This is a genomic window from Faecalicatena sp. (genome assembly GCF_058819085.1).
Genome location: NZ_JBZUUL010000012.1, coordinates 57672 through 115342, shown reverse-complemented (window position 1 = coordinate 115342; position 57671 = coordinate 57672). Strand labels below are relative to the sequence as shown.

At 45.5% G+C, this 57671-nt stretch carries 44 protein-coding genes and 1 tRNA gene (2 of these 45 cut by a window edge); 34 read left to right on the top strand and 11 right to left on the bottom strand.

Going from position 1 to position 57671, the window contains the following annotated elements:
* Both AC4OGX_RS06270 and AC4OGX_RS06265 read right to left on the bottom strand, forming a co-directional pair.
* Nucleotides 1-422: the start of a sensor histidine kinase gene (locus tag AC4OGX_RS06270; protein ID WP_493329162.1), read on the bottom strand. Its footprint begins 526 nt before the window's first position; only the first 422 of its 948 coding nucleotides appear in the window; the start codon lies at nt 420-422; its stop codon lies off the left edge, out of view.
* A 1-nt stretch (nt 423) separates the two neighbouring features.
* Nucleotides 424-1116 (bottom strand): response regulator transcription factor, encoded by a 693-nt coding sequence (locus AC4OGX_RS06265; RefSeq protein ID WP_493329161.1) that lies wholly within the window; start codon nt 1114-1116, stop codon nt 424-426.
* Nucleotides 1117-1564: 448 nt separating this feature from the next.
* Between AC4OGX_RS06265 and AC4OGX_RS06260 the strand changes: the two genes are divergently transcribed.
* A complete protein-coding gene (locus tag AC4OGX_RS06260) occupies nt 1565-2950 on the top strand; it encodes a TrpB-like pyridoxal phosphate-dependent enzyme (RefSeq protein WP_493329160.1) in 1386 nt (461 codons plus the stop codon).
* 140 nt (nt 2951-3090) lie between these two features.
* Here AC4OGX_RS06260 and AC4OGX_RS06255 read toward each other — a convergent pair.
* Nucleotides 3091-3175 (bottom strand) — tRNA-Leu (locus AC4OGX_RS06255).
* A 239-nt stretch (nt 3176-3414) separates the two neighbouring features.
* Here AC4OGX_RS06255 and AC4OGX_RS06250 point away from each other — a divergent pair.
* The 4 genes from AC4OGX_RS06250 to AC4OGX_RS06235 all read left to right on the top strand — a co-directional run bounded on the left by AC4OGX_RS06250 (nt 3415) and on the right by AC4OGX_RS06235 (nt 9835).
* Complete coding sequence (locus tag AC4OGX_RS06250) at nt 3415-5214, top strand: Hsp70 family protein (protein WP_493329159.1); 1800 nt, start codon at nt 3415-3417, stop codon at nt 5212-5214.
* Nucleotide 5215: 1 nt separating this feature from the next.
* Nucleotides 5216-6502, top strand: a complete 1287-nt coding sequence (locus AC4OGX_RS06245) for a J domain-containing protein (protein ID WP_493329158.1) — start codon at nt 5216-5218, stop codon at nt 6500-6502.
* Nucleotides 6503-6532: 30 nt separating this feature from the next.
* Entirely contained in the window at nt 6533-6829 is a 297-nt protein-coding gene (locus AC4OGX_RS06240) for a hypothetical protein (protein ID WP_493329157.1), read from the top strand.
* Nucleotides 6830-7123: 294 nt separating this feature from the next.
* Nucleotides 7124-9835, top strand: a complete 2712-nt coding sequence (locus AC4OGX_RS06235) for an ATP-binding protein (protein ID WP_493329155.1) — start codon at nt 7124-7126, stop codon at nt 9833-9835.
* A gap of 39 nt (nt 9836-9874) precedes the next feature.
* Here the strand turns inward: AC4OGX_RS06235 and AC4OGX_RS06230 are convergent, their stop codons facing one another.
* Entirely contained in the window at nt 9875-10903 is a 1029-nt protein-coding gene (locus tag AC4OGX_RS06230) for a helix-turn-helix domain-containing protein (RefSeq protein ID WP_493329153.1), read from the bottom strand.
* A 149-nt stretch (nt 10904-11052) separates the two neighbouring features.
* On the opposite strand from AC4OGX_RS06230, the gene AC4OGX_RS06225 reads away from it, so the two are divergent.
* On the top strand, nt 11053-13779 hold the full coding sequence (locus AC4OGX_RS06225; RefSeq protein ID WP_493329151.1) for a glycosyl hydrolase family 2 protein: 2727 nt from the start codon (nt 11053-11055) through the stop codon (nt 13777-13779).
* Between the two features lie 67 nt (nt 13780-13846).
* Here AC4OGX_RS06225 and AC4OGX_RS06220 read toward each other — a convergent pair whose 3' ends face one another.
* Complete coding sequence (locus AC4OGX_RS06220) at nt 13847-14680, bottom strand: helix-turn-helix transcriptional regulator (protein WP_493329150.1); 834 nt, start codon at nt 14678-14680, stop codon at nt 13847-13849.
* A gap of 243 nt (nt 14681-14923) precedes the next feature.
* Here AC4OGX_RS06220 and gnpA point away from each other — a divergent pair, with 243 nt between their 5' ends.
* The 6 genes from gnpA (at nt 14924) to AC4OGX_RS06190 (ending at nt 21830) form a co-directional block, all read left to right on the top strand.
* Nucleotides 14924-17089 (top strand): 1,3-beta-galactosyl-N-acetylhexosamine phosphorylase, encoded by a 2166-nt coding sequence (gene gnpA, locus AC4OGX_RS06215; RefSeq protein WP_493329149.1) that lies wholly within the window; start codon nt 14924-14926, stop codon nt 17087-17089.
* A gap of 140 nt (nt 17090-17229) precedes the next feature.
* Nucleotides 17230-18579 carry a carbohydrate ABC transporter substrate-binding protein gene (locus AC4OGX_RS06210; protein WP_493329148.1) on the top strand — a complete coding sequence of 450 codons (1350 nt, stop codon included), beginning with the start codon at nt 17230-17232 and terminating at the stop codon, nt 18577-18579.
* Nucleotides 18580-18735: 156 nt separating this feature from the next.
* Nucleotides 18736-19629, top strand: a complete 894-nt coding sequence (locus AC4OGX_RS06205; protein ID WP_493329147.1) for a carbohydrate ABC transporter permease — start codon at nt 18736-18738, stop codon at nt 19627-19629.
* A gap of 12 nt (nt 19630-19641) precedes the next feature.
* Nucleotides 19642-20514, top strand: coding sequence for a carbohydrate ABC transporter permease (locus AC4OGX_RS06200; RefSeq protein WP_493329146.1), 873 nt, complete (start codon nt 19642-19644; stop codon nt 20512-20514).
* Nucleotides 20515-20526: 12 nt separating this feature from the next.
* Nucleotides 20527-20694, top strand: a complete 168-nt coding sequence (locus AC4OGX_RS06195) for a DUF6903 family protein (RefSeq protein WP_493329145.1) — start codon at nt 20527-20529, stop codon at nt 20692-20694.
* 17 nt (nt 20695-20711) lie between these two features.
* Entirely contained in the window at nt 20712-21830 is a 1119-nt protein-coding gene (locus AC4OGX_RS06190) for a phosphotransferase enzyme family protein (protein WP_493329143.1), read from the top strand.
* Nucleotides 21831-21952: 122 nt separating this feature from the next.
* On the opposite strand, the gene AC4OGX_RS06185 is transcribed toward AC4OGX_RS06190, so the two are convergent.
* Together AC4OGX_RS06185 and AC4OGX_RS06180 are read right to left on the bottom strand one after the other, a co-directional pair.
* Nucleotides 21953-23509 carry an AraC family transcriptional regulator gene (locus AC4OGX_RS06185; protein ID WP_493329141.1) on the bottom strand — a complete coding sequence of 519 codons (1557 nt, stop codon included), beginning with the start codon at nt 23507-23509 and terminating at the stop codon, nt 21953-21955.
* The gene (locus AC4OGX_RS06180) at nt 23506-25278 is read right to left on the bottom strand and encodes a sensor histidine kinase (protein ID WP_493329139.1); all 1773 of its coding nucleotides are present in this window, start codon (nt 25276-25278) and stop codon (nt 23506-23508) included. The genes AC4OGX_RS06185 and AC4OGX_RS06180 overlap by 4 nt, the downstream gene beginning before the upstream one ends.
* A gap of 211 nt (nt 25279-25489) precedes the next feature.
* On the opposite strand from AC4OGX_RS06180, the gene AC4OGX_RS06175 reads away from it, so the two are divergent.
* The 21 genes from AC4OGX_RS06175 to AC4OGX_RS06075 all read left to right on the top strand — a co-directional run bounded on the left by AC4OGX_RS06175 (nt 25490) and on the right by AC4OGX_RS06075 (nt 50464).
* Nucleotides 25490-26812, top strand: a complete 1323-nt coding sequence (locus tag AC4OGX_RS06175) for an ABC transporter substrate-binding protein (RefSeq protein ID WP_493329138.1) — start codon at nt 25490-25492, stop codon at nt 26810-26812.
* An 89-nt stretch (nt 26813-26901) separates the two neighbouring features.
* Nucleotides 26902-27798 carry a carbohydrate ABC transporter permease gene (locus AC4OGX_RS06170; protein ID WP_493329136.1) on the top strand — a complete coding sequence of 299 codons (897 nt, stop codon included), beginning with the start codon at nt 26902-26904 and terminating at the stop codon, nt 27796-27798.
* Nucleotides 27798-28628 (top strand): carbohydrate ABC transporter permease, encoded by an 831-nt coding sequence (locus tag AC4OGX_RS06165; RefSeq protein WP_493329135.1) that lies wholly within the window; start codon nt 27798-27800, stop codon nt 28626-28628. Before AC4OGX_RS06170 ends, AC4OGX_RS06165 begins: the two co-directional genes overlap by 1 nt.
* A 27-nt stretch (nt 28629-28655) precedes the next feature.
* The gene (locus tag AC4OGX_RS06160) at nt 28656-30485 is read left to right on the top strand and encodes a DUF3863 domain-containing protein (protein ID WP_493329134.1); all 1830 of its coding nucleotides are present in this window, start codon (nt 28656-28658) and stop codon (nt 30483-30485) included.
* Nucleotides 30458-30673 carry a hypothetical protein gene (locus AC4OGX_RS06155; RefSeq protein ID WP_493329133.1) on the top strand — a complete coding sequence of 72 codons (216 nt, stop codon included), beginning with the start codon at nt 30458-30460 and terminating at the stop codon, nt 30671-30673. The genes AC4OGX_RS06160 and AC4OGX_RS06155 overlap by 28 nt, the downstream gene beginning before the upstream one ends.
* A gap of 20 nt (nt 30674-30693) precedes the next feature.
* Nucleotides 30694-32454, top strand: a complete 1761-nt coding sequence (locus tag AC4OGX_RS06150; protein WP_493329131.1) for a glycoside hydrolase family 36 protein — start codon at nt 30694-30696, stop codon at nt 32452-32454.
* A gap of 402 nt (nt 32455-32856) precedes the next feature.
* Nucleotides 32857-33609 (top strand): hypothetical protein, encoded by a 753-nt coding sequence (locus AC4OGX_RS06145; protein WP_493329130.1) that lies wholly within the window; start codon nt 32857-32859, stop codon nt 33607-33609.
* On the top strand, nt 33606-34442 hold the full coding sequence (locus AC4OGX_RS06140) for a hypothetical protein (RefSeq protein ID WP_493329129.1): 837 nt from the start codon (nt 33606-33608) through the stop codon (nt 34440-34442). Before AC4OGX_RS06145 ends, AC4OGX_RS06140 begins: the two co-directional genes overlap by 4 nt.
* Nucleotides 34443-35218: 776 nt before the next feature.
* Entirely contained in the window at nt 35219-35365 is a 147-nt protein-coding gene (locus tag AC4OGX_RS06135) for a hypothetical protein (protein WP_493329127.1), read from the top strand.
* A gap of 283 nt (nt 35366-35648) precedes the next feature.
* Nucleotides 35649-35978 (top strand): hypothetical protein, encoded by a 330-nt coding sequence (locus AC4OGX_RS06130; RefSeq protein ID WP_493329126.1) that lies wholly within the window; start codon nt 35649-35651, stop codon nt 35976-35978.
* Entirely contained in the window at nt 35979-36626 is a 648-nt protein-coding gene (locus AC4OGX_RS06125; protein WP_493329124.1) for an ABC transporter ATP-binding protein, read from the top strand. It abuts the gene before it with no gap.
* The gene (locus AC4OGX_RS06120; protein WP_493329123.1) at nt 36608-37192 is read left to right on the top strand and encodes a DUF5028 domain-containing protein; all 585 of its coding nucleotides are present in this window, start codon (nt 36608-36610) and stop codon (nt 37190-37192) included. Before AC4OGX_RS06125 ends, AC4OGX_RS06120 begins: the two co-directional genes overlap by 19 nt.
* 319 nt (nt 37193-37511) lie before the next feature.
* The gene (pap, locus tag AC4OGX_RS06115) at nt 37512-39050 is read left to right on the top strand and encodes a polyphosphate:AMP phosphotransferase (RefSeq protein WP_493329121.1); all 1539 of its coding nucleotides are present in this window, start codon (nt 37512-37514) and stop codon (nt 39048-39050) included.
* Nucleotides 39051-39206: 156 nt separating this feature from the next.
* Nucleotides 39207-40211, top strand: coding sequence for a deoxyguanosinetriphosphate triphosphohydrolase (locus AC4OGX_RS06110; protein ID WP_493329120.1), 1005 nt, complete (start codon nt 39207-39209; stop codon nt 40209-40211).
* 121 nt (nt 40212-40332) lie between these two features.
* Nucleotides 40333-42108 carry a DNA primase gene (gene dnaG / locus AC4OGX_RS06105; protein WP_493329119.1) on the top strand — a complete coding sequence of 592 codons (1776 nt, stop codon included), beginning with the start codon at nt 40333-40335 and terminating at the stop codon, nt 42106-42108.
* A gap of 61 nt (nt 42109-42169) precedes the next feature.
* A complete protein-coding gene (gene rpoD / locus AC4OGX_RS06100; protein ID WP_493329118.1) occupies nt 42170-43279 on the top strand; it encodes an RNA polymerase sigma factor RpoD in 1110 nt (369 codons plus the stop codon).
* A gap of 4 nt (nt 43280-43283) precedes the next feature.
* A complete protein-coding gene (locus AC4OGX_RS06095; protein WP_493329117.1) occupies nt 43284-44033 on the top strand; it encodes a tRNA (adenine(22)-N(1))-methyltransferase in 750 nt (249 codons plus the stop codon).
* Nucleotides 44023-44805 (top strand): Nif3-like dinuclear metal center hexameric protein, encoded by a 783-nt coding sequence (locus AC4OGX_RS06090; RefSeq protein WP_493329116.1) that lies wholly within the window; start codon nt 44023-44025, stop codon nt 44803-44805. Before AC4OGX_RS06095 ends, AC4OGX_RS06090 begins: the two co-directional genes overlap by 11 nt.
* Nucleotides 44806-44939: 134 nt before the next feature.
* Nucleotides 44940-46610 (top strand): uridine kinase family protein, encoded by a 1671-nt coding sequence (locus AC4OGX_RS06085; protein ID WP_493329176.1) that lies wholly within the window; start codon nt 44940-44942, stop codon nt 46608-46610.
* Nucleotides 46611-46894: 284 nt separating this feature from the next.
* The gene (locus AC4OGX_RS06080) at nt 46895-47803 is read left to right on the top strand and encodes a CPBP family intramembrane glutamic endopeptidase (protein WP_493329115.1); all 909 of its coding nucleotides are present in this window, start codon (nt 46895-46897) and stop codon (nt 47801-47803) included.
* Nucleotides 47804-47875: 72 nt separating this feature from the next.
* Complete coding sequence (locus AC4OGX_RS06075) at nt 47876-50464, top strand: ABC transporter permease (RefSeq protein ID WP_493329114.1); 2589 nt, start codon at nt 47876-47878, stop codon at nt 50462-50464.
* A 174-nt stretch (nt 50465-50638) separates the two neighbouring features.
* On the opposite strand, the gene AC4OGX_RS06070 is transcribed toward AC4OGX_RS06075, so the two are convergent.
* The 4 genes from AC4OGX_RS06070 to aroC are packed head-to-tail and all read right to left on the bottom strand — an operon-like array spanning nt 50639 to nt 55502.
* Nucleotides 50639-52522, bottom strand: coding sequence for an extracellular solute-binding protein (locus tag AC4OGX_RS06070; protein WP_493329113.1), 1884 nt, complete (start codon nt 52520-52522; stop codon nt 50639-50641).
* Nucleotides 52519-53334, bottom strand: coding sequence for an ABC transporter permease (locus tag AC4OGX_RS06065; RefSeq protein WP_493329111.1), 816 nt, complete (start codon nt 53332-53334; stop codon nt 52519-52521). The genes AC4OGX_RS06070 and AC4OGX_RS06065 overlap by 4 nt, the downstream gene beginning before the upstream one ends.
* Nucleotides 53324-54397 carry an ABC transporter ATP-binding protein gene (locus AC4OGX_RS06060; RefSeq protein ID WP_493329110.1) on the bottom strand — a complete coding sequence of 358 codons (1074 nt, stop codon included), beginning with the start codon at nt 54395-54397 and terminating at the stop codon, nt 53324-53326. Before AC4OGX_RS06060 ends, AC4OGX_RS06065 begins: the two co-directional genes overlap by 11 nt.
* A gap of 1 nt (nt 54398) precedes the next feature.
* Entirely contained in the window at nt 54399-55502 is a 1104-nt protein-coding gene (gene aroC / locus AC4OGX_RS06055) for a chorismate synthase (RefSeq protein WP_493329109.1), read from the bottom strand.
* A gap of 349 nt (nt 55503-55851) precedes the next feature.
* On the opposite strand from aroC, the gene AC4OGX_RS06050 reads away from it, so the two are divergent.
* Nucleotides 55852-57671, top strand: the 5' portion of a protein-coding gene (locus AC4OGX_RS06050; RefSeq protein WP_493329107.1) for a L,D-transpeptidase family protein. Its footprint extends 28 nt past the window's final position; the window shows 1820 of its 1848 coding nt (coding positions 1-1820); its start codon is at nt 55852-55854; its stop codon lies off the right edge, out of view.

Below are 57671 nucleotides of genomic sequence, written 5' to 3'. Positions count from 1 at the left end.
TAATCTTTCAGATCAAGAGCTTTTTTACGTGCTGTTTCAAAATAGGAAGCTCTTTCGTCACCCGTTACGATTCCTCTGTGTATAGCGTCCAGATAACCGATCAATGTCGTAAGAGGAGTGCGTACATCATGGGAAAGGCTTGTCATGAGCTGTCTGTTGGCTTCGTCCACCCGTTTCATCACAATGATACGGTTCTCGTAGCCGGATACGATCTTGTTGATACGGTATACCAGCGGTGCGGTCAGATCACTTTGGCGTGCGAGTAGTTTCATGTTTCCGTTTCCGTTAGAGATTTCTTCCATTGCATCCGCCATATCGGCAAGCTGCTTTTTGGTGTGGATCAGCTTCGTGATAAGCAGCAGTGAGAGCAATAAGAAAAAGAGGGCAGTTAAGGTGAGTAGGAGAAACAAGTTAGAATGCATATCACACCTCCTTATTGAAACGGTATCCCATTCCCTTGACCGTCTGGATGATCGGTAACCCGCCTGATTCCGATTCGATCTTCTTGCGGAGCTTGCTGATCATGACCATGATGTTGGCATCATCAAAGCAGTATTCTTCCTTCCAGACGGCTTCGTATATCTGCTTTTTTGTCAGGATTTTCCCCTGGTGGCGGGCGAGATATAGGAGCAGCTCAAATTCTTTATTTGGTAATTCGAAGGTCCCTTTTTCTGTTGTCACACTATGCTCATCCAAGTTGATCTTTAAGCCTTTGTAAACTAATTCTCCTGATGAATTATTTATAGAATCCAGATATCCGCAGCGCCGGATAAGTGAAATGACACGGGCGGAAAATTCATTGATATCAAAAGGCTTGGTTAGGTAATCGTCTGCACCTGCCCTCAATCCCCGGACTTTACTGTTGCTGTCGCTTTTGGCCGTAAGCATGAGTATCGGTATATTGCTTATTTGACGGATCCGGTCCAGCGTCTCAAACCCATCGATCCCAGGCATCATAACATCTAAAACGACAAGCTGGTATTCTGTCTGTGTAAGTGCGTTAAGCCCGTCTTTTCCTGAATGACAGCAGTCTGCCTTAATATTTTCTATCAAAACACTTTTCTGTAATAATGCACATAATTCTTTGTCATCATCTATAATTAAGATTTTATTCATGACTCCACTGCCTCCTTTTGCTTGTGATTATGTGCTTATTATATATAAATTGTGTTCTAATAACAACCGGGAAAAAACTCTTGACAATAGAATTTTATCGTGTTAAAGTTTCTATAAACCGATGAGGAAGAGCAAGTACTTTCTGTACTTACCGCACAGAGAGCTGCAGATGGTGGGATTGCGGCAGGAAAAGGCAGTTAGGAATGGGCTTCTGAGGGCGAGCTGAAAAGTGGAGTAGGTAAGCCGGAGAGAGTACTCCGTTAACAAATTCGGCATATGTCTGTATGCATGAGAGGATGCGTTTTTTGCCGCATCAAGCTGGGTGGCACCGCAGGAGTTATATGATTTAGAAATTATTTACTCTTGTCCCTGCAATAATTTATTGTGAGGGATAGGAGTATTTTTTTATACTTTTTTATCCCGGAAGAATTGAAAGGAGATCATGAAAATGAAAGAAAACAAAATTCCCTACAAAATTTATCTGGAAGAGAGCGAGATGCCGAAGGAATGGTACAACGTACGTGCCGATATGAAGAATAAGCCGGCACCGCTTTTGAATCCTGCAACATTAGAGCCGATGACAGCAGAAGAACTCGGCGTTGTATTCTGCGAGGAGCTGGTTAAACAGGAGCTTGACAATGATAACAGATATATTGAGATTCCTGAGAAAATCAGAGATTTTTATAAAATGTACCGTCCTGCACCGCTTGTAAGAGCTTACTGTCTGGAGGAGAAACTTAAGACGCCTGCCAAGATCTACTACAAGTTCGAAGGAAATAACACCAGTGGAAGCCACAAGCTGAATTCCGCCATTGCACAGGCCTTTTACGCAAAGGACCAAGGCTTGAAGGGTGTGACTACAGAGACAGGAGCGGGACAGTGGGGAACAGCCTTATCTATGGCTTGCTCTTATCTGGATCTGGACTGCCAGGTATATATGGTAAAATGCTCCTATGAGCAGAAGCCGTTCAGAAGAGAAGTGATGAGGACATATGGAGCAAGCGTGACACCTTCTCCGTCAGAGATGACCGAGATCGGAAGAAAGATCCTGGCAGAGCATCCGGGAACCTCAGGAAGTCTTGGATGTGCCATCTCAGAGGCGGTTGAGGTTGCAACCCATACAGAGGGTTACAGATATGTTCTGGGAAGCGTGTTAAGCCAGGTAATGCTGCATCAGTCCGTTATCGGTGTGGAGACAAAGATCGCGATGGACAAATATGGAATCAAGCCGGATATCATCATTGGATGTGCAGGCGGCGGTTCCAATTTAGGAGGCCTGATCTCCCCGTTCATGGGCGAGCAGTTAAGAGGCGAGGCAGATTACCAGTTTATCGCGGTAGAGCCTGCATCCTGCCCAAGCCTGACACGAGGCGTATTCGCTTATGATTTCTGCGATACCGGTATGGTATGCCCGCTGGCTAAGATGTACACACTGGGAAGCGGATTTATCCCGTCTGCAAACCATGCAGGAGGCTTAAGATATCACGGAATGAGCTCCATCCTGTCACAGCTGTATCATGACGGATACATGGAGGCACGTTCGGTAGAACAGACCGCAGTATTCGAGGCGGCAGAGCAGTTTGCAAGAGTGGAGGGAATCCTTCCGGCGCCGGAAAGCAGCCATGCGATCAAGGTTGCAATTGACGAGGCTATGAAGTGTAAAGAGACAGGGGAAGAGAAGACCATCCTCTTTGGACTGACAGGAACCGGATATTTTGATATGTATGCATATGAGAAGTTCCATGACGGCCTGATGACAGATTACATCCCGACAGATGAAGATCTAAAGGCCGGCTTCGATGGAATTCCAAGATTCCCGGGGAATATGGAGTAAAAAAGCGGTAAGAATATTTGAGAAAATAAATAAGGAAGTATTGCCTTTAAAAGCGATACTTCCTTTTTTAATTAGAAAATAATTATCAGCAAAAAAAAGAAAACCTTTAATAAAAGAAGGTTTCCTTACTCTTTCAATAATGCGGAAGATGGGACTTGAACCCACACGAGCGCATTGCTCACAAGATCCTTAGTCTTGCTCGTCTGCCAGTTCCGACACTTCCGCATTTCGTAACGTTATTTTGTTGTTCCCTCGTTACAAATGATATAATACTATGTTTTTCCTCAAATGTCAACAGAATTTTGTATATTTTTTATTTAATTTGAAAAATTCATTTTCTCCAACTGTTCAGGTGATATAGTCGCTGTTCATAATTACTTCCTCCGTATTTGTTTATTGCAGAAATATAAAATATATTTTACTATAGTAATTAGGATACTTTTGTCATAGAAGGGGGAAGACAAATGGCAGTAATAGGAATTGACTTGGGGACGACAAACAGTCTGGCGGCTGTGTGGAGGAATGGATTTAGTGAATTGATCCCGAATGCATTTGGTGAGATGCTGACGCCGAGTGTGGTGAGTATTGATGAGCAGGGAACACTTTATATTGGTAAGACGGCAAAAGAGCGTCTGATCTCATACCCGGAGTGTACCGTATCTGCATTCAAGCGGTTTATGGGAACAGATAAGGTTTATCAGTTGGGAGAGATGAGCTATACACCGGAAGAACTCTCAGCATTTGTATTGAAAAAGTTAAAGGAAGATGCCGAGGTTTATCTCAAGGAGAAGGTAACGGAGGCAATCGTCAGTGTACCGGCCTATTTTAATCATGCGCAGCGGGAGGCAACGAAACGTGCCGGAGAGATGGCGGGGCTGATTGTGAAGAGGATCATCAATGAACCATCGGCTGCGGCGCTGGCCTGTCAGAGTTTGTATCCGGAAGAGGAGACAACGGAGCTGGTGTTTGATTTTGGTGGAGGAACACTGGATGTGTCTGTAGTGGAATGCTTTGATAATATCATCAATGTCATTTCTGTCAGTGGGGATAACCATCTGGGAGGCTGTGATTTTGATTTGGCGATGGCTGAATACTTCTGTAAGGAGCATGGGATTGAGTATAAGAGCCTTTCAGAATCAGAACAGGCGGCAATACTAAAAAGTGCGGAGGCATGTAAGATAGCCCTGTCAGAAGCAGACAAAGCACAGATGGCGGTACATTATAACGGTGGAACACAGATGCTGATGTTTGATACGGAGAAAATGATTCAGGCATCTGCAGGAATCTTTCGGAGGATGATAGAACCATTAAAGCAGGCGGTGAATGGAGCGGAGCTTGAGTGGGCGGATATCAGCCGTATCATTCTGGTTGGCGGATCGTGTAAAATGCCGTCAGTGAGGCTGTATCTGCAGCATTTTCTAAAGAAGGAAACCGCCTTTTTAGGCTCCCCTGATACGATCGTTGCGCTGGGGGCCGGAACATATGCGGGGATTAAGGAGAGGAAAGCGGATATTAAAGATATGCTTCTCACGGATGTCTGTCCATTTACACTTGGGGTAGAGATCAAGGACGGAGTTATGTCACCGATTATTGAGCGTAACACTGCACTGCCAGTCAGTAAATCAAAACTGTATGTATCAATTGTAGATAATCAGAAATATGTAGAATTTGATATCTATCAGGGAGAATCACCTCTTGCAATAGACAATATGCTTCTGGGGGAGATTGGAATGCCGATTCCTCCTGCCCCGGCGGGAAAAGAAATGGTAGAGGTACGATTTACTTATGATATCAATGGAATATTGGAAATAGATGCAAGAGTTCTCAGTACGGATGAGATGAGGCATCTTGTAATTGTTGACAAGAAAAATAGAATGAACAATGAGCAGGTGGAAGAGATTTTAAAGGGAATGCAGAAATTAAAGCTGCACCCAAGAGAAAGAGAAGAAAATGTATACCTGATTTCAAGGTGCGAGTCATTATATACGCAGGCCGGACCGGGACTGCGTGAATTCCTTTTAAGTCAAATGCAGTATTTTCAATATCTGCTGGAAACGCAGGATGTGATGAAGATTAAAAAGGGGAGAGAACGCTTTTTGAAGGCGCTTGACGCGGCGGAAAAAAGCCTGGATGTTTTCTCTACACAGGATGAATTCCAGGCATTTTCTTCCAAATGGTATGAGGAAGCAAAGCGGGAAGAAGCAGAGGAAGACTGGGACGAGGAGCTTATGTCCTGGCTGGAGAAAGGACATTTGACAAGTTAAAATGAGTGGATTAGCAGACATTTGGTCACTGCTTGATATTGAACCGACCAGTGACATCAAAAAGATAAAAAGAGCGTATGCAAAACAAGCAGCTAAATATCATCCGGAGGAATTTCCGGAAAAGTTTCAGCAGATCCATCAGGCATATGAGACGGCATTACGGCTGGCAAAATCAGAAGGCTTAGAACCGGAAGAACCAGAAGCACTCCCGGCTATAACGAGTGAAACAAAGGATGATGCTGCCTGGCAGGAAGCTCAGAAAGTCAGTGAACTGGCAGAAAAGTATGCGAAGGAAGAAGAACGAAGAAAAGTGCATACTGCTTTGTATGATGCATTTCTTCCGGATATTGCGCTGGACAGGCTGGATGATTTCCTGAAAATGCGCGGCATACAGCCTCACAGGTCTTGGTGTGGATATATTCAGGAACCAGTTTTCCTGGAAGCGCTTCATCATCCGGACTTTTTAAAAAGGCTGACCTACAGAATCGGGACATTGACGTTTCAAAAAAGGACGAGAGAGCAGATAAAAGAGGTGCTGGAAAAGGAAATACCAGACAAACTGAAAGATTGGAAATTGCTGAATGACGTTCTGAATGGAAAGAAGCTGCTAAGTGAAAAACAGAGAAAAGAAATCCGCAATAGGAGACTTGCTCCGGTCTGGTTCGGTTTTTTAATTGTTTTTTTATGGGTTGTAAGCCTTCATAACTCCGAAGAAGAGGAAGAAATACAGAAGCTCCATGCTGTTGAAAATTTAGAAATATATATAGAAGAAAAATATCAGATTCCATGTTCGGTCATTGAAACGGATGCAACGGTGTTTGACGGATTTCATTTTGTCCCTGATGATGAGGAAGAGATAGATTATTATCATGTAGATACGATAGAGAGTAAAGGGGCGCCGGAATGTTTTCACCTGGCATGGGAGTCTGACAGTACTGATTATGATGATCTGAAAGATACCCTGGAATATGAGACGATAAGCATGTATGCCGAAGAGTATGGTCTTTTACAGAGGCAGGGAATGAGCAATACGAATGTGATCCTGATACAGGATGTTCCTTATGAAGAGTTTGAGCTTTTGTTTATCCAGTTTTTACATGCACTTAGGCAAAGCTGTTATGTACAGTCCGGGAAGACTGTAGAGATAGAAGTGCAGCCAGGTATGATGGATTATAACGGGATCAAATTTGTGGTAGAGAAGGAATACGAGATTAATGAAGATGAGGTTCGGGAAAAGTTAAAAGAATGTGTTGACCGCAGCCTTTTTTATCATCTGGAATCGGAATAGGTAACAGCACGGAGAAAGCAGAGGTGTCGTATGGAAAACATTTATATGCTGTGTGTCGATGATTCATTTTCTATTTACTCAGATGGCTGTATTATCACAGGTATCCTGAAAGGTGGAAGAATGTCTGTCGGTGATCAGGTCTGGATTATTCATGCAGATGGATCGAGGAAGCTTGTAAAAGTGAAAAAAATGGTAGTATTTGAAGATGGGGAAGTTAATAAAACGGTCAAGGCAGAACCAGATACCAGAGTCGGCTTCTGGACAAAGGAGGCTTTAGTGGAGGAGGTGCCCGTGGGAAGTGTGATCAGCAGCAGAGATGCGGTTTAGCATATCACCATACCATGGTGATTTTTATATGATGCATTTTACAAATACTGTGTGAACAGTAACTTTGCGACTTTACAAAGTAAATGATAGCAAGAAATTTCAATTTGTGCTAGAATGTGATTACGAGTGCAAATACGAAAGTTTTTCCTTTTTTATAAGTGAGAGGATGCTTTACATACTTGCAATACAACGGAAGATAATTAGGAGGGCATCATGCCGAGGTCACAAAGGAATGTATCTAGTTACATAAGATGTTTTATTTTGCCTGCCCTGTTTTTATGCCTGCTTTTTTCTATGGGGCAGAGGGCAGAGGCACAGGAAGCAGGGGAGGAACGTGTGCTGACGGTCGCCTTTCCGGATGTTCCCGGATTTACGGAGGTGGACAAGCATGGCAACAGGCATGGCCTGGTCGTAGACTATCTGAACGAGATCGCAAAGTATACCGGATGGAAGTATCAGTATATCGATGTGCCAGACGGGACGACGATGCTGAATCAATTTATGGAGGGTCAGTATGACTTGATGGGCGGAACCTATTATGTGGAGGGGGCCGAGAAGTACTATGCCTATCCGGATTATAATACAGGGCATGGCAGGTCTGTTCTGCTGGCCCGCAAGGATGATGCCAGTATCAAGAATTCTGACTGGAAGAGCATCGATGGCAAAACGATCGGTGTTTATAAAAATGCAAAAGAAAATATACGCCGTCTGAAGGTTGCATTAGAAAGCAACGGTGTAAAGTGTACGATCAAAGAGTATACGCTGGACCAGATGAAGGATCAGAATCTTCACTGTTATTTAGAAAATGGGGATGTGGATCTCCTGCTGGCAAATAGTACTGAGGATGCAGGAAATCTGCGTGTCGTAGAAGAGTTTGATTCGCAGCCACATTATATCGTGACGACGCCGGGAAATCAGGAAGTACTGGATGGTTTGAATACGGCATTGGAGAAGATCACGGAGTCAAACCCCAATTTTGCAGAAGAGCGTTATGATGCGAATTTTCGGGATGGAAGCATTGAGAGTATCTATCTGAACGAAGAGGAAGAAGACTTTATACAGGACAAGGGGACGATATCCGTAGCGGTCGTGAAGGACTGGCATCCACTGTTCTGTAAAGAATCAAAGGAACCTCATAATGGGATCATCCCGGATGTACTGGAAAAGGTCGGGGAGTTTACCGGGCTTAAATTCACATATGTCTATGCGGATGGCTACCATGAAGCATTAGAGCTCGTTCAGCAGGGAAAAGCAGACATGCTGGGGGCTTTTCTTGGAAAGGAAGAAGAAGGAAGCGAGACAGATATGGCTGTGTCCATGCCCTATGCAACTTTTAATGATATTATTGCCCGGAATAAGAAGGTCAGTTATCCGTCTGACGGACTGACAGGTGCGATCTTAGAAGGCAGGCGTATGCCGGAGAGTATAAAGGCGGCACATGTTAAATATTATAAGAATACGAATGAGGCATTAAAGGCAGTCAATCACGGGGATGTGGATTTTTTCTATGGTATTTCGTATCATATTGAGCGGGCTATACAGATGAATCATTATACGAATGTGATCCCGAATACCCTGGTGAACGACTTAAATCATATGAGCTTTGCGGTTAAAAGCCCTGTGTCGACAGAGCTGTTGACGATCGTTAATAAGTCCCTTTGCAGCATGTCGGGCGAGGAAAAAAATATGCTGACCAGCCAGAATATGATCTCATCAGGAACAGGGAGTGTTTCTATCATAGAGTTGATCTATAGCGATCCCGTGAAGTTTGTATCTATCATCGGCGGCGCGGCACTGCTTCTGGTGCTTCTTGCGGCGGCTGCGGCTGTTTCGATGATACGTGCGGCAAGGATACAGACCAGTCTGGAGAAAGCGGAGGCAGCGAACCGGGCCAAGGGCGAATTTTTATCCAGGATGAGCCATGAGATCCGGACTCCGATGAATGCGATCGTAGGACTCAGCGATCTGACGTGTATGATGGAGGGCCTTCCAGAGAAAGTCTATGAGAATCTGGCGAAGATTCGTACCTCCTGTCATTATCTGCTGAGCCTGATCAGTGATATTCTGGATATGAGCAGGATCGAGAGCGGGATGATGACGATCGCAGATGAGCCGTTTTCACTGGGCAGACTCCTGGATGAGCTGGAGAGTATGATGACAGCGGATGCCGGGCGGAGGAAACTTCACTTTTATATGGAAAAAGAGCTTGGGGCGGATGTTCTTCTGGGCGATGAGGTGCGGCTGAAACAGGTGCTCACCAACCTGATCTCCAATGCCTTTAAGTTTACACCGGCGGGCGGTACGGTCCATGTGCGTGTGTCCTCTGCGGGGGAAAAGGAGGGACGTGCCGTATATCATTTCCAGGTGATCGATAACGGTGTCGGAATTTCAAAGGAAAACCAGGCACGGATATTTGGAGCCTTTGAGCAGGTTGGACCGAATTATTCGAGGAGCCAGGGGACCGGACTGGGACTTGCGATCAGCAAGACTATCGTGCAGCTGATGGGCGGCGAACTGAGACTGAAAAGTGAACCGGGACAGGGGAGTGAGTTCTATTTCACGGCGGCCTTCCCGACCGGTGAGCTTCCTATAAAGAAGGAAGAGATAGAGGAAAACTGCCTCGCGGGGATAAAGATCCTTCTTGCGGAGGATAATGACCTGAATGCAGAGATTTCCATAGAACTGCTTAAGATGCAGGGGGCAGAGGTGTGCCGGGCTGTAGACGGAGAAGAGGCTGTTGAATTATTCAGGAGGAGCAGACCGGGCCAGTACCAGGTGATTTTGATGGATATCCAGATGCCTGTTATGGACGGATTGACGGCGTGCCGCAAGATACGTGAATTGGAACGCACAGACAGTGCGGTCATTCCGATCATTGCTATGACGGCGAATTCTTTTAAAGAGGATGAAGATGCTGCATTGGCGGCAGGAATGAATGATTTTCTGACAAAGCCAGTGGATGTGGAACAGCTTTATTATGTACTGAAAAAGGCCTCAGGCAGATAAGGAGCAAAACCGGAGAGCTGCTATAGTGCGGATAAGACACTATAGCAGCTCTCCGGTTTCTTTGAGTATGTTTTTGCGGAATTCGCCGGGGGTGGCTCCTGTCTTTTTCCTGAACAGGTTGGTAAAATTATTCAGATCGTGTATCCCTACTGTATGGGCGATTTTATTTGCAGGCATATTGGTAGATCTTAGAAGCGTCTTCGCGTGTTCGATCCTCAGCTGGATCAGATAATTAATGGGAGAGGAGCCTGTATATTTTTTGAATTCCCGTGAAAGGTGGTATTTACTGATTCCTGAGAATTCGGAAAGGTAATCCAGTGACAGATTGCCGGAAAAGTTATTTTCCATATAAGTTATAAGATATTGGATATCGTCTGGAAGAGTATGCTGTCCGGATGCATGCGTATCTGCCGGTTCGTTCAGGAGCTGTGTCAGTATATGGCTGATGCAGTCAGCCGCTGTCCAGTCCCTGTAAGGGGAGGCAGTGCTGTAAATATGAAGCAGATCTTCCAGGTGATTCTGGTAATGTCCGGTAAATGGCTGGGAAAATAGGACCGTCCCTCTTTTTAAATACTGCCGGTAAAGCAGGGGAAGGAGCGGGCCGTTTAAATGGAGGACGCCGTGTTTCCAGTTAGCCCCGTCAGTCCGGTAGAAATGGGGCTCTATGCAGTCAATAAAAAAGCCGTCCCCCGGATGCAGGTGATAAGTCTGCCCTCTGTATTCTAAAAGGCCCTGTCCTTCATAGGTATAAAGGATGAGATAGGAGCGGTAATCCCTGCGGCGGGTATAGAACTGACTGGCACAGGTGAAAATGCTGAAATTTTCCATATGGTAAAGAGTCTGGCTGACCTCATTGGGCAGGGGCGGCCTCATAAAGATATCCAGACCGCCAAAGATGCAATATGTGGCATTCTTCACATTGTCGCCCGGGGCAGCAGGGGACATCCCGCTGTTGGAATACAGGATCTCTTTCGGGATCTCATCGGCAGAATAGCGTTGTCTGTCTAAAGAGTCGGAACAAAATGGTGAAGGAATTTGATAGTGGAAGAAGGTGATATTTTCAAACATAGGGGCGTCCTTTCTGAATCTGAGTTTTAACTGCTGTGAAAAGCAATATTATATGATATATTGGCAAATTAGAATGATTACATATTTATTATACTGATTTATAATATAAAAGCAACAGCAAGATTGTATTTGTATTCAGGAGGTAACAGATGAATCAGAAGGTAGAGCGTCTGCTGAAAGACCAGGGAGGAAATTATATTTTTCCTTTTTTCTGGCAGCATGGTGAGACAGAAGAAGTGTTGAGAGAATATATGAAGGTGATCGATGAGAGCCATATCAAGGCAGTCTGCGTGGAGAGCCGTCCTCATCCTGATTTTTGCGGTGAGAAATGGTGGCAGGATATGGATGTGATATTGGATGAGGCAAAGAAGCGGGGGATGCAGGTCTGGATCCTGGATGACAGCCATTTCCCTACAGGATTTGCAAATGGGGCTATAAAAGGGCAGCCGGACGAACTGTGCAGACAGAGTCTTTGCTGCAGGATTTATGACCTGGAAGGAAAAGATGAGATCCATATCGGGCCAGAGGAAATCCTGCATCCTGATGAATTTCAGAAGTCTATGATCGAGAATTATACGATGGAGCAAAACCCACGGACATTTGACAATGACAGGCTCTTTGCACTCTATGCTGTAAATCAGGAGGGAAAAGGTACAGGATTTTGGAATCAGGAGAGGTATATCGATCTGATCCCATTTTTGAAGGAGGACACGTTAGACTGGAATATTCCGGCGGGGAAATGGAAGATTTATGCCCTCCATCTGTCTTCCAACCAGGGATATCACAGATCCTATATCAACATGATGGACAGAAAGTCCTGCAGGATACTGCTGGATGCCGTCTACGAGCCGCATTATGCCCATTATAAGGAGGAATTCGGCAAAACGATCGCCGGATTTTTCTCGGATGAACCAGAGCTTGGAAACGGTCACATGTATGATATGGAGGATGAGTTTGGAAGGCCGGGAAATGACTATCCTTGGAGCAGTGAGCTTAAGGAGAGGCTTAAGGAAAGTCTTGGAGAGGAGTACAGGCTTTCCATGATCCTGCTCTGGGAAAATGAGGCAGAGGATGAGCTAAAGGCAAAGGCCCGCTATGCTTATATGGATGCTGTCACAAGTCTGGTCAGGGAAGATTTTTCAGAGCAGGTGGGTGCATGGTGCCGGGAGAGAGGCGTGAAATACATCGGCCATTTGATCGAGGATGATAATCATCATACAAGGACAGGGTGCTCTCTGGGGCATTATTTCCGGGGACTTGCAGGGCAGGATATGTCCGGGATAGACGATATCGGAGGGCAGGTGTTTCCACAGGGAGAGGATGTCAGCTATAATCACGGAACATTCCAGCATAGAAACGGAGAATTCTATCATTATATGCTTGGAAAGCTGGGAAGCTCTGCGGCTGCGATCGAACCCCTAAAGCAGGGGAATTCGATGTGTGAGATCTTTGGAAATTATGGCTGGGCTGAGGGCGTCAGGCTGGAAAAATATCTGGCAGACCACTTCCTTGTCCGGGGGATCAATCACTATGTTCCCCATGCGTTCAGTCCAAAGGAATTTCCAGATAAGGACTGTCCGCCGCATTTTTACGCACATGGACACAATCCACAGTACCGGCATTTTGGTTATCTGATGGCGTATCTAAACAGGGTATGTGAACTCATAAGCGGCGGAAGACACGCAGCACCTGTGGCAGTATTGTACCATGCAGAGGGAGACTGGACCGGAAAACATATGACATCTGACCGGGTGGGACACATCCTTTCGGATGCACAGATTGAGTATGATTATATTCCCCAGGATGTGTTTGCAAAAACGGAAGAATACCGTACAGAGATCACAGAGGGGCTTTTGAAGGTCAATACGCAGGAGTATCAGGCCGTGCTCGTCCCGTATATGCAGTATGTGACCTCGGCATTTGCCAAGGCGGTGGTCCGGCTGGCAGAAAGAGGGATCCCGGTATACTTTATAGACGGAGCACCGGATGGGATCTGTGATGCCGGGACAGCAGACCTGGATGCTGTCAGGGCTTCAAGCCGTGTGATCTCTTTGGAGGAGGCGGCAAAAGCTGCAGAAACAGTTGGAGCTGCGGAATTTAAGATCGCACCGGCTGATAACAGAATCCGGTATAACCATTATGAGCATGAGGATGGAACAGCGGTTTACATGTTTGTAAATGAGGGTACAGATACATACCTGGGAGAGGTGAGATTTGAGGAGAAGCGGATCGAACAGCTGAATGGGAAGGTGCTCTATCAATATGATGCATGGGAGAATGTCCTGAAAGATGCTGCGATCGAGGAAGGAAGGCTGGCGCTGGAGATCGAACCGCTTAAGAGCAGGATCTTTATCTTTGATGCGGCTGCAGCAGTGGAAGAGATCGGCAGTATCCAAAAGATGAAGCTGTGGGAGTCTTTGGACGCTCAGGCAGGATGTATGGTATCAGAAACGGAATTTTTAAGGAGCTGGCGCAGAAGTATCTGTAAAAGTATCGAGTATCCAGGATTCGGGGAAGCAAAAGAAATTAGGATCCCGGACAATCTGGCAGAGGAAGAGCCGGAATTCTCTGGGTTTGTCCGCTATGAGAACAGCTTTACAGCTAAGGAAGGGGAACGGTTTTATCTGGAGATCACGGATGCACATGAAGGTGTAGAGGTTTTTGTAAATGGAGTAAGCCTTGGAATCCAGATCGTACCAGTTTTCCGGTTTGATCTGTCAGATGCTGTGAATCTCGGGGAGAACCAGATACGGATCGAAGTAGCAACGACCCTGGAAAGAGAGATGGCAAAGGTTCCGAACATACTAGGCCAGATACAGGAGGCAAAGGCGGCGTCCGGGATCACAGGAGAAGTAAAGCTTTTTAAAGTCAGATAAATAGACGCATAACAGAGAAGGGGGAGTCCTTGTTCCTGAGTTACAGGAAAAGGGCCCCCCTCTCTGTCTATAGATCCTGATGGTTCTTCCTGTAAGCGGCAGGGGTCAGGCCGGTATAGCGCTTAAAGGATTGTGAAAAATAGTTGGCAGAGGAAAAGCCTGTCGTATGCGCGATCTGTGTAATACTGAAATCTGTAGTTTTCAAGAGCTCCTTGCTGTGGAGGATGCGCCGTTCTAACAGATATGTAATGGGTGAGATGCCGAATGCTTTATTAAAAATGTGTGATAAATAGAATTTATTCAGGTGGGAAACCTCGGCCAGGATATCTAAAGTGATATTCTCCTGATAATGGGTGTCAATATAGTATTTGATCGTTTCACATTCTCCCGGGATATTCTTCGAGGAATAGGGGGTAAACTGATCACCGCTGATCCTCAGGATCTTAAGGAGCAGAATGCTTAAAAAATGCTGGCAGATCAGTTCAGAAGAAGAACGGCGTCCCCTGGCCTCATCCAGCATCATCTGCATGAGGGGAAGACAGGCATCGGAATGCTTCTGGAAATCATAAACCCGGTATGCTCCATATTCGCTTCCCTGAAACTGGAAATGGAGATTGTCGATCCCGAGCACGATATAAGTAAGCGGATGTGTTCTGGAAGACTTCTCCGTATGACGGATATTGGGATTGATCAGAATCAGGGAATCCTTTCCGATAGGGACTTCTTCTGATTCTGTGCAGAAGTACCCATGCCCGTCCTGGACATAGAAGAGCTCTGCAAAGCTGTGGGAGTGGAACATGCTGATCCAGTCATTGCCGTAGGTGGCAGAGGAAATATAAAGAAGCCGTTCCAGAGGCTGCTGGTTGTACAAGTCTGTGAGTGAGTATTGGATATGTGCCATAAGAATCTCCTTATCTATAAATGATTTTCCTTATTTTTATCATAGCATTTCCCTTTTATAAAGACAAGATATATAACTTTTAGAGCAATAAATAAGTTGATGAAGATGATATAAATCCGTATACTTGAAATAAATAATTGTGCAAAAGCTATAAAAAATGCTATAATGAAATAAATAATTTGTGTAAAGTGAAAATGTATAAAACGAGTAGGCACAGTCTCGTTATGTAAAAGGAGACAAATTATGGAAAGCAATTTATCTTTTGGTCGAGTGACGATTCCGACAGATGTGGACGTAGTACCTGAGACAAAAGAGATCTTGAAGCGCTGGGGCGCAGACGCCATACGTGATTGTGACGGGACGGATTTTCCTGAAGAATTGCGCGATGTGAATGCCAAGGTCTATTCTACATATTATACAACCCGTAAGGACAATGCATGGGCAAAGGCCAACATGGATGAAGTGCAGCAGATGTACATTATGACAGATTTCCATACAGCCTGCGAAGAGACTTTGAAGATCCACCTTATGGATCACCTCTATCCGGATATGCTGGCAGTCAATACACGTGATGATATCACGCGTTGGTGGGAAGTGATCGACCGGACCACAGGAGAGGTAGTTCCCTTTGGTGTGTGGACATATGACGAGGAATCCGGGAATGTGGTGATCCATCCGGCCGAGCTGTTCCATGACTACACAGTAAGCTTTCTTACCTATATAATGTGGGATCCGGTGCATATGTATAATGCGGTGACTAACGGATGGAAGGATGTGGAGAAGCAGATCACATTCGATGTGAGACAGCCGAAGACGAGAGCATATTCCATGCAGCGTCTCAGAAAGTATCTGGAGGATAACCCGCATGTGGATGTGATCCGTTACACTACCTTTTTCCATCAGTTTACCTTGATCTTCGACGAGCTTGCCAGAGAGAAGTACGTGGACTGGTACGGATATTCCGCATCGGTAAGTCCCTACATATTAGAACAGTTTGAACAGGAAGCCGGATATAAGTTCCGTCCGGAATTTATCATTGACCAGGGATATATGAACAATACCTACAGGATCCCTTCCAGGGAATTTCAGGATTTCCAGAAGTTCCAGAGAAGAGAGGTGGCCAAGCTTGCTAAGGAGATGGTGGATATCACCCATGAATATGGCAGGGAGGCGATGATGTTCTTAGGGGATCACTGGATCGGCATGGAGCCGTTCATGGATGAGTTTAAGACCATCGGCCTGGATGCGGTCGTAGGAAGTGTGGGGAACGGTGCGACACTCAGACTGATCAGTGATATCAAAGGCGTAGATTACACGGAGGGACGTTTCCTTCCTTACTTCTTCCCGGATGTGTTCCATGAAGGCGGAGATCCGGTGAAGGAAGCGAAGTTCAACTGGGTGACTGCAAGACGGGCGATCTTAAGAAGTCCCATCGACCGGATCGGTTACGGCGGATATTTGAAGCTTGCACTTAAGTTTCCGGAGTTCATAGATTATGTGGAGTCTGTCTGCAATGAGTTCAGAGTCCTGTATGAGAATATTAAGGGGACGACGCCTTACTGTGTGAAAAGGGTTGCCGTACTCAACTGCTGGGGCAGGATGCGCGCCTGGGGGAATCACATGGTACATCATGCGATCTACCATAAACAGAACTACTCCTATGCAGGGATCATTGAGGCACTCAGCGGGGCTCCGTTCGATGTGAAATTTATCAGTTTCGATGATATCAGGGAGAACCCGGATATTTTGAAAGAGATCGATGTGATCCTGAATATCGGAGATGCAGATACCGCATACACAGGTGGTGAGAACTGGATCGATGAGAAGGTGGTAACGGCAGTGAAGCGCTTTATATATGAAGGGGGCGGCTTCATCGGTGTGGGAGAGCCGACGGCCCATCAGTGGGAAGGCCGATTCATCCAGCTGGCCGGTGTCTTAGGCGTTGAGAAGGAGAATGGCATGACTCTGAACAAGGATAAGTATAACTGGGAAGAGCATGAGCATTTTATCACAGAGGATGTGAAAGGCGAGATTGATTTCGGCGAGGGCAAGAAGAGTATCTATGCTCTTGACGGTACCACGATCCTCTGCCAGAGAGAAAAGGAAGTACAGCTTGCGGTACATGAATTCGGCAGAGGAAGAAGCGTATATTTAAGCGGTCTTCCATACAGCTTCGAGAACAGCAGGCTGCTTTACAGGGCCGTGATCTGGTCTGCGTCAGATGAAGAGAACCTGCACAGATGGTTCAGCAGTAATTACAATGTAGAAGTACATGCCTATGTTGCCAACGGAAAATACTGCGTTGTGAATAATACCTATGAAGAGCAGGACACCGTCGTATATAAAGGGGACGGCAGCAGCTTCCCGCTCCATATGGAGGCCAACGAGATCATCTGGTACACCATTTGATTTCGGGAAGAAAGCAGTACGGCGGATTGTAAGAATATCCGTTTTGACATGAATTTAGGAACGGCTAACAGCGTTCTTAAAATATCTCTGCCGGATTGACCGGCAGAGAAACAATATTAATCAACAGGGAGGAAAATGTTATGAAAAGAAAACTGGTAAGCGTGCTGTTATGTGTGACAATGATTGGAACATTAGCAGCCGGATGCGGCAGCAAGAAAGATGACGGCGGATCAGGCGATACAGCGAAGGATTCCGGCAAAGACGGACAGGTGCTGAAAGTAGCAGCTTTTGAAGGCGGTTACGGCGCTGAGATGTGGGATGAAGTAAAGACTGCATTCGAAGAATCACATGAAGGTGTAACAGTGGAGCTGACTGTTGACAAGAAGATCGAGGATGTCATCAGCCCAAGCATGAAAGCCGGCGATTATCCTGATGTTGTTCATTGTGCAACAGGACGTGAAGCAGGTCTTACCGAGACTCTGACAAAGGAAAAAGGTCTTCTGGAACTGACGGATGTGCTGGATATGACTGTTCCGGGCGAGGATGTCAAAGTAAAAGACAAGATCCTTCCAGGATTCCTTGATACATTGGGAACCATGCCATACGGCGACGGCGTAACCTATTACGCTCCAATGTTCTACAGCCCATGCGGATTATTCTATAATGCAGGACTGTTAAAGGAAAAAGGATGGGAAGTTCCTACAACATGGGATGAGATGTGGGCATTAGGAGACAAAGCGAAAGCAGAAGGCATCTCCTTATTCACATACCCGACACCTGGATATTTTGATGCATTCACCTATGCACTTCTTGAGTCTTCAGGCGGAGCAGACTTCTATAATGAAGCGATGACATACAAAGACGGCGTTTGGGAGTCACCTGAGGCAACAGCAGTATTTGACACAGTTGGAAAGCTTGCTGAGTATACAGAGCCTACAACAGTTGCCAATGCAAACAATGATAACTTTACAAAGAACCAGCAGCTGATTCTTGACAACAAAGCAATCTTCTGTCCGAACGGAACATGGCTCCCGGGAGAGATGAAGGATGCTCCGAGAGCAGACGGATTCGAATGGGGATTCACAGCAGTTCCTGCAGTTTCAAAGGATGAGAAGCCATCTTCTTTCACATTCTTCGAGCAGATGTGGATTCCGGCAGAAGCACAGAACCAGGATCTTGCAAAAGAGTGGGTTGCATTTATGTATTCTGACAAAGCAGCTGATATCTTCGCAAAATCAGGCGCAGTTCAGCCGATCGAAGGTGTAGCAGATAAGCTTGATGCAGACAATCAGTTATACTATCACATCTATGACAACGACGCAGCAGTTGCAGTTATGGGTGGATTCGCAGCAACAGAGCCTGTAGAGGGCGTTTCTATGACAGATTCTCTGTTCAACGCAGTAAACAGTGTTATGAGCGGAGACAAGACTGTAAAAGACTGGCAGGCAGACGTAGAAGAAGCAAGCGACAAGCTCAGAGATGCGATGTAATAATCCAGGGGCAAAATGATCCCAACATCATTAAAAAGAAGTGTTACTGAAGGAATTCAGTGAGAGACTATAAAGCGGCAGGGAACAAAGGAGAAGTATTCCGGCGTGTTCCCTGCGCTTTATCATACATAGCGCACGGGGATAGGAGGTATATGTATGCGGCACAAGAAGGGCAGAAGCGGATTTATCGCAGCCTGCGTATTACCATCCGTGATTTTGTTTATCATTTTCATGCTGATACCGACCATTAATGTATTTAAGATGTCGCTTTATAAGTGGGGCGGATTTTCAAATAACAAGAAGTTTGTCGGACTCAATAACTTTAAGATTTTATTCCAGGACCAGAAATTTTTCCGTTCCTTTCAGAATTCTATCCTGCTGATCGTACTCGTTACGATCATCACATTGTTCTTTGCGCTGGTATTTGCAGCGATTTTATCACGGGAGAACTTAAAAGGACAGAACTTTTTCAGGGTCATATTTTATATCCCTAATATTTTATCGGTAGTAGTAATTTCCGCGATCTTTTCTGCAATCTATGACCCGAATAGCGGTCTTTTAAATAGTATTCTGGGGATCTTTCGGGGAAAGGATGCCTCGCCCATCCTGTGGCTGGGTGACCAGAGCATTGTCATCTACAGTCTGGTCATTGCGATGGTATGGCAGGCGATCGGTTACTATATGGTCATGTATATGGCAAGTATGACCAGTGTTCCGGAGAGCCTTTATGAATCAGCGAATCTGGAAGGTGCAGGAAAGCTGACACAGTTTTTTAGTATCACACTTCCTCTGATATGGACCAATATCCGTACAACGCTTACTTTCTTCATCATCAGTTCCATCAACTTAAGCTTCCTCTTTGTAAAAGCTCTTACAAACGGAGGGCCGGATGGTTCTACGGAAGTATTTTTAAGTTATATGTACGGTCAGGCATACACGAACTCATCTTATGGATATGGTATGGCCATCGGCGTTGTAGTATTTTTATTCTCATTCGGTCTGTCCGCAGTAGTCAATGTTGCTACCAAGCGGGAACCGCTTGAATTTTAGGAGGTGTAGATCATGAAAAACAGAAAATTCAAACCCTCCAGAATTGTAGTTTACATCTGCCTGATCCTTCTGGCTGTCAGTATTATCGTGCCGGTAGGCTGGGTATTTTTAGCATCCGTGAAGGAAAATTCAGAGTTTTACGGCAATCCATGGACACTGCCGAAGGGATTTTACTACCAGAACTTTATCGATGCATTTTCCAAGGCGAAGATGGGAGACTATTTCCTGAATTCCATCATGGTAACCGTGCTCGCACTGCTGATCCTTTTAGTAGTGGCACTGCCGTCAGCCTATGTACTTGCACGCTATAAGTTCAAAGGCAGCAAGTTCTTAAATATTATGTTCATGGGCGGACTGTTCATCAACGTGAACTACATCGTTGTTCCGATCTTCCTGATGCTGGTAGACGGAGATAAGCTGCTCAAGCAGTGGATCGGGGCGGGATTTTTCATCAACAACCGGTTCATGGTGGCGCTGATCTACGCGGCCACGGCACTGCCGTTTACGATCTATCTCCTTTCCGGATTCTTCGTATCGATCCCGAAGGACTATGAGGAAGCGGCGTTTGTGGATGGAAGCGGATATTTTCACACCATGGTAAAGATCATGATGCCGATGGCAAGGCCAAGTATCATTACGATCATTCTGTTCAACTTCCTGTCATTCTGGAATGAGTATATCATTTCTATGACACTGCTGACGGAAAAGGAGCTTAAGACACTGCCGGTAGGGCTGATGCAGCTGATGCAGGCCCAGAAGTCGGCAGCAGACTACGGACGTCTCTATGCCGGGCTGATTATCGTCATGCTGCCTACGCTGCTTCTGTATATCCTTGTGCAGAAGAAGCTGACACAGGGTATGAGCCTCGGCGGATTGAAAGGATAGGGGGATGTTGATATGAATAAATGGGTTAAGATCATACTTTATATCCTGGTATTTTGTGTCTGCCTTGCCCTTGTTATCATTGGACAGAAGACTATCGGCGTGAAGCACCTTCTGCTCCAGCTCGTAGGACTGGCAGGGATTCTGGCGATGCTGTACGGATACAATAAGAAATACCAGTAACAGGTTAAGGAGAGGTTATGACTAAGATTACAGAAACAGAACTGGAAGAGGTGCTTAAGGCCTATCAGAACATCGGGACATTAAAGTCAAAAGCGCCCTATGGAAATGGGCATATTAACAATACCTTTCTCCTGACATATGACATTCCGGGGCATGGTGAGAAGAGGGTCATCTTACAGGAGATGAACCGGGAGGTATTTCACAAGCCGAAGGAACTGATGGAGAATATCATCGGTGTCACCACTTATCTAAGAGACAAGATCGTTCAGAACGGCGGTGACCCTGAGCGGGAGACTCTCAATGTCATTCCGACAAAGGAGAAAGAGAATTATTATGTAGATTCCAGGGGAGAATATTGGAGAGCTTACATATTCATAGAAGGGGCAACCTGCTATGATCAGGCAGAGACGAAAGAAGACTTTTATCAGAGTGCACTTGCCTTTGGTTCTTTCCAGCATCTTCTTGCGGATTATCCGGCAGAGACACTGCATGAGACGATCCCGCAGTTTCATGACACCAGGAAACGTTTCAACGATTTCAAGCGTGCCGTGGAAGAAGACAAGATGGGAAGAGCGGCCCTTGTCCGGGAGGAGATTCAGTTTGTACTGGACCGGGAGGCTGACGCAGATGTCTTTGGCGATATGCTAAAGAAAAAGGAGCTGCCTCTTCGTGTCACCCATAATGATACGAAGCTGAATAATATCATGATCGATGATGTGACAAGAAAGGGAATCTGTGTCATTGACCTGGATACGGTCATGCCGGGACTGGCGATGAATGATTTCGGAGATTCCATCCGTTTCGGTGCCAACACGGCGGCGGAGGATGAGACAGATCTTTCGAAGGTCTCCTGTGATTTAGAATTGTTTGAGGCATATGTGAAGGGATTCTTAAAAGGCTGTCAGGGAAGTCTGACCGAGACGGAGATCAGGATGCTGCCTATGGGAGCAAAAGTGATGACCTATGAGTGCGGAATGCGGTTTCTTACCGATTATCTGGAAGGGGATCATTATTTCAGAATCCACAGAGAGAACCATAATCTCGACAGGGCAAGGACACAATTCAAACTGATCGAGGACATGGAAGCGAAGTGGGGCGAGATGGAAGAGATCGTGAAGAGACAGCTTCCTGCATAAAATGGGAATCTGTAAACATAAAACGGAACATGGGATCAATCAGTTAGATTAAAAGGGAGCATTGCAGAATAGATGGAGATCAATCCTATATTCTGCGATGCTCCTCTTTGCGTTTTTGGTATCTATATGCCGGATGCTCCTCCTGCCTGGGCATCAGCCTGCTTCTGGATCCGGTATTCAGAAGGGGAAAGTGAGGTGATCTGTTTAAAAACCTTACTAAAATAAAACTGATTGGCATATCCGCAGAGCTCGGCGACCTCCCGCACCGTCAGCTGAGAATGGGCGAAGTAGTCACAGGCCTGTTGGATCCGGTAATTGGTCAGATACTCGATGGGACGGATATCCGTGTATTTTTTGAACAGCCGGCTCAAATAAGTCGGGGTAATGGAAAAGTGGACGGCAATATCGTTGATATTCATTTCTCTGCCATAGTTGCTGCGGATGTATTCCTTCACGTCTTTGATCAGCTCCTCAGAGCCGCCGGTATTCCCCTGGATATTATTGCGGAACAGCTGTTCAAACAGGATCTGCAGGGAGAGCTCAAGTTCTTCATAGGTCCTGGCATTGGAGAGATATTCATCGATCTCCATCTCCTTTCCGGTAAGCTGGTTTTTGGAGGTATCCTCGTAAAAAAGATGTAAGAGATGCTTTAGGCACTCACTAAGCTGTTTCTGTGTCATATTCTGTGTACGGCAGGATTCCAGAAAGGTATGCAGATGCTTTAAGAAATCCGCTGTGTTTCTGGAATGAATAGCAAAGCGGAAATTTTCCAGCAGAGAGCCATCGAGCGTCTTCTTTGGTTTTTGAAGCTCATCTAAAAAATCCTGGCTGTGAAACACCGTGGAGCGTCCAAAGACAAGCTGGTTTTTTAACTGTGTATGCAAAAGCTGATATTCTGACCTAAGGCTGTCTAGATGGCGGAAAGGCTTGGAAACACAGATGGTGGAAGCAACCGTGAGCTGTTCCAGCCGCTTTTTAAGCTCAGGGATCATCCGGTCCAGTTTTTCCCAGGATGCCTTCTGCATCAGGAAGACAAGCAGCCGCTGGTTGTAAGTCTGGCCGCTTAGGAGGTACACAGACTCTCCCTTTTTTAAATACTTGTGTACCACCTCTCCTTTCAAAAGCTCATCCAGTTCATTTTCGTAGGGGAGCCAGTCCTGGAAGGAAAAGGTCGCACAGGAATCCAGATTCACCAGCATGAGACAGCATTCCTGGAAGGAAAGCCCGCTTAAGAGGGCAGGGGGGATCAAAGCCCCGGTATTCAAGGTGGTATACAGCGCCTGCTGCAGCTGAAAACTCTGGTCTAAGAGGATTTTCTCCTCCAGGGTATCGAGGACATATTCCAGGTCCGTGACGCTGACCGGTTTGAGCAGATATTCATCCACTCCCAGCTGGAGTGCTTCTTTGGCGTAATCAAAATCCTTATAACCGCTTAAGATCACGGTTTTGATCGGGAGCTGCTCCTCCTTGAGACGGCGGATCAGCTCCAGTCCGCTTTGTAAGGGCATACGGATATCCGTGATCAGGATGTCCGGGCTTAAGGCAATGATCTTGTCGTATGCTTCCTGTCCGTTCAGGGCGGTGCCGCAGACCGTAACGTCCTTGTGTGTTTTCTCTATCTTCCGGCAGATATCCTGCTGGATCAGTACCTGATCCTCCGCAACTAATACTTTCATCATGATTTTAATTCCCCTTTCAGTATGATCTGGCAGCCCTGTGTGAGGTTCACTACCTGGTAGGTAAAGGAATCTCCAAAGTACAGGGCCAGCCTGGAAAATGTATTGTTGAGTCCCAGCCCGTTGATCTCCAGGGCAGCGGCGTCTGATAAAGCTGTGGAAATATTCTCCAGTGCTTCCTGGCTGAATCCGCCTCCGTTATCGGTGATGCTGATCTGCCAGTGTTCCTGATCCGCCCTGCAGACGACTGAGAGATGCCACGGCGGCATGGTGGTCTTAAAGCCATGACGGAAGCTGTTTTCTGCAAAAGGCTGGATAGACAGCTTCGGGATCAGCAGGGTATGGAGTTCCGGATCCACTTCGATCTGATAATCAAAATTAGTGCCGTTTGAAATCTTCATGAACTCCAGATAATTCTTCGTATGGGTCAGCTCTTCGATCAGATGGACATCTGTTTTATTCGAGGTGACATAGCGCATCATAGAGGAAAGATCCTGACACATCTTTGTGGTGACTTCGCTGTCATACACCTCGCTGGCAGCGCTGATGCTGTTCAATGCATTATAGAGGAAGTGAGGATCTACCTGTGCCTGCAGAGCCGCCAGATTCGCCATGCTTTCCCGAAGCTGGAGCTCGTAAATCTCCTGAATCGAGGCTTTGAGGTTCGCGACCATCTGGTTCATGGAGGTATTGAGTATCTCAAATTCATTGAAAGAGCCGGCCGGGAGTTTCAGCTTCGTATCATTGTCCAGACTCAGCTCATTGACATAGGAGATCAGCCTGTTCAAGGGCCGTGTCATCTGCGTGATCAATGAAAAAATGATCAAAAGGGTCAGTGCCAGCGTCAGGATCAGAACAATAATTGTCGTGATAATATAGCTGATGATCTGCTTTCTTATGGAAGTATTGTTGGAGAGCAGGACCATGGTAAGCCCGGTGGTATCACTTTTGATCGCTTTATAGGAATAGGAATATGTATAGCCGCTGGTATTGCCGGAGGAAATCTGATTTTTGATTTTTTCCACGATCCCGGATGACAGGACCGAGATCTCACGGTTGTAAGGATAGACCATATTTCCATCGGCATCCAGGATCATGACTTCCTTCTGGGACTCGAAAGAATCCTGCGTGCAGATGTCATCCATCAGGCTTACGGGTACCTGGATCTCCACGATCGTGTCCTGGGTGGTCCTCATATCGGAAAAATTCCGAAGGACAGAAAGCACCATGCGCTCATTGGTCGTCCAGTCGCTCTGGTGAGGAGGCTTACATTCGCTGATCAGCGAAGCCGATGCGTCAGGCAGAGCAAGCCCCTTAAGCCTGTCATAGACATAATCCATATCATTATAATAGGTGCCTGAATAATAGAAGTACTTCTTCTCCTGATTAAACAGGATCACATTGGAGATGATCGGCGAGAACATCATGTTTCCAAGTGCGGTCTGGATGGTACGTTCCCGCTGTATCTGATCTACATACAGCTCTTTTGGGCCGCTGTCAGCGGTGTTGAGCCTTAAGATCACAGATTTCAGTGTCGGATTCTTTGTAATAGAAGTCGCGGCAATATTCATCTGTTCGTATAGGGCATTGATCTGTGTGGAAATCCGTTCCAGGACGATATTCATAGAAGATTTATCATTATCCATCGCATTTTGGATAGAAGTCTTGGAAAAGAGGATACAGACGATCAGTGATAATGTCAAAAGGACTGTTCCAAGGCCAAGGAACAGCTTTGTTTTGAACGGAATATTTTTCAGTTTTGTTTTTTTCATAGGTGAAAGATCTCCTGTCATTCTAAAATAGCAATGCGGCAATTCTCTTTTTGACTGTTTCCATTATAATTGATTAAAGAGAAAAGTGATATAGGAAAATAGAAAATAGGGGGCGATGTCAGAAATATGTATATGGGATGGAAAAAATTTGTATTCTTTTTGGTATTACAAACCGATATAATAAGACCATCACAAAAGGGAGGAAAAAGCTATGAAATGGAAATTGGCAGCAAAACGTATGGCTGTACTCACAGTTGCAGCTACCATGATCACCGCGGCAGCAGGCTGTGGAAACAGCGGCGGCGACAAGGAGAAAAAGGAGGGAGCTGATAAAGGCGGAGGCGTGACTATCACCGTCGGCCTGAAAGCATCTCATGTCGAGATCTCGAACATCAACACCTACAAGGACGCCTGGGAAAAGAAGACAGGCAACAAGGTAGATGTCCAGGCAATTGACGATAATCAGTTTGATTCCCTTCTGCAGACCAAGATGTCTACAAGCGGTATGTGGGATATCTTTATCGGAGATACCGGTACCCAGTCAAGCTCCTATCAGCATGAGAAGAATCTGGTAGACTTATCAGGCGAAGCATGGGTGGACAAGCTGACGGATACAGGAAAAGAGTTTGTGACAAACTCCGACGGCAAGATCTACTGTTTCCCGAACGGTGGTGTGAACTCTTTCGGAATCGTTTATAACACAGAAGTGTTTGAGAAGAACGGAATCGAGATACCAAAGACTTTTGACGAGTTTGACGCGGTATGTGAAAAACTGAAAGGCGCAGGTGTGACACCTCTGTATGTATCTATGGCAGATGCATGGACGGTAAACCAGATCATGAACGGAGAATGGCCGAATATCTTAAGCGCTAACCCGGATGCTCTGGAGAAACTGAATAAGAATGAGATCCGCTGGGATTCCCTGCCGGAATTCAATGAGATGTTTGACCGCCTGAAAGGTTATGTAGATAAAGGCTACATCAATTCTGACATGGCAACTGCAAAATATGAGATGGCACAGAAAGCAGTCGGAACCGGCGAAGCAGCCATGATGTACATGGGTGACTGGGCAGATCCTGAATATGCAAAAGTAGCTCCGGAAGCAGCCGGAAAGATCGGCATGTTCGCAGCTCCTTCCAAGGACGGCGACAGTAAACTGGCGATCGCAGGTCCTGGCGGATACTATATCTCTAACCAGTGCAAGAATGTAGATGCAGCAAAAGATTTCCTGAGCTTTATGGCAGAGGATGACAACATTAAGCTGAACATGGAGACAAGAGCATGTACATCTGTATGGAAGGATATCGAAGCTACTAATTTAAGTAAGACCCTGGAAGATACACAGGCTTACATCGATGCAGGGGAAACAGAGATCCATTACAACCAGACCTATGTGATCACACCTTCTGATGATGCAAACAGTGCGTTTTTGTCTGTACTGCTTGGACAAAAAACACCTGAAGAATGTGCAAAGATCTGGAGCGATTCTGTTATTACCGTTGGAAAACAGCTGGGATTTGACGGATTCAAATAAATCCGGCTACAGATAAGAATGGAGGAGTGCTGCAATAATCCAGAAGCGGAATGTTGCAGCATTCCTTTTTTAAGAAAAGGAGGAAGAACGTGAAACAGAAAAAAGTCAGTAAGCTGGAACGAAAATATTACCCGCTTGCCTTTGCTGTTCCGGGGATTATTATCTTTACAGTATTTTACATCTGCTCGATCCTGGGCGGATTCATATTTTCCTTTACAGATTGGAGCATCTATAATTTTGAATCACCAGGTTTTATTGGATTGAGCAACTTCAAGGACTTGTTCGCTTCTCAGAGTTTCCTGCCGGCTCTTGGGCATACCTTTTTATTTGCCCTTGTGACAACGGTTTTGAAGGTTGGGTTCGGACTGCTCTTTGCGCTTTTACTGAACCGGAAATTTAAGGGGAGAAACTTCTTTCGGGCGGTGGTCTTCCTGCCATGTACCATCGGGGCGCTTGTCATCGGTTATGTATTTACCTTTATCCTGCAGCCTGACACGGGAATCTTAAATGAGGCATTGAGAAGCATCGGTTTGAATTCTCTGGCGCTGAACTGGCTGGGAAATACGAATATCGTTCTCTACGTGGTGTGTGCGGTCGAATCCTGGATGTGGATCGGATTCAATACGGCTATCATCCTGGCAGGGCTGCAGTCCATCTCAGGTGATGTATATGAAGCAGCAAGGATCGACGGGGCAAATGCCTGGCAGACGACCAGATTTATTACACTGCCGTTAGTCCGCCCATCGGTAAATACAACCATCACACTCTGCGTGATCGGCGGATTCAACATTTTCGATATTGTCATGTCCATGACAAACGGAGGGCCCAATGGCGCTACACAGGTCATCAGCAAGCTGTCCTATGATGCCATGAGAGTCGGGACACTGGGATATGCATCGGCGATCAGTTTGATCCAGTTTCTTCTGATCATTGCCGTGATCTCGCCACTACTTAATTTCTTAAGAAGAAGGGAGCCGGATATCTAATGAATTATAAGACAAAAAAAACAGTATCAAGAACGGCGGTCTACGTGATCTGTATCATCGCCACCTTCCTGGTATTATTTCCGTTTTTCCTTGTGATCCTGACTTCCTTTAAGTCAGTAGAGGAGGCGGCGATCGTTGACCTGTCCATGCCGAAGCAGATTTTATGGGAAAACTTTTCCTATGTAATGGAGCAGGGAAATCTGTTACGTGCATTTAAGAACAGTCTTTTGATCACAGGCTGCAGTGTGCTCTTGACCGTACTGATCTCTTCCGTGACAGCCTTTGTGCTGACCAGGAGGAGCGATAAAATCAGCAGGGTGATGTCCAATTATTTCCTGATCGGTATGATCGCTCCGCTGGCACTGATCCCGGAGGTTATTATCGTAAAAATGATCGGACTGAGCGGGACGTACCTGTCCATTATACTGATCCACGTGGCCTCCAGAATGCCTCTGAGCATCATGATCTATTCCGGTGTCGTCAAGGGGATTCCGAGGTCGTTAGATGAATCGGCCATGCTGGAGGGCTGCGGCTTCTTCAAGATGTTCTTCCAGGTCATATTCCCGCTGCTGAAACCGGCGATCTTTACCAATGTCATTATCGTGTTCATGGGAGTATGGAATGATTTCCAGGTCTCCTTGTATTTCGTGACAGATATTGCGAAAAACACGGTACCGCTGAGCATTTACAGCTTTGTCGGATATATGACCTATAAGTGGAACTATGTATGCGCATTTATCGTACTTTCGATCCTGCCGATCCTGATCGTATACTGCTGTGCACAGAAGTATATTGTAGACGGAATGATCGCAGGAGCTGTAAAAAATTAAAACGAACAAAAGGAGAATCAAACATTTATGGACAGATTTATTCTGAATATCATACACCGCCCGGAAATGGTGCCGGAATATGCGGAAAAAGTGACCGGGCACGGCAAGGAGGAGAATTTAGGCAGCGAAAAGCTGCTGACAGAGTCACTTGATATTTTCAAGACCCAGCAGGAGATTGCCCATAGAAACGGATTCAGGACAACGATCCAGATGACCTATGCCAGCCTCTTCAACGAGGAGGCTGTAGCACTGGCCAAAGAGCACCACGCAGTATATGGGGATGAGATCGGGCTGACACTTCTGGGGCTGCCCTGTGAAGAGTTCCGCAGGAAATATAAGACAAAGGATTTTTGTATCTGGATGTTTTCGATGGAAGACAAAAAGACGATCGTTAAGGATGTATTCGAGAAGTTTTATGACTGCTTCGGGTTCTATCCGAAGTCCACGGGTTCCTATTATATGGATGCAGAGCTGATCAATTACATCAAAGCAGAGTATCCCTCTGTGACCTGTGCAGTTGCCACCTGCTGGGAGGAGGGCCCGAAAGCCTACCATACCTGCAACAATTCCTGGTATACCTTATTCGACGGCGGTCCGTGGAATCCCTGGATCCCGTCAAAGGAAAATACCCATGCCCCGGCGGAGAACGAGGAGCAGGATTCCGGCATCGTGGCGATCCCCCACCTATCCAGGGATCTGATCGCCTGCTTCGACGGCAATGGCTCCAACTTTGGGACGCATCCTCAGAATGTTCTGCGAGGAATGATCTACAAAGACGGCCAGTATCCGTATCTGTATAACCTGATCGACCAGTACCGTTCTCTGAAAAAGTATAACCGTGGATATGCCTACAACATGATGTTCGTAGGACCCGGCTGGATGAACAAGATGGGACGCTGGGAGGCCCCTTACGAGCTGCTCTTAAAGAGCTATGAGGACGGCATGGCATACTATGCAGAACTAAAGGCTAAGGGTGAGTTAGAAGAAATGACGATGGCAGAATTTGCCGGGTTCTATCGGGAGAACAAGACCTATACACAGCCGGAATGTGCTCTCTGGCGGGATATCCTATATGGATCAGAAAAACAGCTTTTCTGGTATGCGGACCCTTATCTGCGCACCTGTGTGGATATGAACCAGGGCGGTGCACTGGTGGATCTGCGTCCGTATGCGGCAAAGATCAACTGGCCGGTAGGGATCGGGACAAAGCACGTGCAGGATGCGTCTTATCCTTTCCTGATCCAGGAGAAATACCGTGCAGGATATTTTACACATTATGCGGGAGAGGGAACGATTAAGAGCGCGAAGGTGGTCTATCAGGGAGAAGAGGTGGATCTGTGCCTGTGCAGAACAAAAGCAAAGTTTAGTGAGCAGGGGGATACAAGGATCCTGACACTGAATCCGGTGGAGATCGAGTTTGCAGATCTGACGGTGAAGCTTCAGACCGTGTTTTACTTTGAGGAGGGCAGCTCTGAGATCAAGATTCAGAGGAAGATCTTAGAGATGAGCAGACCGGATGCGGAAGTAGAAATCCAGGAGTATTTCACCGGATGCTACGGGACGACCGAATATCCGGAAGATATGACGGATATTGTCTTAAGCGTAAGGAGTAAAGAGCGGGAAGAGTCCATCCACTACGCATACAAATGCCGGGAAGCGGAGATCGAGAAGGGGATCTGTGCAGAGGTTGTGATCCCGAATATCCAAACAAAAGCCTTGGTAGGCGCAAAGGAGGAAGTGACAGCGTATATCCGCGAGGGATATGCATTTTCACCGATGTACACCCTTGGACTTAAGAAAAAAATGAAGAACAAGGAGGAGTTGAACACATGGCTCAGAGTGGAAAAGGCAGATTAAATTACAGATGTCCGTCTTGTTTTATGCGGGATCTGGATATCGATATGTTTTATGACAAAGAGAAGGATGAGTATTACTGTATCCGGTGCCAGTATACAGGAACAGAAGAGGATGTGCTTCAAAAGAATGAGATGGCGCGGTTCCGCTATCGAAGGATGATGGACCGGATCACGGATTTTGAAGATTAAGAAGGTAAGAAGGGCAGAAGATGAAGAACAGGACATATCAGTTTGCAATTGAGGAAAAGCCGGAGGGGCTTCATATTTCCTCACACATAGAAGAGGATAAGGGACTGGTCACGATCCAGATCCATGTGAAAAGTGAGGAGGAACAGATTTTTCGGCCGGCAGTCTGTACGGTGAGCGTTTCTTCCTGTGAGGTACATGAAATATGGAATCCGAAGATTCATCTGATCAAGGCGCTGAATCTTGACTGGTTCCAATATCTAAAGAAAACGAACGGCTTCACAGGAGCGCCCGTCCAGTGCCTGATCGGCATGGATGGAAAAAACTGTGCGGCACTGGGGATCTCAGATACTTTGAATACGTTTGAGTTCCAGGCAGTACCCATCGAAGAGACCGGGGAGTATGCCTTTCGAATCGGAATGTTTACAGAAGAGACCGAACCAAGGAGAAGCTATGATGTCACGCTCCGTCTGGATCTGCGCAGGCTGCCCTATTACCAGGTTCTGGATGAGATGGCGGCCTGGTGGGAGACAGAGGAGAGAAACTGTCCGGCTAGGGTTCCGGCGGATGCAAAGGAACCAATGTATTCCACCTGGTACAGCTATCATCAGATGGTAGAGGAAGAGGCACTTTTAGAGCAGTGCCGCCTTTCCAGAGAATTGGGCTGTAAAAGCATCCTGCTGGATGACGGCTGGCAGACAGATGACAAAAGCCGGGGATATGCCTATTGCGGGGACTGGCAAAGTGCAGCCTCCAAGATACCGGATATGGCCGCTTTCGTAAAAAAGGTGCATGATCTGGATATGAAGGTGCTCCCCTGGTATTCCCTGCCGTTTATTGGAGAAAAATCAAAGAATTTTCCGGAATTTCAGGATATGCTCATAGACCCGGATGCACGAAGAGAATGGCATGTACTGGACCCCAGATATCCCAGGGTAAGGGAATTCATTATCTCTCTGTTTGAACAGGCACTAAAGGAGTGGGATGTAGACGGGTTCAAGATGGATTTTATCGATGAATTCGTGGTGACGCCGTTTAGCGGGAAGGCAGAGGATAAAAGACGGGATTTCGAGTCGTTTCATGAGGCGGCAGACAGCATGATGAAGGAATGTATCAGCAGGCTCAAAGCGATCAAGCCGGATATCCTGCTGGAATTTCGACAGACCTACAACGGGCCGATGATGCGCAGCTACGGCAACATTTTCCGCGCGGTGGACTGCCCCTTCGATGCGGTGGAGAACCGGGTGAGGGTAACAGATGTCAGGCTGCTTAGCCGGGACAGCGCAGTACATTCGGATATGCTTATGTGGCATCATGAGGATACGCCGGAGAGCGCAGCACTGCAGTTCATCAATATTCTGTTCAGCGTCCCGCAGATATCCATGCGTCTTGACGAGCTGACGGAAGAACACATGGCGATGCTTACATTTTACTGCGGTATCTGGAAAAAATATCAGAACGCGTTGATAAACGGTACCTTTGAGCCGGAGAACCCCATCAGCCGTTACAGCGTGATCAAGGGCGCATACAAAGGTCAGCTGGCCTGTGCCTGGCATGAAAATGCAGTGGTCGTGCTCGAACAGCTCTACGATGAGATGCTCTTTGTAAACGGGACCTCCCTAGGAAAGCTCTACCTTGACTGTAAAAATGGCTCAGGCAGCTATGAGCTGGAATGCTATGACTGTATGGGACATCTTTTAAGAAAAGAATGTGTAGAAATAGAAAGCACTCTAAGCCAGTACGAGGTGCCGCAAAGCGGTGTGATTCAGTTCAAAAAGAGATAGAACGATCTGCGCCGGACAGGTTAAAAATGAATGGAAAACAGAATGACCATTCAGGATGCATAAAAGAAAAAAGGATGGCGCTTTTTGGCGGACATCCTTTTTTAATGTACTTAGCATAGCATTAATCTAACTGATGAAGGTTGTGTGTTCTGCAAGCGGTTATCAGTTTTCTCCTGAGTACTGAAAGACGAAAACTATGCAATTCGCGGACAGGAAAAGAAAAAATATTATAAAATGTGTTATACTGTAAAAATATATTTATCATGGAATTGTATACAGAAGCTAACACATTTTGAGGAGCAGCGATGATCAGGATTGCGATTATAGATGATGAAGAACCCATACGTGATATGGTAGTTCGTATTGTACAGCAAAATATTTATAAAGATAAAGGAGGAAAAAGTGAAGAAAATCAGTAAAGTTTTATTCGCTATAGCTGCAATCTGTATGCTGTTTACGGTCGCCTATTACGTTTTTAATCATGTGATCGACACTCCTTTTACAGGGGACAGTGTATTACAGGGAAAGAGCAAAACTCAAAACGAGAGTAAAACTCAAAGCGGGTCTGACACTCAGCTTCCAGTATCTGCAAATGGGATCGGAATTCTTCCTTATAGTAAAAATTTAAAGGAACCAGGTCAATATTTCGAATTGTTAGAGGGAGACCAGAATTCTGGATTACAGTGCAGTGTGAACAAGGTGGTTTTTACAAAAAATTCGATAGACACCGATGCGGTATATGCTGCCAAAGATGATAAATTTAACCCGATTCAGTTCGATGGGAATGGTAATATATTGAATGATTTTATGTATGTTTCTGTGAATGTAACACTTGAAAATACGAGTAATAAAGAAGTGGAAATTTATATGAACCGCTTTCAATGTGTTGTTATTGACCCGAAAACAAAGGATTCCGCAGATATTTATTACAATGGTGAGCTCCGTGGATATAAAACCCAGAAAGAGAAGCGGGAATATAATAAATCTTACGCCAGGAAGGTCATACTGCCAGGCGAAAAGTTTATTTCTGACCTGGTTTATATAGAACGGGAATCGGAGATAAAGGATAGAAGTGTTTATGTCAAATATTTTTGCAGTGGGGTGACTAATCCGGAATATGATAAAGGTTCTGTTTATGTGAGGCTGAAAGAATGACAGGTAAACTATTGAGGTTGGAATTAAAAAGAGGATTACGGAATAAAACAACATATCTTGCGCTTATCATTGGATGCGGCATTAGTTTGATTCACGTTGTACATAATATTATTCCCTATGCAGATATCTGGAATCAGATGTCTTTAAACCTAAAGTCGGACATGCAGTATCCATATTATTTGTTTGCCCAATGGATGTGCGGGAATAGCTATAATCTGGAAGGGTTTCTATATTTTATGATATTACCGCTGCTCGCAGTGATGCCAAACAGCCTTTCTTTTTATGCGGATAAGGAGAGCGGATACATCAAACAGATCTATACGCGGCTGGGGAGGGAGAGCTATCTGACGGCCAAGTTTGGAGCAGTTTTTTGCACAGGAGGAGTTATAATTGTCCTGCCTCTTATTTTGAACTTAGCTGTCTGCGCTATGTTTCTGCCTGCATTATATCCCCAGACACTGGCAGGAACTTTTATAAATGCTTCGGTCCTCTGGTATCATATTTATGAAATACATCCGATTTTGTATAATGCTATTTACTTATTTATTGATTTTATACTTGGCGGTCTGATTGCCACACTGCCGTTGTTTTTCAGCTTTTTTACAGAAAAGAAGTTTATGATTTTGTTAATGCCGTTTATCATGCATATCTTTATTTATTCGGTCTGTATGATGACAACAGATCCAAAAGCCGTACAATATTCCCCAGTTTACTTTGCGTTTGCAGCAATCGGATGTTCATCCATCTGGCTGCTTGTGATTTACGGAATCGGATATTTTTTGATGGGAGGAATTCTTTATTGGATCATAGGAAAAAGAGAAGATATATTTTAAGAAAACAGTACAGGGCGGATCTGAGTTTTGTTATTATATATATTTTTATCATTGCAGTACTTGTATATACATTTTTAGGAATCCAACTAAAGATATGGATTTTTTACGGTGAAAAGTATTGTCTGCTGGATTGTCTGCATGCCTTGGAAAAACCGTACTATTTCGGGATCACTGTTCTGCCGCTGACCTTGTTTGGAATACTTTCTGGAAGAAAAGTATTTACTTATCCTGCGTTTATCTTGAAATATGAAAGCTGTACTAAAATATGGAAACTGCTTTTGAATTCAATTGTGAGGAGATCGATTCTCTTTTCTGTTATTTTCAGCAGTACTGCCTGTCTTTTTTCGGCGCTGTCTTCCTATACAGTCGTGAACTGGCGTGAGGAAAGCTCTATGTTTTATCAGATAACGGGAACGTTTTATGAAGGGAGCGCTGTTTATGTGATCTTGCTCTTTTTCTTGTTCAATAGTATAAAATTTTGTCTGGCGGCTTTGTGTTTCACAGTTTTGGAAAATCTGTCTGGTGACAGTCTGTGGAGTGTTCTATTTTTAACGACAGTTGTAACTATAGAGTGGGTATCTGAAGATACGCAGATTTTTTTAAACTTATTTGCAATTTCTCAGACCCATTTTAAAATGTTGAGACATTCAGTTTGGATTCTGCTCTTAGGATTCGGTCTGCTCATTATACTATATCTGGGTGGGAAAAAGATCTGGAAAGAAAAGGAGTTCTATGGGAAATAAGCTGGCGCACTGGAAAAGGATTTTTCGTTATGAATGGAAAAGAAATATAGTCTCCAGGAAAATTCAGTATTTGCTGCCTGTTTTGATTGCACTTCAGGTGAATCTGCAGGTTTATCATCAATTTCAGGGATCATTGCCTCTGGAGCGGTACTGGGGGAGATTTTTAGAAGGGATGCATAGTCTGGCGAAGGGCAGCAGGACACAATTTTTAATTCCGGGAGACTGGTGTCTTTTTTTAATCATTCTTTTGTATGATACAGGCAGGTCCTCAAAAGATTTTACAGAAGGGATAGGAATGCAGGTTTTGCTCAGATCAGGGGACGCAGGCTCTTTATGGAGTGCCAAATGCCTGGTCTCTATGGGGAATACGCTGATATATTTTGCAAGCGCTTATCTAAGTATCTTTTTATTCTGTATATGGGAAACGCACAGTATAAAAGCAGCTTTATCTGCCAGTCCTTTCATGGATGCAAAGCAGACAGCAGTGCAGTTTATTTTTCCTGTTTTGGCAGCGTGTGTGATCGTTATCTGGCAGATGGTGATTTCTCTGTTGAGTAACTCTGTGATCGGAATTTTAAGTATGTGCATATTACTGATTACCTCGGCCTATTTGAAAAGCTGGATCTTGGTCGGCAATTACCTTATGAAACTCAGAATAAAAGAATTGGCCGAACTAGGGTTTACTTATAGGCAGATGGCAGCCTTTCTTCTGATTCTTCTGGCCGGGGGCATGATTGCCGGGAGAAAAGTGACAGGCAGGCTGGACTATATTCACGCGAAGGGAGACATGTAAATGGTGATTGAGATTAAGGATATTTCAAAAAAGATCGGAGATCAATCTGTGCTGAATCATATTTCTCTGCATCTGGAGTCAGGACATGTCTATGGATTAAAAGGAAGAAATGGTTCAGGAAAGACTATGCTCATGAGAGCGGTTTGCGGGCTGATTCGTTTCACGGAAGGTGAAATTGAGATTGACGGGGAAATTCTCCGCAAAGATATTACTTTTCCTGGCAGTGTAGGAGTTTTGATTGAAACACCGGGGTTTATAAATAATTTTTCAGGATATGATAATCTACAAATGATTACTTCCATTAAAGAGATTGTATCGAACGAAAGAGTAAAAGAAACAATGGAATTGTTAGGACTTGATCCTGCAGATAAGAAACCTTTCAGAAAATATTCTCTCGGGATGAAGCAGAAACTGGGAATCGCAGCAGCTATTGTTGAAAATCCCAAACTGGTGATATTGGACGAACCTACAAATGCACTGGATGAAAAGAGCAGACAAACGTTTAAAGAAATTTTAGGAGCGCTTCGTGAGGAAGGAGCGCTGGTACTGCTCAGCTGCCATGACTCGGAGGATCTGCTGGAATTGTCGGACCAGATCATTGAAATACAAGAGGGAAGGGTGGTATCCCAATGGAACGTAAGAGGATAAATATTGGACAGTGGAAAATGAAAAAGGGAAAAGCAGCATGTATCCTTATTCTGTTTTTGCTAGTCCTTGCATGGGGGCATCAGGTTTATGCTGTCAACAGGCTGATTCCTCAGACAGAAATCCGGGTTATGAAGGGGAGAAGATGGAATCCATGGAAGGATGGGATAGAAGTAAAGGTCAACAAAGCTGATTTTATGAGTGATTCTGCGATCCGGGAAACAAAAGGAACAGAGAATGTTCTATACAGTTATGAAATGAAGCTGATGTGGGTGGATCTCCAGATCAGGAACAGCCGCACAGAAGAAAAAATGGTGGATTTATTGGATATAGCAGCAGAATCCGAAGGATGGTGTAATATCCCTGATGTCCAATTCTATGATATATTAGGGGAATCTTCAAAACCGTTAAGACTAAATATAGAGCCTGGAGAAACATTGACGTATAGACTGCCATATTTGTTTGTAAAAGCAAATTTCCGCAACCCTGAATGGAAGAGGATAGAAGACAAAGATTACTATCTTACATTATCATTGTATCCTGAAAAGAAAATGATCCATGTTCCATGATTTAGATGTATTCATTTGGACTTATTATAAAAATCAGAATGAAAATAGAGATAAGGTGAATAATAAGAAGGATGATGCCAATTCTAAGGGCGCTCATCCTTTTTTTATACTGCTGCAGCTTATTAGAAAAGATGTAAAAAATAAGTTAAAATTCCATGTTCCATGATATAATTAAAATAATATCTCTAAAGGATGCGGTGATATACATATCCCGCAGTCAGTGCGGCGTAAGTGATTTTGGACGTCTGCATCTGCCAGCGGTTACAAAACAGGAAACTCGTTAATACTAAGTAGCAGTAAGTGCCGGGAGGAAAATGTTATGTTAGAAAAAGTGGATCTTACCAAATCGATGGAAAAAGAAGAGTACAAGGCTAAGATGCCCATGCTGGAGGCCAGGCTGGGGGAACTGCAGAGACAGTGCAAGGCTTTGAATATCCCTGTGATGATCGTGTTCGAGGGATTCGGTGCGTCCGGGAAAGGACTGCAGATCGGAGAGCTGATCCAGAGCCTGGATCCGAGAGGCTTTAAGGTATTTGCGATCAAGGAGGAGTCCGATGAGGAGCAGATGCATCCGTTTTTATGGCGTTTCTGGACAAAGACTCCTGAAAAAGGACGGATCGCCATTTATGACGGGAGCTGGTACAGAAAGGTATTGATCGAGCGTTTTGATAAGCGGACGAAGAAAAAAGACATCCCTGACATTTTCCAATCCATCTGTTCTTTTGAAAAGCAGCTTACGGATGATGGGTATGTCATGATCAAGCTTCTGCTTGACATTGATAAGAAGGAACAGAAGAAGCGTTTTCAAAAGTTAAGGGAGAACAAGGAGACGGCATGGCGCGTCAGCCAGGGCGACCTGGAACGGAACGCAAGGTATGAAGAATATGCGCAGATGATGGAGGAGATGCTGCATATCACGGATACAGATTATGCGCCGTGGACCATCGTTGAGGCCATGGACAGGCGGTTCGCCACGGTCAAGATCTATACGGTTGTGATCAAGGCCCTGGAAGAGCAGATTGAAAATAGGAAGAAAGCAAAAGCGAAAGAAAAGGCCGCTGAGGCTATCTCAGAGATGGATGAGGAGGGAAGGCGTGCTCCGGAAAGTGTTACGGAAAAAATCGATCAGAAGGAGCTTACGGAGTCGATCCTTGCCAGGGCAGACTTAAGTCTAAGCCTTAGTAAAAAGGAATATAAGGAGAAGCTGAAAAAGCTGCAGAAGAGACTGAGCCTCCTTCACGGAGAGCTGTACAGAAGAAGGATCCCGGTCGTGCTTGGATTTGAAGGCTGGGATGCAGGCGGCAAGGGGGGCGCGATCAAGCGGCTGACAGAGAAGATGGATCCCCGCGGTTTTGTGGTGAATCCAACTGCATCTCCGAATGATATTGAAAAGGCTCACCATTATCTGTGGCGTTTTTGGCAGGCAATGCCAAAGGCAGGGCACATCGCGATCTTCGACCGGACCTGGTACGGACGTGTGATGGTGGAGCGGATCGAGGGCTTTTGTACCAAGCAGGAATGGCAGCGGGCTTACAAGGAAATGAATGATATGGAGAAGGACCTTGTCAATTCCGGCGCGATCGTGATGAAATTCTGGATGCAGATCGATAAGGACGAGCAGGAACGCAGGTTTAAAGCGCGTCAGGAAAATCCCGAAAAGCAGTGGAAGATCACGGATGAGGACTGGCGCAACCGGGAGAAGTGGGATCAGTACGAGGAGGCAGTCAATGAGATGCTGCTTCGCACCTCTACAGAATACGCCCCATGGATCGTTGTGGAGGGGAATGACAAGTATTATGCGCGGATCAAGGTGCTTGAGACGGTAGTCGAGGCGATTGAAAAGCGGATTAAGCAATAATAAAAGGATATGGAGAAGATATACAGAATATAGTATATAGGATGGCAGAAGCGCGCCGATGTATCATATGACGCAGAACACGATGCACGCCCTGCCGAAAATGCGCCTAGGCGTATTTGTATCTCGACAGTCAGGATTCAGTGTGAAGGAGTGCCTATGACAATCAGAGAGCAGCTTGAGGAACGCGAATTGGAATATTTAAGTCCCTACGCAACATTCAGCAGGAATTCGAAGGGCAGGAAGAGGCCGGAGACAGAGTGCGATATCCGCCCCGTATTTCAGCGGGACCGTGACCGCATCCTGCACTGCAAATCTTTTCGCCGTCTAAAGCAGAAGACGCAGGTATTTCTGCTTCCCAAAGGGGATCACTACCGGACCAGGCTGACGCATACACTGGAGGTGTCGCAGAACGCCCGGACGATCGCCAAGGCACTTCGTTTAAATGAAGATCTGGTGGAAGCGATCGCTCTGGGGCATGACCTGGGACATACGCCCTTTGGGCATGCAGGGGAGAGGGCACTCAATGAGGTCTATCATTTCTCGCACAATGAGCAGAGCCTGCGGGTCGTGGACTGCGTGGAAAAGCAGGGTGCGGGGCTGAATCTGACCTGGGAAGTAAAAGACGGGATACTGAATCATCCCACAGCGGGGAATCCCCATACTTTGGAGGGACAGGTGATCCGTTTGTCAGATAAGATCGCCTATATCAACCATGATATTGATGATGCCATCCGGGGAGGGATCCTCGTGGAGGAGGATATCCCAAAGGAATTCAGAAAGGTACTGGGAGGCAGCAGTAAGGAACGGCTTAATAAGATGGTCCATGATGTGATCACAAACAGTATGGATAAACCGGCCATCATCATGTCTGAGCCTGTGAAAAACGCCATGATCGGACTGCGCAGCTTTATGTTCGAGCATGTCTACATGAATCCCAAGGCAAAGGGGGAGGAGGATAAGGCCGTCCATCTGATCGAGCAGTTATACGATTACTATATCCGCCATCTGGAACTGATGCCAAAGCAGTATCTCCAGGCGATCGACCGGCCGGGCAGCTGCAAGGAGCAGGTGGTGTGCGATTACATAGCAGGCATGACAGATAACTATGCGGTGAAGAAGTATGAAGAATTTTTTGTGCCGGAAGCATGGAAAAATTATTAACGGCAGAACGTAGACGGGAAAGAGTAAAAAAATTTTTGCCGGAAGTTGTTAAAATTAAAAGGAAATCAAAAAGATTTGTCGAATATATATAAGGTAGGGCTAAACAGCAGGAGGGCATCGAATGTATTATCCAGAGGAATTAGTTGAAGAAGTAAGAATGAAGAATGACATCGTGGATGTGATATCCGGTTATGTGCGTTTGCAGAAAAAAGGAAGTTCTTATTTTGGACTCTGTCCATTCCATAATGAAAAATCGCCCTCGTTTTCGGTGAGCCGTTCTAAGCAGATGTATTACTGTTTCGGCTGCGGAGCAGGAGGGAATGTCTTTACCTTCCTGATGGAGTATGAGAACTTTTCTTTTGTGGAGGCACTAAAATTCCTGGCTGACAGGGCAGGGGTAGAGCTGCCGGAGATGGAGTACTCTAAAGAGGCGAAAGAAAAGGCAGACCTCAGGGCCACGCTTTTAGAGATCAATAAGGTGGCGGCACAGTATTTTTATGTGCAGCTAAAGTCAGAGCAGGGGAAGATCGGATATACATATTTGAAGAACCGGGAGCTTTCCGATGATACGATCAAGGCCTTTGGCCTGGGATATTCGAATAAGTACAGTAATGATCTGTTTAAGTATCTCAGAAGCAAGGGGTACAGCGAGGACATGATCCGTCAGGCAGGATTGATCAATACGGACGAGAAGAACGGTGTGTATGATAAGTTCTGGAACCGGGTCATGTTTCCGATCATGGATGTGAATAACCGTGTGATCGGATTCGGCGGACGTGTCATGGGAGACGGCAAACCGAAATACTTAAACTCCCCGGAAACGGCGATCTTCGATAAGAGCCGGAACCTGTACGGGCTGAACCGGGCCAGGACATCCCGAAAACCGTATTTTCTCATCTGCGAGGGATATATGGATGTGATCTCCCTGCATCAGGCCGGGTTCACAAACGCGGTGGCATCTCTGGGAACGGCTCTGACAACGGGACACGCCTCTTTGATCAAAAGATATGTTCAGGAGGTTTATCTGACCTATGACAGCGATGAGGCCGGGACAAAGGCTGCCTTACGAGCCGTGCCGATCTTAAAGGAGGCAGGGATTTCTGCTAAGGTCATCCGTATGGATCCTTATAAAGATCCGGATGAATTTATCAAGAATCTGGGCGCGGAGGAGTTTGAGAAGCGGATCGGAAATGCGAGAAATGGATTCCTGTTCAGTCTGGAGATACTTGCGAAGGACTATGATATGGAATCACCGGAAGGAAAGACCGCATTTTTCAAAGAGACTGCAAAGCGCCTGATGAGTTTTGAGGATGAGCTGGAGCGGAATAATTATATAGAAGCTGTGGCAAAGGCATATAAAGTCAGCTCAGAGAGCCTGCAGAAGCTTGTGACCAAGACTGCGGTCACAGCGGGGATGGCAAAGCCGGCATCCCGTCCGAAGACGGCGTCTGGAGAACATAAACCAAAGGAGAGCGGGATCCTCGTTTCCCAGAAGCTGCTTCTGACATGGATGATCGAGGATGTGAAGCTCTTCGGCACGATCAAGAAGTACATAGGCCCGGATGATTTTACAGAAAAACTGTATCGTACGGTGGCAGAGGTTTTGTATGAGCAGTATGAGGCAGGAGAGTTGAATCCGGCAAAGATACTGAATCATTTTACAGCAGAGGAAGAGCACCGGGAAGCTGCTTCTTTATTCCATACAAAGATCAGGGAGCTTTCCACGAAGGAAGAGCAGGAGCAGGCGCTCAGGGAGACGATCCTTCGTGTGAAGAACAACAGCATTGATCACAGGACAATGCACCTGGAGCCGACAGACATGGCCGGGCTGCAGAGACTGATGGAAGAGAAGAGAAAGCTTGAGGATATAAAGAAACTGCATATTTCTATTGAATAAGGATAAAATAAAACAAGATAGCCCTATACCGCGGGGGTATAGGCGAAGGAAGGATGGACACATGGAAGAAAACACACAGAAATTTGACGAGAAGCTAAAAGAACTTGTTGCGTTAGGCAAGAAAAAGAAGAGTATCCTGGAGCTTCAGGAGATCAATGACTTTTTCAACGACATGGAATTGGACGCAGAGCAGATGGAGAAGGTGTTTGAACATCTGGAGTCAAATAATATCGATGTGCTTCGTATCAGCGGGGATGAGGACGATGTAGATGTTGAGGTCATTATTTCCGACGAAGATGAAGTGGATATGGAGAATATTGATCTTTCTGTGCCGGACGGGGTCAGCATTGAAGATCCGGTCCGTATGTATCTGAAAGAGATCGGTAAGGTTCCGCTTTTAAGTGCAGAAAGAGAGATTGAACTGGCACAGCGCATGGAGGACGGAGACGAGGATGCCAAGAAGGAACTGGCGGAGGCAAACTTACGTCTCGTAGTCAGCATTGCAAAGCGTTATGTCGGAAGAGGGATGCTGTTCCTGGATCTGATCCAGGAAGGAAACCTAGGTCTGATCAAGGCGGTAGAGAAGTTTGATTACCATAAAGGATATAAGTTCAGTACTTATGCGACATGGTGGATCAGACAGGCCATCACCAGGGCAATTGCTGATCAGGCAAGGACCATCCGTATCCCGGTGCATATGGTGGAGACGATCAATAAACTGATCCGTGTGTCCAGACAGTTACTCCAGGAATTAGGACGTGAGCCTATGCCGGAGGAGATCGCGAAGGAACTGGACATGCCGGTGGACCGTGTGCGTGAGATCTTGAAGATCTCCCAGGAGCCGGTATCCTTAGAGACCCCGATCGGTGAAGAGGAGGACAGCCATTTGGGAGATTTCATCCAGGATGACAACGTACCTGTACCGGCAGAGGCGGCAGCACAGACCTTGTTAAAGGAACAGTTAGACGAGGTTCTGGATACACTGACAGACAGAGAACAGAAGGTTCTGCGCCTGCGTTTCGGAATGAACGACGGAAGAGCGAGAACGCTGGAGGAAGTTGGAAAAGAGTTCGATGTTACCCGTGAACGTATCCGCCAGATCGAGGCGAAGGCACTCAGAAAGCTGCGCCACCCAAGCCGCAGCCGCAAGCTGAGAGATTATTTGGATTAAATATATGGAACTTTCAAAGAGATTACAGGCAGTTGCCGATCTGGTGACTGCCGGATATAAAACAGCGGATATAGGTACAGACCATGCCTATATCCCTATTTATCTTGTGGAACATCATATTGTACCGTCCGCGGTTGCCATGGATGTGAATGACGGTCCCCTTAAGCGGGCGGAAGCGCATGTCAGGGAGAAGGGGCTAAAGGAGCAGATCAGCCTGAGGCTTTCAGACGGCTTTGGGGCACTGCGGCCCGGGGAGGCAGATGCGGCTGTTTTAGCAGGCATGGGCGGCGGTCTGGTCATGAAGATCCTGAAAGACAGCTGGGATGTGACCATGGACTTAAAGGAATGCATCCTGCAGCCACAGTCGGAGATCGCAAAAGTGAGAGCCTTTCTTTTAGAGGAAGGTTTTTTGTTTCTTGCGGAGGATATGGTATTGGAGGATGGGAAGTTTTATCCGATGATGAAGGTAAAGCCTCCGAAAGCAGAGGAACCAGAACATATGGGACGGATGAGTGCCGGGAAGATTTCCCGGCAGAATGGAAGCTGGTCAGAAGTGGAAATTATATACGGAAAGCTGCTGCTGGAAACGAAGAACCCGGTATTGAAGCAGTTCCTTGAAAAAGAGATCCGTATAAAGACAGAGATACTGAAGAATTTAAAAGAACAGGACAGTGAACATGCAAGAAAACGCATGGATGAATTGAGCCTGGAACTTTTACAGGCACAGAAAGGGATGGAATATTATGCTGTGTAAAGAGATCATGCAGGTAATCGAGGCCGCATATCCAAAGAGTGCGGCACTGGCTTTTGACAATGTGGGCCTGCAGGCCGGGCGGACTGAAAAAGAGGTGAGAAGAGTATATCTGGCGCTGGATGCCACCGACCAGGTGATCGAGGCGGCTGTGGCGGCAGGTGCAGATATGCTGATCACACATCATCCGCTGATTTTTTCTCCGTTGAAAAGTGTGACGGATGAAGACTTTATAAGCAGAAGAATCTTAAAGCTGATCCAGGCGGACCTTTCTTATTATGCGATGCATACGAATTATGATGTCCTTGGGATGGCAGAGCTTTCAGGAGACATCCTGGGGCTTACAGACACTGAGGTTCTTGACATCACTTCCGGTACGGAGGAAAAGCCGGAGGGGATCGGGCGCATCGGAAGTCTTGGGGAGTCTATGACATTAAGGGAATGCTGTGGCTATGTGAAAGACCGGTTAAAGCTTGGTTCTGTGAAGGTATTCGGAGACATGGAAAGCCAGGTCGGCAGGCTGGCTGTCTCACCGGGATCGGGTAAGAGTGCTGTTAAGCCTGCAGTCTCAAAGGGCGCAGATGTGCTTGTGACCGGAGATATCGGACACCATGATGGTCTGGATGCCGTGGAGCAGGGACTTTCTATTATTGATGCGGGGCATTACGGGACAGAATATATTTTCATAGAGGATATGAAGAGATTTCTGGAACAGAAGCTGTCCTGCCTGGAAGTTGTGACAGCACCGGTGGTGCATCCGTTCCAGGTGTTTTGATTTTTCGGACGATTTTGAGTGATATGCCAAATGAGCTGCATATAGTATAAAAGAATATCTGTTGGATGAAATTCATGAAACTGGACTTACCAGACCAAATTGTCAGGCAGGATATCCTGCGGAAAGGAAGCGTTATGGCGGCGAAAATATGTACAGTGCGGATTGGAAATGAGACGAAGGAATATGAGGCAGGAGTTACTTATCAGCAGATCGCGCAAGATTTCCAGGAAAAATATGAGCATCAGATCGTGCTCGTATTTGTAAACCAGTTCCGGCTCCAGGAATTGGATAAGGCGCTGGAGGAAGATTGTGAGATCCAATTTTTAACGACAGCAGATCCGATCGGATTTGAAACATACAAGAGAAGCCTCTGCTTTATGATGGTCAAAGCAGTACACGATGTCGGAGGGCATGATAAGGTAGAGCGTGTCAGAATCCATTTCTCATTGAGCAAGGGGTATTTCTGTACGATCGAGGGTGATGTGGAATTGAATCAGGACTTTCTAAGCAAGGTCGATATGCGCATGCAGGAGCTGATAGGGGAGCGGATTCCGATCGAAAAGCGTTCGATCCACACCACGGAGGCTGTGGAGCTTTTCAGAAAGCATGGGATGTTTGACAAAGAAAGGCTGTTTGAGTACAGACGTGTATCCAAGGTCAATATTTACAGCATGAATGAATTCGAAGACTACTATTATGGCTACATGGTGCCCGATGCCGGGTATCTGAAATATTACGCATTGTACTTATATGACGGCGGGTTTATCATTCAGATGCCGACAAAAGAAGAGCCGGAGAAGGTGGAGCCGTTCGCTCCGATGCCAAAGCTGTTTGAGGTTCTGAAAAAGTCCATTGCGTGGGGAGATCTCCAGGGAATTGATACGGTCGGGGCACTCAATGATATGGTGACCCAGCATGACATGAGTGAGGTCGTGCTGGTGCAGGAGGCATATCAGGAGCGGCAGATCGCCGAGATCGCCAAGCAGATCGCTGACAGGCCGGATGTGAAATTTGTGCTGATCGCGGGTCCGTCATCTTCCGGGAAGACCACATTTTCCCACCGACTGTCTATTGAGCTTAGGGTAAATGGAATGCGTCCGCACCCGATCGCTGTAGATAATTATTTTGTAGACCGCGAGCAGACACCAAAGGATGAAAATGGTAATTATAACTTTGAATGTCTGGAAGCCATTGATGTCAAACAGTTCAACGAAGACATGCAGGCGCTGCTGGCAGGAGAGGAAGTCAACCTTCCTATCTTTGATTTCAAGGAGGGGAAGAGGAGATATGGGAACAACCCCAAGAAGCTGAATTCAAATGATATCCTTGTTATCGAGGGAATCCACTGCCTGAATCCAAAGCTGACAAAAAGCCTGAACAATGCAAATAAGTTCAAAATATACATCAGTGCGCTGACCCAGCTGAACATTGATGAACATAACCGTATCCCGTCCACAGACGGACGCCTAATCCGAAGGATTGTCCGGGATGCAAGGACCCGGGGAACGTCAGCACGGAACACCATTGCAATGTGGCCTTCCGTGAGGAGAGGGGAGGAGGAGAATATCTTCCCGTATCAGGAAGAGGCAGATGTGATGTTCAATTCTTCTCTCTTGTATGAACTGGCTGTGTTAAAGCAGTATGTGGAGCCGCTTTTATTCGGGATGGGGAAAGACTGTCCGGAATATGTGGAGGCAAAAAGGCTGCTGAAATTCTTTGATTACTTTGTAGGGATCGGGAGCGAGCCTGTACCGACGAATTCACTTTTAAGAGAGTTTATCGGCGGGGGCTGCTTTAACGTATAGCAGATCCGCATTACTGGCCCCGGCAATCCGAACCATATAAAAGAGAATACAGGATCATATGATTTTGAACTCCTCAGACTGTAGACAAAACGGTTCGCAAACATGACGTTGCGAACCGTTTTGTCTACAGTTTTATTATTATAGTATATATTTATTATGTAATTTTTCAGTATAATAAATAAAAACTTAGTAAATATTCGATATTATAATTTTACATTATAATTTATCTGAATACATGATATAATATTTACATTAATATAATCACAGAGGGGGTTCATTATGAAATGAGTAAAAAAATAAATCGAATAGAATTCGTTGTATTTTTTTTATTGACTTTTGGAATGTCCATGTTTTGTGGGAGCCTCATCTATTTTGGAATTTATGAAAATTCAGAAAAAATTTCAACGTTTATGATGTTAACACCTGCAACTGGAGTTGTATTGGCTAAGATGTGTTCGAGGAGTGAAAAAAAAGAAATAAGCCGGTTACATAAAATGATAATCACTGTTTTTGGAATTACTTTATTTGGGCTGGTATTAAGAGCAACAGGTGTTATAAATGAACAGTTGTTTAATACTTTTCTTTATATACCCGTATTCGTAATAAGTACCATTGCGTTCATATACTCCTGGGTATTTTGTCCAGAATTAAGTCCCTTTAAAAATATAAAAGGCAATGTGAAGTATCTTTTGATTTATGCTACAATAAATATTGCGGTGGTTTTGATCATGAATTTAAAAGGAGTTGATTACAGGCTTTTCATGGGACTTTGTTTATCGTTTGCATATTTTCCTACCCAGTGTTTGCTTACATTTGGGGAGGAGTATGGGTGGAGAGGATATCTGCAGCCGTTGCTTCAAGAAAAATTTGGAAAGCGTTGGGGCGTTATTTTAGTTGGAATCCTCTGGCAGATATGGCATGTACCATTTTATTTTCCAGATAAGTTTTGGGATGGGAGAATATTGTTTGCGAGATTTATATTTCTTCCGGCACTTTCAGTAGTCTTAGGATATGTATACATGAAAACAGAAAATGTATGGTTGGTTGCGTATATGCATTTTATAATGAATCTAATTTTAGGAGGTTTCCTGCCTGTTTATACGGATATACGTTATCCGGTTGCCTTGCTTCTTATTTCTTGTATCTGGTTTTTACTTCTCTTCACAAAAGAATACAAAAATACCAAGCAATAGGAGCAGCAGGCTTCTCTGCTGTGTAAATTAACTTAAAAATGTTATAATCCAAAAAATCAGGAGGCGGAGTATATGAAGAAAACAGCGGACTACTTTGGTGCAGCAATTGGTTTTATAATTTCGTGCCTGATTCTTTTTGGCAGGTGGATACATTTTCAAGGAGCAGGATATACAATTTTCGGTTTTGGCTGCAAGGTCCATAAATATGGAGGAATCGTTCCCTTTTCGAAGGTGTTCGAAAATGCGGAAACAGTGGCAGCTACGGGAAGGAGTATTGTTCCGGCATATTTTTTCCTTTTCCTTCCTATTCTGCTTGCGGTGGTGCTTATTGTAAGATCAGTACTTCTTATAAAAGGGAAAAAAGTGAGTGTGCTCACGAATTTCGCCTATTGGATTGGTCTTTTTTATCTGATGACTGTGTTTTTAGCACCGTATTGTATCAGTGTGCCCTTCTTTGCTTCTCTTTTTCTGATGCTCGCAGATTATATTGGTACAAGGCTGATCCTGGAAGGGGCAGAGATGAGCAGGCAGGCTCGTGAGCTTAAACAAAGGGAGAGAGAAGCAAAACTAGATAAAATTCGGCGGATGCATTTCCCAGGACGGTATTCCAAAGATTTTTACGAGGTAGTATTTGCTAATTTCCGAAGCAATTTAAGGGGGTATCTTCTATTTATCGTGGCGGCCTCGGCTTCCGTGGCTTTGTTTTATGTCTTATTTGGTGCACTTGTTTTAATCTATAGGATGAACCCGGATCTAAATCTGATGATGTCCAGTGGGATTTTTAAAATTTTCAGTGAGGTACTTAATATAGTAGTTTTTCTTTCTGTCATGCTGCTGGTGCTGATTATTTCCAATTACATAAAAACTCGTATGAAGAACTATGGGATTTTTCTAGGCCTTGGTATCCGCAAAAAGACACTGTGGTTGGTCATTGCCCTGGAATATGTAGTATGTATTTTGTCCTCATTAGCTGTTGGATTGCTTCTGGGAAATTTGGGGTTCCCAGTTTTAAAATACCTTTATCTACAAAGTCAGGGAATAGAAATGGACGTCCCAACGGCATATCAAGCGGTGACATTAGTAACAGCAATTGTCTTTTTGCTAATGACGGGGCTTGCGACATTAATTAATTATCATTTATTTGAAGGGGTGGATATCACCTCTTCTGCGGTCAGCGCGGCCAAGAAAGAAGGCATGCCCAAGAATCACCTGTTTCTGGGTCTGTTTTACGGATTATACTGCATTTATGCAGGAATACGTGGGTTTATATATGGACATTGGATGGAAGGACTGTCCAGAGTGGCAATTCTGCTTTTTGGGGCCCTTCTTATATTATATTGCGGAGGGGGAAAGCTGGTCCCATGGTTCCGAAAGAACAAAGAACGTTACTTTAAGCATATGTTCCGGGTACTTCCATGGAAATACCGGTTTAAGACGAACGCGAAATACCTGTTCCTTTTATTCACAATCCAGACGCTGGCATTGTCGGTCTATCTGCCGCGTCTTAGTTCCTGCTTGATTTCAGCCCATGGGGAAGAGCTTTATCCTTATGATTTTGTATGTATGGCACATGAGGAGGATTCAGAGTTTTTCCAGGAGATGAAAAAAGACTATGATATCCAGATGGAGACATATCCTATGGTGAGAATCGATACCCTGCTGTCAGAACCGTTTTCCTTTAACACGTTGATTAGTTCGACAAATGGGGGGATGTTCTTTCCATTGGGACAGCAGGTCGGGATTTCAGAGACTACCTATCAAAAGCTAAAAGCAGAAGCTGCCCCAAAGGATAAAAGCACCCTTCATTTAAAGGGGAAGGAAATCCATGTGGTCTTTCAACAAGATTCTTCTCAGAGGGCCCGGCTTCTGGACTGGTATGTTTCTCCGATGGAGCGTTTGGGATATGATCCACATCTGCGAGCAGGCAGAATCTGTTATTATGATCTTCTTACCCGTGATACCCTGTATCCGGCTTATCAGATCAAAAGTCAGGAAAAACGGATTTTGACAGGGATGTTCCATAATGGTGACCAGGAAAATATCGTCGTATTTTCAGATGAGCATTTTGAGGCTCTTCTTGAATCTGTGAAGAAGAGACTTGACAAGGAACCGTCTCCGACGCAGCTGGTCACACTTCATACTGCCAAAGAAGATGATCAGGAGATTTCAGACAAACTAACAATCTTTTCGCAGAAAAATGCTTCGGATTCAGCCTGGGATGCTACAATTCTCCCTTATTATGCAAAGCAGGTACAGAAGCCCCTGGCAGAAGGCGAAAGGTTCTTTAAAGAAATTGCCTTTTCAGCAACTATATTTATTATGCTGTTGAGCAGCTTATTTATCTTTTATCTGAAATTCAGTCTGGATATTGATGACCTCCGGCGTAGAAATGGGCTTTTGGAAGCAATTGGGATGGGGAGAAAAGGAAGGGGACGCGTTATACGCAGCGAAATGGCAATGCATTCTCTGTGGCCGCTTCTCTTTGCCACTGCAATCTCGGTTATTTTCTTCACGGTACTGCCTGCGATGAGATTATTTAGCAGAATAGAAATGCAATACTATTATATTACACAGCTAAGTCTTCTTTTGATCTACACACAGGTTTATCATTTAGGAATACATTTTCTGGAAAAACATTTTATAAAGGTGATCTGTGCATAAGCAGGATCATACAGGTGCAAACATCAGGTTTTACGAAAAAGAAGGGCTGACTGCTCTTCGCAGAAATGATGATAATAATTATAGGGAGTATCCCGTGGAAAACCATGTGCTGAAAGGCACCCGGTTCCACGGGATACTCCGATTCTTTGGTAAAAGACTTAAAAATGTTCTCTTTTATTTTGATTTCACTTCTCTCCAAAGCTGGTTATACACCGCATCATTTTCATCCCCCAGGAATTTGAAGGTCTCGCAGTTAATTAAGTCTTGTGGTTCCGGGAATGCGATCCTGCTTTCCCTCATCCAGTCCTCCTCGATGAGCTTACGTCCCTCGGAGTTCGGGATCGAGTAAGTGATATAGTCAAAGTTCATTTTTGCGATCTCAGGTCTGCAGAGGAAGTCGATAAACTTTTCTGCATTTTCTTTATGCTTGGCATTTTTTGGGATGACCCAGGAATCGATCCAGAGGTTAGATCCTTCCTTCGGGATCACATACTCCAGATCCGGGTTCTCCATCTTTGTATAAAGCGCCTCACCGGAGTAGATCACACCGATGGCGGCTTCATTTCCGATCATCTTATCACGCACCTGGTCGACGACATAGGCCTGAACCAGAGGCTTCTGCTTGATCAGAAGGTTCTTTGCGGCCTCCAATTCATCCAGGTCTGTAGAATTGAGCGAATATCCAAGATACTTTAAGGTTACGCCGAAAGCATCTCGGACGCTGTCCTGCATCAGGATACTGTCCTTGTATTTCGGATCCCAGAGAACGCTCCAGCTGTCGATCGGCTCATCCACCATTTTCTTGTTATACAGGATTCCCACCGTGCCGAAAAGATATGGTACAGAGTACTTGTTTTCCGGGTCAAACTGGCGGGACTGTTCCATATAAGTGCTGTCAATATATTTGATATTCGGCATATTGTCAAAATTGATCTCTGCCAGCAGATCGTTTTCGATCATACGCTGAACCATGTAATCTGACGGGCAGACTACATCATAGGCAATGGCCCCGGATTGTATTTTGGGATACATGATCTCATTCGTTTCATATTCCTCGTAGACCACGTCGATTCCGGTCTCTTCCTCAAATAGGTTCAGTACCTCCGGGTCAATATATTCGCCCCAGTTATAAACGATAACCTGGTTGCTGCCGGCAGCGTCATTCTGTGAGCCATAGAAAAATCCTCCGGCGATGATCACAATGACCATTGCAGTTGGAACCAGTTTACGGAAAATAAATCTGGTTACCCGGTGTCTTTTCCTGATCTCCATTTTCTGTGCGGAGGAGCTTTCCTTTTTCTCTGGTGTGATGTTTACCAGGAATAAAAGCACAAGCACTGTGATGAACATGATCGTGGAGAGCGCATACATCTCCGGTTTGATCCCTTTTCTGACCTCACTGTAGATCTTGGTGGAGAGAGTGTCGACCCCCGGCCCCTTTGTGAAGTGTGTGATAACAAAATCATCCAGTGACATGGTAAATGCAAGCAGGAAACCGGAAAATACCCCCGGCATGATGTCCGGAAACACGACCTTGAAGAAGGCATATACCGGAGAGGCACCCAGATCCAGGGCAGCTTCATAGGTATGCTTGCTTGTCTGCTTGAGCTTCGGCATAACGCTCAGGATGACATAGGGAATATTAAATGTAATATGTGCCAGCAGGATCGTCTTGAATCCCAGTGAAAAACGGAATGCGATAAATAAAAGCATCAAAGAGATACCAGTTACGATATCGGCATTCAGCATGGGGATATTCGTAACCCCCATCATAAATGTACGGAACTTCGGCTTCATTGCCTGGATTCCGATGGCAGCGGCAGTACCGATGATGGTTGCCACCAGTGCAGATACAAGCGCAATGATCAGCGTTGTATACAGTGCGTTCATGATATCCTGGTTCTGGAACAGGGCAACATACCATTTCCCTGTGAACCCGCCCCATTTGGAACGTGATTTGGAGCTGTTAAAGGACAGCACCATCAGCGTGACGATGGGAGCGTAGAGCAGGATAAAAATTAAGATTAAGTAAAACCGTTTCAGACCGTTTTTTATCAAAATGCAGTTCCCTCCCCGTCTTTATCATATTTGGCGATCAGCGCCATGCTTGCGATGATGAAGATCATCAGAACAAGAGAAAGCCCGGAACCGACATTCCAGTTGCTTCCCTGTTTAAATTCCTGTTCAATGACATTTCCGATCAGAAGGATCTTGCTTCCACCGAGCAGGTCCGAGATGACGAATGTGGTCAGGGATGGTACAAAGACCATGGTGATCCCACTGATGATCCCGGGGATGCTTAAAGGAAGGATGATCTTGGAAAATGTCTGCATGTTATTCGCCCCCAGATCACGGGCAGCGAAAATAACGTCCTTATCGATTTTGGAAAGGACATTATAAATCGGCAGTACCATAAACGGCAGGAAATTGTATACCATGCCGAGTACGATCGCATATGGTGTATTGATCAGTGTCTGCTCAGGCAGATGGAAGAACTCAAGGATCATGTTGATGATCCCGTTTTTCTCCAGCAGATTCTGCCAGGCAAGGGTTCTGAGAAGGAAGTTCATCCACATGGGCAGGATGAAGATCAGAACGATAAAGCTTGTCTGATTCACGGACCTCTCAGAAAGAATCATTGCCAGGGGATATGCGAGCACAAGGCAGATCAGCGTACTGATAAAGGAGAGCAAAAGGGCAAGCCCCAGCGCTTTCAGGTTCTCAGGTGTCGTGATCCTGGCAAGGTTCATGAATGTAAAGTGTCCCTCTTTTGTGGTAAGGCCATAGTAAACGATCATCAGAAGAGGGATGATGATAAATGATGCCGCCCAAAATAGATAGGGCCCGGTCAATAATTTTCTATTCTTCAATTCCAACAGCCTCCGCATCTTCAGATTCTGGTTTCTTCATGATCTGAATATCAAATGGGTCTACTTTGATACCTACTTCTGTTCCCACAGGGAACATGTCTGTGCTGTGTACCAGCAGTTCATAATTATTGGCAAGGACCTCCATCTCATAATGGACTCCTTTGAAGATCAGGTGTGTGACAACGCCCTCAATGATGCCTTCTTCCGGTTTGACCAGATCGATATCCTCCGGGCGGATCACTGCATCTACCGGCTTGTTGCGTCCAAAGCCCACATCCACACACTGCCAGGTGGCCCCCAGCATTTTCACGACCTTATCCTCCACCATGGTAGCGGGAAGGATATTACTGTCTCCGATAAAATCGGCTACGAATGCATTCTGCGGTTCATTATAAATGTCCTCAGGAGTCCCGATCTGCTGGATATAGCCCTGGTTCATGACGACGATGGTGTCTGACATGGTCAGAGCCTCCTCCTGATCGTGGGTAACATAGACAAAGGTGATTCCCAGCTCGTTCTTCAGCCGGATCAGTTCATACTGCATGTCCTGCCGAAGCTTTAAATCCAGTGCTCCCAAGGGCTCATCCAGCAGAAGCACCTTTGGCTCGTTTACGATGGCCCTGGCAATGGCGATACGCTGCTGCTGACCGCCGCTTAATGAATCCGGGGTCCGGTTTTCATAACCCTCCAGATTGACCAGCTTCAGAGCATAATGGATCTTATCCTCGATGTATCCCTTTGTTTTGCCCTTGATCTTTAAGCCGAAGGCAATATTCTCCGCGATAGACATATGGGAGAAGAGTGCGTATTTCTGGAATACCGTGTTTAACTGGCGCTTATTCGGCGGCAGTGCATTAATATTCTTGCCGTCGAAAATGATATCACCGGAATCCGGGGTCTCAAATCCTCCGAGAATCCGAAGAAGGGTAGTTTTACCACATCCGCTGGGTCCGAGAAGGGTGAGAAATTCATTCTCGCGGATATACAGGTTCAATTCATCCAGAACCACATTTTCACCAAATGATTTTGTAATATTCACAATATCAATCAACTTATTTGACATTTTAATCCTCCGTATAATAGGCTTTTATTTTATCCAGCCGGCTGCTCATGTTGACAAGGAGCAGATCCGCAAGTGTGATCGCTGTCATAGCCTCCACAACTACGACGGCACGTGGTACGATGACCGGATCATGTCTTCCGTGGATCGTAAGTGTTGTCTCTTCACCAGCTTCTGTTACCGTGTGCTGGCTCTTTGCTATAGAGGGCGTCGGTTTTACAGATGCCCGGACAAGAAGGGGAGAACCATCGCTCATCCCTCCGAGAACACCGCCACTATGGTTCGTCTTTTTTACAATGTGTCCTTCTTTTTTTGCGAAGGGATCATTATTAATACTGCCAAGCGAAGAGGCGGCTGAAATACCGTCACCGATTTCTACGGCCTTCACGGCACCGATGGACATAACAGCCTGTGCAAGGCCTGCGTCCAGTTTGTCGAAAACAGGTTCCCCAAGTCCGGCAGGAAGGCCTTGTACAAGACATTCGATCGTGCCCCCGCAGGAATCCTGATCCTGGATCATCTGATCCAGATATGCGGCGGCCTGTTCGGCGGCTTGGTTGTTCGGCATATAAAGCTTGTTTTCAGCTATTTCATGAAAACGATAATCTTCGTCTGGAACCGTAACGGGTCCGACTGACTTTGCATAGGTAGTAAACGTGATTCCCATTTCATTTAATAATAAGGAAGCAATGGCTCCCGCAGCGACCCTTCCGATTGTCTCCCTGCCGGAGGAACGGCCGCCGCCTCGGTAATCACGGAATCCGTACTTTTGTGTAAAAGTATAATCTGCATGTCCGGGCCGGTAAGTGTAAGCGATATTCCCGTAATCTCTGGAGCGCTGGTCCTGATTGACAACCAGCAGGGAAATCGGTGTCCCCGTCGTTTTTCCTTCAAAGACACCAGAAAGAATCTTGACCTGGTCTGTCTCCTGTCGTTTTGTTGTATATTTGCTCTGTCCCGGCTTTCGGCGGTTTAGATATCTCTGTATATCATCTTCGCATAATGTAAGCCCGGCAGGACAACCATCCACAACAGCACCGACTGCGGCACCATGGGATTCCCCCCAGGTAGTTACGCGGAATAATTTACCAAATGTTGATCCACTCATGTAAATACCCCTTTCTATTTTGCATATAGACCTATTATATAAGAAGTTGTATCAGCACGCAATCCTAAATTTTCATAACTATTCAGCCATGCGGTAATATTTATAGAAACCAGGCGTGTGAGCTGGCTCCCAAAGCCTGATTTCTATAAATATTACCATACGGCGTTTAGCCGAAGCGAGAAGGAGAGGCAATGCCTCGGAATCGAGCTTGCATGGGTGAATAGTTATAAGCATGGATGGCGGACAGTTCTTAATTTTCTTTAAATTCATACTTTTTTACTGTACATTTACTATGATTCGTAATATAATGTGGACTAGATATTGATTTAAAAAAGGGGAGTAATACTAAATGAGCGAACGAGACATGACAAAATCAAACGGTTTCCGCGCAGAAGAGAAAGATTTAGATGAAGAGTACTACTTTGATGAAATAGATGAAGCAGATGAGGATTATTATCTGGACGATGAAATAGACGAAGAAGATGAAGACTATTTCTTTGATGAAGAAGAGGAACCGGAAGAAGACGAATATGAAGAGCCTGTAAAACCTAAAAACAATGAGAGGACAAAGAAGTCCGGTGCAAAGTCCGGCGAAGAGGCTGATAAGGCACAGTCCGGCAAGAATGGGAATGTGAAGAGACAGAACGCACCGAATGTGATCCCAGTTCAATCAAAGGGAAAGAAGAAAGGCCCTGTTAAAAAGGAGCGTTTTGATGCCGATACAGATTTTGTAGAGGACCTGGATGATCTTTTCCCGGATGAAGAACCAAAGAAGAGGTCAAGAAAAAAGAAAGATGGCTCTAAGAAGAGCGGTAAGAAGATCTGGATCATTTCAGGCTCCATCGTGGCAGCTCTGGTGCTGATCTATATCGGTGTGTCTGTATTTTTTATGAGTCACTTCTATATTAATACGGAGATTAATGGGAAAGACTTCTCAGCCAAAACGGCGGCGGATGTAGAGGAATATCTGAAAACTCAGGTGAAAGATTATAAGCTGGTCGTAAAAGAGAAGGATAATAAGTCGGACACCATAGAGGGTTCAGAGATCGGACTTACTTATAAGGAAAATGATGACATTGAGAAGGCGTTGAAGAAACAGAATGGCTTTGCATGGCCGGCTGCATTTTTTTCAAAGAATTCTTCCAAGGTGACGATCGAGGTATCCTTTGATGATAGTGCCTTAGATAATGCTATCGCAGGCCTGCAGGCGGTGACAGCAGAGCAGGTGCCAGCGAAATCTGCTTATCCGAAGTTTAATGGTGAGAAGTATGTGATCGAGCCGGAAGTGATTGGCACTGCCGTGAATGTGGATGTGCTCAAAGAAAAGGTGCACCAGCATATCAATGAGTTCCAGAAAGAACTGGATATGGAAAAGGAAGGATGCTATTCCGAGCCGAAATATACATCGGATTCAGAAGAAGTCAAGAAGGCATGTGATGAACTGAACAAATATGTCAGTGCAAGTATTACATACACGATGACGGAGCAGGTAGTGGTAGATAAGACCTTAATTTCCCAATGGCTTTCTGTGGATGATAATATGAAGGTGACATTTAATCAAGACGCAGTGAAGGGATGGCTTACCGAATTCGGTGATAAGTATGACACAGTAGGGACGACCAGAACCATCACGACTCCAACAGGAAAGACCGCAGAGGTGTCCGGTGGGACATACGGCTGGTCAATAGATGAGGATACGGAATTCGAGGCCTTGGTCAACAGTATCAAGAATGGTGAGACCGTGTCAAAGGAGCCGGCATATTATCAGACTGCGGCGGCACATGCACCGCAGGACTGGGGCAATACCTATGCGGAGGTGGATCTGTCCGCACAGCATATGTGGTATATCGTAGACGGAAATGTGGCGATGGAATCAGATGTTGTGACAGGCCTTCCGACACCGGAAAAGGAGACGACAGCAGGTGTATTCAGCATTCTGGAAATGCAGCGGGATAAGACACTTGTCGGTGAGATCGATCCGGAAACAGGAAAGCCGGAATATGAAACACCGGTTACCTTCTGGATGAGGATCACCTGGTCAGGAATCGGATTCCATGATGCAACCTGGCAGCCTGGATTCGGCGGAGATCTGTATACATCTATCGGGTCACACGGATGTGTCAATATGCCTTACGGGCAGGCCGAGACTCTGTATAGTATGCTGTCGGT

Coding starts and splice junctions, on each gene's coding strand:
- AC4OGX_RS06260 (WP_493329160.1), top strand. CDS start 1,565: ATGAAAGAAAACAAAATTCCCTACAAAATTTATCTGGAAGAGAGCGAG.
- AC4OGX_RS06195 (WP_493329145.1), top strand. CDS start 20,527: ATGAATAAATGGGTTAAGATCATACTTTATATCCTGGTATTTTGTGTC.
- AC4OGX_RS06075 (WP_493329114.1), top strand. CDS start 47,876: ATGAAGAAAACAGCGGACTACTTTGGTGCAGCAATTGGTTTTATAATT.
- rpoD (WP_493329118.1), top strand. CDS start 42,170: ATGGAAGAAAACACACAGAAATTTGACGAGAAGCTAAAAGAACTTGTT.
- AC4OGX_RS06230 (WP_493329153.1), bottom strand. CDS start 10,903: ATGTTTGAAAATATCACCTTCTTCCACTATCAAATTCCTTCACCATTT.
- AC4OGX_RS06180 (WP_493329139.1), bottom strand. CDS start 25,278: ATGAAAAAAACAAAACTGAAAAATATTCCGTTCAAAACAAAGCTGTTC.
- AC4OGX_RS06130 (WP_493329126.1), top strand. CDS start 35,649: ATGGATGCAAAGCAGACAGCAGTGCAGTTTATTTTTCCTGTTTTGGCA.
- AC4OGX_RS06240 (WP_493329157.1), top strand. CDS start 6,533: ATGGAAAACATTTATATGCTGTGTGTCGATGATTCATTTTCTATTTAC.
- AC4OGX_RS06095 (WP_493329117.1), top strand. CDS start 43,284: ATGGAACTTTCAAAGAGATTACAGGCAGTTGCCGATCTGGTGACTGCC.
- AC4OGX_RS06165 (WP_493329135.1), top strand. CDS start 27,798: ATGAATTATAAGACAAAAAAAACAGTATCAAGAACGGCGGTCTACGTG.
- AC4OGX_RS06085 (WP_493329176.1), top strand. CDS start 44,940: ATGGCGGCGAAAATATGTACAGTGCGGATTGGAAATGAGACGAAGGAA.
- AC4OGX_RS06190 (WP_493329143.1), top strand. CDS start 20,712: ATGACTAAGATTACAGAAACAGAACTGGAAGAGGTGCTTAAGGCCTAT.
- AC4OGX_RS06110 (WP_493329120.1), top strand. CDS start 39,207: ATGACAATCAGAGAGCAGCTTGAGGAACGCGAATTGGAATATTTAAGT.
- AC4OGX_RS06140 (WP_493329129.1), top strand. CDS start 33,606: ATGACAGGTAAACTATTGAGGTTGGAATTAAAAAGAGGATTACGGAAT.
- AC4OGX_RS06205 (WP_493329147.1), top strand. CDS start 18,736: ATGCGGCACAAGAAGGGCAGAAGCGGATTTATCGCAGCCTGCGTATTA.
- AC4OGX_RS06200 (WP_493329146.1), top strand. CDS start 19,642: ATGAAAAACAGAAAATTCAAACCCTCCAGAATTGTAGTTTACATCTGC.
- AC4OGX_RS06120 (WP_493329123.1), top strand. CDS start 36,608: ATGGAACGTAAGAGGATAAATATTGGACAGTGGAAAATGAAAAAGGGA.
- AC4OGX_RS06155 (WP_493329133.1), top strand. CDS start 30,458: ATGGCTCAGAGTGGAAAAGGCAGATTAAATTACAGATGTCCGTCTTGT.
- AC4OGX_RS06060 (WP_493329110.1), bottom strand. CDS start 54,397: ATGTCAAATAAGTTGATTGATATTGTGAATATTACAAAATCATTTGGT.
- dnaG (WP_493329119.1), top strand. CDS start 40,333: ATGTATTATCCAGAGGAATTAGTTGAAGAAGTAAGAATGAAGAATGAC.
- aroC (WP_493329109.1), bottom strand. CDS start 55,502: ATGAGTGGATCAACATTTGGTAAATTATTCCGCGTAACTACCTGGGGG.
- AC4OGX_RS06135 (WP_493329127.1), top strand. CDS start 35,219: ATGGAAAAGAAATATAGTCTCCAGGAAAATTCAGTATTTGCTGCCTGT.
- AC4OGX_RS06235 (WP_493329155.1), top strand. CDS start 7,124: ATGGGGCAGAGGGCAGAGGCACAGGAAGCAGGGGAGGAACGTGTGCTG.
- AC4OGX_RS06090 (WP_493329116.1), top strand. CDS start 44,023: ATGCTGTGTAAAGAGATCATGCAGGTAATCGAGGCCGCATATCCAAAG.
- AC4OGX_RS06245 (WP_493329158.1), top strand. CDS start 5,216: ATGAGTGGATTAGCAGACATTTGGTCACTGCTTGATATTGAACCGACC.
- AC4OGX_RS06080 (WP_493329115.1), top strand. CDS start 46,895: ATGAGTAAAAAAATAAATCGAATAGAATTCGTTGTATTTTTTTTATTG.
- AC4OGX_RS06210 (WP_493329148.1), top strand. CDS start 17,230: ATGAAAAGAAAACTGGTAAGCGTGCTGTTATGTGTGACAATGATTGGA.
- AC4OGX_RS06175 (WP_493329138.1), top strand. CDS start 25,490: ATGAAATGGAAATTGGCAGCAAAACGTATGGCTGTACTCACAGTTGCA.
- AC4OGX_RS06160 (WP_493329134.1), top strand. CDS start 28,656: ATGGACAGATTTATTCTGAATATCATACACCGCCCGGAAATGGTGCCG.
- AC4OGX_RS06150 (WP_493329131.1), top strand. CDS start 30,694: ATGAAGAACAGGACATATCAGTTTGCAATTGAGGAAAAGCCGGAGGGG.
- gnpA (WP_493329149.1), top strand. CDS start 14,924: ATGGAAAGCAATTTATCTTTTGGTCGAGTGACGATTCCGACAGATGTG.
- AC4OGX_RS06220 (WP_493329150.1), bottom strand. CDS start 14,680: ATGGCACATATCCAATACTCACTCACAGACTTGTACAACCAGCAGCCT.
- AC4OGX_RS06265 (WP_493329161.1), bottom strand. CDS start 1,116: ATGAATAAAATCTTAATTATAGATGATGACAAAGAATTATGTGCATTA.
- AC4OGX_RS06225 (WP_493329151.1), top strand. CDS start 11,053: ATGAATCAGAAGGTAGAGCGTCTGCTGAAAGACCAGGGAGGAAATTAT.
- AC4OGX_RS06185 (WP_493329141.1), bottom strand. CDS start 23,509: ATGATGAAAGTATTAGTTGCGGAGGATCAGGTACTGATCCAGCAGGAT.
- AC4OGX_RS06250 (WP_493329159.1), top strand. CDS start 3,415: ATGGCAGTAATAGGAATTGACTTGGGGACGACAAACAGTCTGGCGGCT.
- pap (WP_493329121.1), top strand. CDS start 37,512: ATGTTAGAAAAAGTGGATCTTACCAAATCGATGGAAAAAGAAGAGTAC.
- AC4OGX_RS06125 (WP_493329124.1), top strand. CDS start 35,979: ATGGTGATTGAGATTAAGGATATTTCAAAAAAGATCGGAGATCAATCT.